The organism is Microbacterium sp. 1262 (assembly GCF_040544895.1).
Taxonomy (GTDB): Bacteria; Actinomycetota; Actinomycetes; order Actinomycetales; family Microbacteriaceae; genus Microbacterium; species Microbacterium plantarum.
The window spans coordinates 2940681-2997609 of record NZ_JBEPKU010000001.1; the positions used below are offsets into that span (position 1 = coordinate 2940681).

50 protein-coding genes and 1 pseudogene (2 of these 51 only partly in view) are annotated in these 56929 nt (G+C 71.3%); 31 read left to right on the plus strand and 20 right to left on the minus strand.

The features are described 5' to 3' along the window. Both xylA and xylB read left to right on the plus strand, forming a co-directional pair. Positions 1-877, plus strand: partial view of a xylose isomerase gene (gene xylA / locus ABIC53_RS14085; RefSeq protein WP_114588790.1) — the 3' portion only. It extends 311 nt beyond the left edge of the window; the window shows 877 of its 1188 coding nt (coding positions 312-1188); the start codon falls outside the window, past its left edge; its stop codon occupies positions 875-877. 47 nt (positions 878-924) lie between these two features. After that, complete coding sequence (gene xylB / locus ABIC53_RS14090) at positions 925-2241, plus strand: xylulokinase (protein WP_274179277.1); 1317 nt, start codon at positions 925-927, stop codon at positions 2239-2241. Between the two features lie 6 nt (positions 2242-2247). Here the strand turns inward: xylB and ABIC53_RS14095 are convergent, their stop codons facing one another. Continuing rightward, positions 2248-3093: an NAD-dependent epimerase/dehydratase family protein gene (locus ABIC53_RS14095; RefSeq protein ID WP_274179276.1), complete on the minus strand. Its 846-nt coding sequence runs from the start codon at positions 3091-3093 to the stop codon at positions 2248-2250. A gap of 53 nt (positions 3094-3146) precedes the next feature. Between ABIC53_RS14095 and ABIC53_RS14100 the strand changes: the two genes are divergently transcribed. After that, positions 3147-3686, plus strand: coding sequence for a YaeQ family protein (locus tag ABIC53_RS14100; protein ID WP_269268216.1), 540 nt, complete (start codon positions 3147-3149; stop codon positions 3684-3686). On the opposite strand, the gene ABIC53_RS14105 is transcribed toward ABIC53_RS14100, so the two are convergent. Next, complete coding sequence (locus ABIC53_RS14105; protein WP_354451941.1) at positions 3671-4522, minus strand: hypothetical protein; 852 nt, start codon at positions 4520-4522, stop codon at positions 3671-3673. The genes ABIC53_RS14100 and ABIC53_RS14105 overlap by 16 nt on opposite strands. A gap of 92 nt (positions 4523-4614) precedes the next feature. Here ABIC53_RS14105 and ABIC53_RS14110 point away from each other — a divergent pair, with 92 nt between their 5' ends. Then, a complete protein-coding gene (locus ABIC53_RS14110; protein WP_354451943.1) occupies positions 4615-6957 on the plus strand; it encodes a LuxR C-terminal-related transcriptional regulator in 2343 nt (780 codons plus the stop codon). Here ABIC53_RS14110 and ABIC53_RS14115 read toward each other — a convergent pair. Further along, complete coding sequence (locus tag ABIC53_RS14115; RefSeq protein WP_354451945.1) at positions 6864-8048, minus strand: MFS transporter; 1185 nt, start codon at positions 8046-8048, stop codon at positions 6864-6866. The two genes, ABIC53_RS14110 and ABIC53_RS14115, sit on opposite strands and share 94 nt — an antisense overlap. A 179-nt stretch (positions 8049-8227) precedes the next feature. On the opposite strand from ABIC53_RS14115, the gene ABIC53_RS14120 reads away from it, so the two are divergent. The 6 genes from ABIC53_RS14120 to ABIC53_RS14145 all read left to right on the plus strand — a co-directional run bounded on the left by ABIC53_RS14120 (position 8228) and on the right by ABIC53_RS14145 (position 15366). Next, positions 8228-11137, plus strand: a complete 2910-nt coding sequence (locus ABIC53_RS14120) for a CLIPPER-2 domain-containing protein (protein ID WP_354451947.1) — start codon at positions 8228-8230, stop codon at positions 11135-11137. Positions 11138-11327: 190 nt separating this feature from the next. After that, positions 11328-12638 carry a hemolysin family protein gene (locus ABIC53_RS14125; protein ID WP_274179271.1) on the plus strand — a complete coding sequence of 437 codons (1311 nt, stop codon included), beginning with the start codon at positions 11328-11330 and terminating at the stop codon, positions 12636-12638. A 78-nt stretch (positions 12639-12716) separates the two neighbouring features. Then, a complete protein-coding gene (gene nhaA / locus ABIC53_RS14130) occupies positions 12717-13979 on the plus strand; it encodes a Na+/H+ antiporter NhaA (protein WP_354451949.1) in 1263 nt (420 codons plus the stop codon). A gap of 127 nt (positions 13980-14106) precedes the next feature. Next, the gene (locus ABIC53_RS14135) at positions 14107-14661 is read left to right on the plus strand and encodes a MarR family winged helix-turn-helix transcriptional regulator (protein ID WP_354451951.1); all 555 of its coding nucleotides are present in this window, start codon (positions 14107-14109) and stop codon (positions 14659-14661) included. A 74-nt stretch (positions 14662-14735) separates the two neighbouring features. After that, entirely contained in the window at positions 14736-14987 is a 252-nt protein-coding gene (locus tag ABIC53_RS14140; protein ID WP_269268212.1) for a hypothetical protein, read from the plus strand. Between the two features lie 61 nt (positions 14988-15048). Next, positions 15049-15366, plus strand: coding sequence for a DUF7882 family protein (locus ABIC53_RS14145; protein WP_112617734.1), 318 nt, complete (start codon positions 15049-15051; stop codon positions 15364-15366). A 50-nt stretch (positions 15367-15416) separates the two neighbouring features. Here ABIC53_RS14145 and ABIC53_RS14150 read toward each other — a convergent pair whose 3' ends face one another. Beyond that, entirely contained in the window at positions 15417-15761 is a 345-nt protein-coding gene (locus ABIC53_RS14150; RefSeq protein WP_112617735.1) for a DUF7882 family protein, read from the minus strand. Positions 15762-15849: 88 nt separating this feature from the next. On the opposite strand from ABIC53_RS14150, the gene ABIC53_RS14155 reads away from it, so the two are divergent. From ABIC53_RS14155 to ABIC53_RS14165, 3 genes are read left to right on the plus strand one after another with little or no spacing between them, the layout of a single operon-like run. After that, positions 15850-15990, plus strand: a complete 141-nt coding sequence (locus ABIC53_RS14155) for a hypothetical protein (RefSeq protein WP_162815491.1) — start codon at positions 15850-15852, stop codon at positions 15988-15990. Positions 15991-16000: 10 nt separating this feature from the next. Beyond that, positions 16001-16864: a transposase gene (locus ABIC53_RS14160; RefSeq protein WP_354451954.1), complete on the plus strand. Its 864-nt coding sequence runs from the start codon at positions 16001-16003 to the stop codon at positions 16862-16864. A gap of 9 nt (positions 16865-16873) precedes the next feature. Further along, positions 16874-17347 carry a glutaminase gene (locus tag ABIC53_RS14165; protein WP_282501591.1) on the plus strand — a complete coding sequence of 158 codons (474 nt, stop codon included), beginning with the start codon at positions 16874-16876 and terminating at the stop codon, positions 17345-17347. A gap of 39 nt (positions 17348-17386) precedes the next feature. Here ABIC53_RS14165 and ABIC53_RS14170 read toward each other — a convergent pair whose 3' ends face one another. The 5 genes and pseudogenes from ABIC53_RS14170 to ABIC53_RS15105 all read right to left on the minus strand — a co-directional run bounded on the left by ABIC53_RS14170 (position 17387) and on the right by ABIC53_RS15105 (position 21977). Further along, positions 17387-18430 (minus strand): YihY/virulence factor BrkB family protein, encoded by a 1044-nt coding sequence (locus ABIC53_RS14170; RefSeq protein ID WP_282501590.1) that lies wholly within the window; start codon positions 18428-18430, stop codon positions 17387-17389. Between the two features lie 126 nt (positions 18431-18556). Next, on the minus strand, positions 18557-19132 hold the full coding sequence (locus ABIC53_RS14175) for a DUF3618 domain-containing protein (protein ID WP_282501588.1): 576 nt from the start codon (positions 19130-19132) through the stop codon (positions 18557-18559). Then, positions 19129-19545 (minus strand): phage holin family protein, encoded by a 417-nt coding sequence (locus ABIC53_RS14180; protein WP_112617740.1) that lies wholly within the window; start codon positions 19543-19545, stop codon positions 19129-19131. Before ABIC53_RS14180 ends, ABIC53_RS14175 begins: the two co-directional genes overlap by 4 nt. Further along, positions 19535-20365, minus strand: coding sequence for a F0F1 ATP synthase subunit B family protein (locus ABIC53_RS14185; protein WP_114588804.1), 831 nt, complete (start codon positions 20363-20365; stop codon positions 19535-19537). The genes ABIC53_RS14180 and ABIC53_RS14185 overlap by 11 nt, the downstream gene beginning before the upstream one ends. A gap of 210 nt (positions 20366-20575) precedes the next feature. Then, positions 20576-21977: pseudogene (locus ABIC53_RS15105) on the minus strand (HNH endonuclease signature motif containing protein). Between the two features lie 208 nt (positions 21978-22185). Between ABIC53_RS15105 and ABIC53_RS14200 the strand changes: the two are divergent. The 7 genes from ABIC53_RS14200 to ABIC53_RS14230 all read left to right on the plus strand — a co-directional run bounded on the left by ABIC53_RS14200 (position 22186) and on the right by ABIC53_RS14230 (position 32237). Then, positions 22186-22473 (plus strand): WXG100 family type VII secretion target, encoded by a 288-nt coding sequence (locus ABIC53_RS14200; protein ID WP_112617469.1) that lies wholly within the window; start codon positions 22186-22188, stop codon positions 22471-22473. A 166-nt stretch (positions 22474-22639) separates the two neighbouring features. Continuing rightward, the gene (locus ABIC53_RS14205; protein WP_354451961.1) at positions 22640-23956 is read left to right on the plus strand and encodes a hypothetical protein; all 1317 of its coding nucleotides are present in this window, start codon (positions 22640-22642) and stop codon (positions 23954-23956) included. Between the two features lie 157 nt (positions 23957-24113). Next, positions 24114-24878, plus strand: a complete 765-nt coding sequence (locus ABIC53_RS14210) for a hypothetical protein (RefSeq protein WP_354451962.1) — start codon at positions 24114-24116, stop codon at positions 24876-24878. A 127-nt stretch (positions 24879-25005) separates the two neighbouring features. Further along, a complete protein-coding gene (gene glgX, locus ABIC53_RS14215) occupies positions 25006-27219 on the plus strand; it encodes a glycogen debranching protein GlgX (protein ID WP_114588808.1) in 2214 nt (737 codons plus the stop codon). Continuing rightward, positions 27216-29621, plus strand: a complete 2406-nt coding sequence (gene treY / locus ABIC53_RS14220) for a malto-oligosyltrehalose synthase (protein ID WP_282501582.1) — start codon at positions 27216-27218, stop codon at positions 29619-29621. Before glgX ends, treY begins: the two co-directional genes overlap by 4 nt. Then, on the plus strand, positions 29618-31354 hold the full coding sequence (gene treZ, locus ABIC53_RS14225; RefSeq protein WP_282501581.1) for a malto-oligosyltrehalose trehalohydrolase: 1737 nt from the start codon (positions 29618-29620) through the stop codon (positions 31352-31354). The genes treY and treZ overlap by 4 nt, the downstream gene beginning before the upstream one ends. Before the next feature lie 31 nt (positions 31355-31385). Beyond that, positions 31386-32237, plus strand: a complete 852-nt coding sequence (locus ABIC53_RS14230) for a TspO-related membrane protein (protein WP_282501580.1) — start codon at positions 31386-31388, stop codon at positions 32235-32237. A gap of 118 nt (positions 32238-32355) precedes the next feature. On the opposite strand, the gene ABIC53_RS14235 is transcribed toward ABIC53_RS14230, so the two are convergent. Beyond that, positions 32356-33081 carry a glutamine amidotransferase-related protein gene (locus tag ABIC53_RS14235; RefSeq protein ID WP_282501579.1) on the minus strand — a complete coding sequence of 242 codons (726 nt, stop codon included), beginning with the start codon at positions 33079-33081 and terminating at the stop codon, positions 32356-32358. 75 nt (positions 33082-33156) lie between these two features. On the opposite strand from ABIC53_RS14235, the gene ABIC53_RS14240 reads away from it, so the two are divergent. Then, positions 33157-33456 carry a hypothetical protein gene (locus ABIC53_RS14240; RefSeq protein ID WP_112617750.1) on the plus strand — a complete coding sequence of 100 codons (300 nt, stop codon included), beginning with the start codon at positions 33157-33159 and terminating at the stop codon, positions 33454-33456. Positions 33457-33484: 28 nt separating this feature from the next. On the opposite strand, the gene ABIC53_RS14245 is transcribed toward ABIC53_RS14240, so the two are convergent. Together ABIC53_RS14245 and ABIC53_RS14250 are read right to left on the minus strand one after the other, a co-directional pair. Beyond that, entirely contained in the window at positions 33485-34246 is a 762-nt protein-coding gene (locus ABIC53_RS14245) for a LysR substrate-binding domain-containing protein (protein ID WP_282501578.1), read from the minus strand. A 92-nt stretch (positions 34247-34338) separates the two neighbouring features. Then, the gene (locus tag ABIC53_RS14250) at positions 34339-34746 is read right to left on the minus strand and encodes a UDP-3-O-(3-hydroxymyristoyl)glucosamine N-acyltransferase (RefSeq protein ID WP_023953942.1); all 408 of its coding nucleotides are present in this window, start codon (positions 34744-34746) and stop codon (positions 34339-34341) included. 230 nt (positions 34747-34976) lie between these two features. Here ABIC53_RS14250 and ABIC53_RS14255 point away from each other — a divergent pair, with 230 nt between their 5' ends. Then, the gene (locus ABIC53_RS14255; protein WP_112617752.1) at positions 34977-35624 is read left to right on the plus strand and encodes a YitT family protein; all 648 of its coding nucleotides are present in this window, start codon (positions 34977-34979) and stop codon (positions 35622-35624) included. A gap of 35 nt (positions 35625-35659) precedes the next feature. On the opposite strand, the gene ABIC53_RS14260 is transcribed toward ABIC53_RS14255, so the two are convergent. The 4 genes from ABIC53_RS14260 to ABIC53_RS14275 all read right to left on the minus strand — a co-directional run bounded on the left by ABIC53_RS14260 (position 35660) and on the right by ABIC53_RS14275 (position 43991). Then, positions 35660-36433, minus strand: a complete 774-nt coding sequence (locus ABIC53_RS14260) for a DNA-formamidopyrimidine glycosylase family protein (protein ID WP_114588815.1) — start codon at positions 36431-36433, stop codon at positions 35660-35662. Then, the gene (locus tag ABIC53_RS14265) at positions 36426-41261 is read right to left on the minus strand and encodes an Lhr family ATP-dependent helicase (protein ID WP_282501576.1); all 4836 of its coding nucleotides are present in this window, start codon (positions 41259-41261) and stop codon (positions 36426-36428) included. Before ABIC53_RS14265 ends, ABIC53_RS14260 begins: the two co-directional genes overlap by 8 nt. A 189-nt stretch (positions 41262-41450) precedes the next feature. Continuing rightward, on the minus strand, positions 41451-43121 hold the full coding sequence (locus ABIC53_RS14270) for an ABC-F family ATP-binding cassette domain-containing protein (RefSeq protein ID WP_354451968.1): 1671 nt from the start codon (positions 43119-43121) through the stop codon (positions 41451-41453). Between the two features lie 216 nt (positions 43122-43337). Further along, positions 43338-43991 carry an alpha/beta hydrolase gene (locus ABIC53_RS14275; protein ID WP_282501574.1) on the minus strand — a complete coding sequence of 218 codons (654 nt, stop codon included), beginning with the start codon at positions 43989-43991 and terminating at the stop codon, positions 43338-43340. A gap of 57 nt (positions 43992-44048) precedes the next feature. Between ABIC53_RS14275 and ABIC53_RS14280 the strand changes: the two genes are divergently transcribed. Together ABIC53_RS14280 and ABIC53_RS14285 are read left to right on the plus strand one after the other, a co-directional pair. Further along, positions 44049-44660, plus strand: coding sequence for an NUDIX hydrolase family protein (locus tag ABIC53_RS14280; protein WP_269268189.1), 612 nt, complete (start codon positions 44049-44051; stop codon positions 44658-44660). Between the two features lie 26 nt (positions 44661-44686). Next, positions 44687-46606 (plus strand): M3 family metallopeptidase, encoded by a 1920-nt coding sequence (locus tag ABIC53_RS14285; RefSeq protein WP_282501573.1) that lies wholly within the window; start codon positions 44687-44689, stop codon positions 46604-46606. A gap of 23 nt (positions 46607-46629) precedes the next feature. Here ABIC53_RS14285 and ABIC53_RS14290 read toward each other — a convergent pair whose 3' ends face one another. Further along, entirely contained in the window at positions 46630-47604 is a 975-nt protein-coding gene (locus ABIC53_RS14290) for a helix-turn-helix transcriptional regulator (protein WP_354451971.1), read from the minus strand. A gap of 100 nt (positions 47605-47704) precedes the next feature. Here ABIC53_RS14290 and ABIC53_RS14295 point away from each other — a divergent pair, with 100 nt between their 5' ends. Beyond that, on the plus strand, positions 47705-48160 hold the full coding sequence (locus ABIC53_RS14295; protein WP_354451973.1) for a VOC family protein: 456 nt from the start codon (positions 47705-47707) through the stop codon (positions 48158-48160). Positions 48161-48241: 81 nt separating this feature from the next. On the opposite strand, the gene ABIC53_RS14300 is transcribed toward ABIC53_RS14295, so the two are convergent. Together ABIC53_RS14300 and ABIC53_RS14305 are read right to left on the minus strand one after the other, a co-directional pair. Beyond that, the gene (locus ABIC53_RS14300; RefSeq protein WP_354451975.1) at positions 48242-49309 is read right to left on the minus strand and encodes a threonine aldolase family protein; all 1068 of its coding nucleotides are present in this window, start codon (positions 49307-49309) and stop codon (positions 48242-48244) included. Positions 49310-49356: 47 nt separating this feature from the next. After that, positions 49357-50844: a DUF6421 family protein gene (locus ABIC53_RS14305; RefSeq protein ID WP_354451977.1), complete on the minus strand. Its 1488-nt coding sequence runs from the start codon at positions 50842-50844 to the stop codon at positions 49357-49359. Between the two features lie 248 nt (positions 50845-51092). On the opposite strand from ABIC53_RS14305, the gene ABIC53_RS14310 reads away from it, so the two are divergent. Together ABIC53_RS14310 and ABIC53_RS14315 are read left to right on the plus strand one after the other, a co-directional pair. Then, positions 51093-51776, plus strand: a complete 684-nt coding sequence (locus tag ABIC53_RS14310) for a thiamine pyrophosphate-binding protein (RefSeq protein ID WP_354451979.1) — start codon at positions 51093-51095, stop codon at positions 51774-51776. Continuing rightward, on the plus strand, positions 51776-52648 hold the full coding sequence (locus tag ABIC53_RS14315; protein ID WP_282501568.1) for a transketolase family protein: 873 nt from the start codon (positions 51776-51778) through the stop codon (positions 52646-52648). The genes ABIC53_RS14310 and ABIC53_RS14315 overlap by 1 nt, the downstream gene beginning before the upstream one ends. Here ABIC53_RS14315 and soxR read toward each other — a convergent pair. Beyond that, a complete protein-coding gene (soxR, locus tag ABIC53_RS14320) occupies positions 52643-53125 on the minus strand; it encodes a redox-sensitive transcriptional activator SoxR (RefSeq protein WP_114588822.1) in 483 nt (160 codons plus the stop codon). The genes ABIC53_RS14315 and soxR overlap by 6 nt on opposite strands. A 190-nt stretch (positions 53126-53315) precedes the next feature. Here soxR and ABIC53_RS14325 point away from each other — a divergent pair, with 190 nt between their 5' ends. The 4 genes from ABIC53_RS14325 to ABIC53_RS14340 form a co-directional block, all read left to right on the plus strand. Continuing rightward, the gene (locus ABIC53_RS14325; protein WP_274179239.1) at positions 53316-54302 is read left to right on the plus strand and encodes a diacylglycerol/lipid kinase family protein; all 987 of its coding nucleotides are present in this window, start codon (positions 53316-53318) and stop codon (positions 54300-54302) included. Positions 54303-54374: 72 nt separating this feature from the next. Beyond that, positions 54375-55571 carry a histidine kinase gene (locus ABIC53_RS14330; protein ID WP_274179238.1) on the plus strand — a complete coding sequence of 399 codons (1197 nt, stop codon included), beginning with the start codon at positions 54375-54377 and terminating at the stop codon, positions 55569-55571. Next, positions 55568-56224: a response regulator gene (locus ABIC53_RS14335; protein ID WP_112617765.1), complete on the plus strand. Its 657-nt coding sequence runs from the start codon at positions 55568-55570 to the stop codon at positions 56222-56224. The genes ABIC53_RS14330 and ABIC53_RS14335 overlap by 4 nt, the downstream gene beginning before the upstream one ends. Positions 56225-56319: 95 nt before the next feature. After that, a protein-coding gene (locus ABIC53_RS14340) for an ABC transporter ATP-binding protein (RefSeq protein WP_114588824.1) crosses the window boundary here: on the plus strand, positions 56320-56929 show its 5' portion. It continues 152 nt past the right edge of the window; 610 of the gene's 762 nt are visible here — the first part of the coding sequence; it begins with the start codon at positions 56320-56322; the stop codon falls past the right edge of the window.

Here is a 56929-nt window from a genome sequence, read left to right on the forward strand (position 1 = left end):
CTCGAACGACCGCGCGGTGCGGCGCTTCGCGATCCGCAAGGTGCTGCGTCAGATCGACCTCGGCGCCGAACTCGGCGCCGAGACCTTCGTCATGTGGGGCGGCCGCGAGGGTGCCGAGTACGACTCGGCGAAGGATGTCCGACAGGCGCTGGAGCGCTACCGCGAGGCCGTGAACTTCCTCGGCGACTACGTCGTCGAGAAGGGCTACAACCTGCGTTTCGCGATCGAGCCCAAGCCGAACGAGCCGCGCGGCGACATCCTGCTTCCGACCGTGGGTCACGCCCTCGCCTTCATCGAGTCGCTCGAGCGTCCCGAGCTCGTCGGCCTGAACCCCGAGGTTGGACACGAGCAGATGGCGGGCCTGAACTTCGCGGCCGGCATCGCGCAGGCGCTGTACCACGGCAAGCTCTTCCACATCGACCTCAACGGTCAGCGCGGCATCAAGTACGACCAGGACCTCGTCTTCGGTCACGGCGACCTGCACAATGCGTTCGCGCTCGTCGACCTGCTCGAGAACGGCGGCCCGAACGGCGGCCCCGCGTACGACGGACCCCGCCACTTCGACTACAAGCCGAGCCGCACCGAGGACGAGACCGGCGTCTGGGACTCCGCCGCCGCGAACATGCGCACCTACCTGCTGCTCAAGGAGCGGGCTGCGGCGTTCCGCGCCGACCCGGAGGTGCAGGAGGCGCTCGAAGCGGCGCGCGTTCCGGAGCTCGCCCAGCCGACCTTCGGCGAGGGTGAGACCTACGACGACTTCGTCGGTGACCGCTCGGCCTACGAGGACTTCGACGCCGACGCGTACCTCGGCGGCAAGGGCTTCGGCTTCGTCCGCCTGCAGCAGCTCGCGACCGAGCACCTGCTCGGCGCACGCTGACGCCGGCGCCGCGAGAGTCCCCTAACCCGAGAGAAGAGGATGCCGGCATGACGCTGGTCATGGGTGTCGACTCGTCGACCCAATCGTGCAAGGTCGTGATCGTCGACGCCGAGACCGGTCGGGTCGTCCGGGAGGGGCGTGCGCCCCACCCGGACGGCACGAGCGTCGACCCCGAGTCGTGGTGGACCGCCCTGCAGGCGGCGATCGAGCTCGCGGGCGGGATGGCGGACGTTCAGGCCTGGTCGATCGGCGGCCAGCAGCACGGCCTCGTCGCGCTCGACCAGCGGGGCGCCGTCGTGCGCGACGCGCTGCTGTGGAACGACACCCGTTCGGCGCAGGCGGCATCCGATCTCGTGGCCGAATACGGCGCCGACCGGCTCGCCGAGCGCACCGGACTCGTTCCGGTCGCCTCGTTCACCATCAGCAAGCTGCGGTGGTTGCGCGAGCACGAGCCGGAGAACGCCGCGCGGACCGCGGCGGTGGCCCTTCCGCACGACTGGCTGACCTGGCGCCTGCGCGGCTTCGGCCCGGTTTCCGACGGCACGGGCGGGGCCGCCGCGCTGGCCGAGCTCGTCACGGATCGTTCCGACGCCTCGGGAACCGGCTACTGGAGTGCGGTCACGGGCGAGTACGACCGGGAGCTGCTCGTAGCCGCTCTCGGGCACGACGCCGTGGTTCCGCGGGTCCTCGCCGCGGACGAGTGGGTCGAGGATCAGGGCGGCCGCCGGGTCGCCGCGGGCGCCGGCGACAACGCGGCATCCGCTCTCGGTGTCGGCGCGGGCGTCGGCGACGTCGTCGTCTCGATAGGCACGTCCGGCACGGTCTTCGCCGTGAGCGAGACGCCCGCGGTCGATGCCACCGGGACCGTCGCGGGCTTCGCCTCGGCGGACGGGCACCACCTGCCGCTCGTATGCACGCTCAACGCCGCTCGCGTGCTCGACGTCGTCGCCGCCCTGCTGGGGGTCGACCACGACGGCCTGTCGCGCCTCGCGCTGTCGGCCGAGCCCGGGGCGGGAGGGCTGACGCTCGTGCCGTACTTCGAGGGCGAGCGCACGCCGAATCTGCCGGATGCGACGGCCTCGCTGACCGGGATGACGCTCGCCTCGACCACGCGGGAGAACCTCGCCCGTGCAGCGGTCGAGGGGATGCTGGCAGGCCTCGGCGCCGGACTGGACGCGCTGCGCGACCAGGGCGTGCCGCTGCGGCGCGTGCTGCTGGTCGGCGGGGGAGCGCGGTCGGCAGCCGTGCAGCAGATCGCCCCCGCGGTCTTCGGACTCGACGTCGAGGTGCCCGCGCCAGGCGAGTACGTCGCGCTCGGCGCGGCCGAGCAGGCCCGCCGCGTCGCCGCGGCGGGTGCCCGTTAGATCGCCTCAGACATGGTCGCGCCAGGAGTGCTTCGGCTCGTAGCCCAGAAGCCGCCGGGCTTTCTCGGTCGAGAAGAGCGACTCGTTCGTTCCGAGGTCGCCGCGGATCTCGACGCCGGGGAACACCTCGGCCACGAGCTCCGCGTTCGGGCGTGACATGACGGTGTCGGCGGCGGCGATGAGGAACCGATCGAAGCCGGCCGGTGCGTTCTCGAGCGCGCGCAGCACGGCCTGGGCGCCGTCGCGCGCGTCGATGTAGCTCCACACGTTCCACTTGCGACGCATCGGGTCGGCGTCGAACGACGGGAACTCGGCGTAGTCCTCGGGCACCATGACGTTCGAGAAGCGCAGTGCGGTGATCGAGAGGCCCGGGTGCCAGCGCACGAGCTCGATCGCGAGCTGCTCCTCGAGGTGCTTCACGAGCGAGTACACCGACTCGGGGCGCGCGGGATACTCCTCGTCGACGGGGATGTACGGCGGCGGCACGTCGAACGGCAGCCCCTGCACCGTCTCGCTCGAGGCGTAGACGACGCGGTCGATGCCGAGTCGCGTCGCGGCGTGGAAGACGTTGAAGGTCGCCGCCATGTTGTTGTGGAACGTCGCGATGTCGGGACGGATCCCGGGAGCGGGCACCGCGCCGAGATGCACGATCGCGTCGACGCCGTCGTGGCGATCGCCGACCGAGCCGAAAGCGTCGACGACCTGGCCGTAGTCGGTCAGATCGATCTGCACGAACGCGGGCCCGCGTGTGCCGATCACGTCGAAGCCGATGACCTCGTGCCCCGCCGCCGTGAGTTCACGAGCGACGACCGTGCCGAGTTTTCCCGATGATCCCGTCAGTGCGATCCGCATGGGAACAGCGTCGCACACGGATGCCCACCCCGGGGCGGCTAGGCTCGATCCTCATGGCTGCCGGGGCGACGATCCACACGTTCGATGCGACGCTCGCCGACGTCGACCGAGGCGTGTACGAGTCGTTCGCGCTGCGCGTCGCGCGGCATCCTTCCGAGACCGACGCCTTCATGCTGACCCGGTTGCTGGCGTACTGCCTCGAGTACGAGGAGGGCATCGACTTCACCGAGGGGATCGCCGCGAAGGACGAACCCGCCGTGCTCGTGCGCGACCTGACCGGATCGATCGTCGCCTGGATCGAGGTGGGGGCGCCGGATGCCTCGCGGCTGCACCTCGGGAGCAAGCAGGCCGACCGCGTCGCGGTCTACACCCAGCGCAACCCCGGCCCCATCGTGGCCGCGTGGGCGGGGAAGAAGATCCACCGCGTCTCGGAGATCGCCCTTCACAGCTTCGAGCCGGGCTTCATCGACACGCTCGTCTCGGCGCTCGACCGCCGCAACACCGTGACGGTCTCGGTCACCGAGCGCCACCTCTACGTCGAACTCAACGGCGTCACCGCCGAGTCCGACGTCATCACTCAGCCCGCGGGCTGAATGCCTGCCTCACCGGGAGCCTCCGGCGCAGCGGAGGAGGTCGGGGCCTCGGACACGAAGACGTCGACTCCGGCATCGGTGAGGACGAACTGCAGCGCCGTGCCGACGGGATAGCGCTCGAGGAGCTCCTCGGGCTGATCGTCCCAGACGATGAAGGAGACGGCCGCGGGGAACGCGCCGGCCGAGCAGCCCTGATACGACGATCCGCTGACGGAGCCGTCGCCCTGGTCGTCGTCGATGCGCGCGACCGCGAGACAGATGTTGTCCCCTCCCCGCCAGATGTCCGTGGTGCGGAACACCGACAGGCCGAGAAACTTCTCGAACGACCCCGCATCGACCCCGTCGCCATACGGGCGCATGAAATCGGGGATCTCCTCGCCCGTCGGCAGCAGCGTCGTGACGTGCGAGACTCCCGCGTCCGGCGGCAGCGCGGTCGCGGTCGAGGCGCTGCGGGCCGTGGCGAACGCGGTGATCCCGACCGAGACGACCGCCACCGCGACGAGCGAACCGGCCCAGATGAGCAGCGGGCGCAGCCGTCGCGCGCGGGGAGCCGTCGGCCCCGCGTCGTCATCCCGGGACTCGTCGGTCTGCGACTGGTCAGCCCGCGGATCGTCGGATCGGGGCGTAGCCAGGTCGGGGATCCCGTCGATGATCGGCGGACGCACGGGCTCCGGATCGGGTTCAGGCGCGTGCGCGTGCGGCAGCCGGTCTTCGCGTTCGCGCGCCTCGAACTCCACCAGCCGAGCCAGGGCGGCGGGATCGTCGGCGATGTCGCCGCCCGGCGCGTAGGCGCGGACGCGGAGGGCCCGGAGCTCCGCGGCAACTCCCTCGTCCATCCCTGCATCGTGACATATTCCGCGGGTCGTGGGGGCGGCGAACCTCACCGGTTTCGTCGACTGACGCGCCGCGCTCCGTTAGCATTCCAGCCATGGCACCCCTGCGCGCCCCGGTGCGCCTGGATCGCCCACGTCTCCTCTCGGCGCTCGCATCGCCGGCGCCCCTCGTCGCCCTGCTCGGGCCGGACGGGTCGGGGGCGAGCACTCTGCTCCGGCAGTTCGCAGAGGGGCGTCGCGACGTCACGTGGGCCGGAGACGGGCGGATACCGGACGAGGTCTCACGCACGCTCATCATCGATGACGGCGACTCCCTCTCTCCCGGCGCATGGGAACGACTGCGACAGCTGCGAGCCACCAGGCCCGACCTGATCGTGCGTCTCACCGTGAGGAGCGCCCGCGCTGTGCCCCTGGCCTGGGACGTGGAGTGGGTGCGCGATCTCGCGTTCACCCTCGACGAGACGATCACCTACGTCGCCGCGCGCGGCTCCCACCTGGATCCTCGCGCGGTGCAGGCGGCGACGGGTGGGCTGCCGGCGGCCGTCGTCGCGGTCGTCGAGGCGAACGTCACCGACCCCGCGGCGGTCCAGCTCGTGCTGGCGCGGCTGGCGCCGCATCCGCTTCCTGCCACGTCGGCGGCGCTGGCCGTGCCCGAGTTCCTCACCCCCCGGCTGGCTGCACAGCTCGGCGGAGGCGACGACGTCATCGAACGGGCCGAACGGACGGGGCACGGCGAATGGCGCACCGACGACGGGACGCTGATCTTCGCCCTCACGGCGCCGATACGAGCCGCCACGCTCGCCGCCGCGCCCATCGCAGCGGAGGACCAGCGCGCCATCCGTCATCGGGCCGCCCGTGCGCTCCTTCAGGAGGGGGCGGGGCTGGGGGCGGTCGTCGAAGGCGCGGCGGCCGACGCGCTCGACATCGTCGATGCTGCGCTGCGCCGCGACGGGCTCAAGCTGCTCTGGGGGAACGGCGCGCGCATCGCAGCAGCCCTCCGTCCGATCCCGTTGCTGCAGCTGCGTCGCTGGCCCGTCATCGCCCTCGCCCAGGCACTCATCCTCAACGCCCGCCGGGAGCACCGGGTACGCGCGGCCGAGCTGCTCGGCGTCGCGCTGCTCGGTGTGCAGACGGGGCAGAGCGAACCGGCCGACCGTGCGCTGCTGCGGATCATCGAGTCGGTCGCCCGCCGCCTCACCGGGGTCGGAGACCGTGGTGTTCGAGCCGCACGTCTGGCCGCGCAGACCCTCGACGAACTGCCTCCCGACGACCTCGAGCAGCTGCGCGGACTGCGGGGCGACCTCCACGCGCACGCGGCGATCAGCCTGCTGTACGGGGGAGACGACCGAGCCGCGGGCGATCAGTTCGAGCAGGCGCTCGCCACGGCGACCCGGCCCAGCGTCGAACTCCTCGCTTACGGCGGGTTGGCCCTCATCCAGGCGAGCGCCGGTGAGCTCCCGGCCGCGCAGAGCTGGGTCGAGCAAACGCTCGCGCGCCCCTGGCCTGACGACATCCTCGACGAGTATCAGGGCAGTCTGCTGCGGATCGCCGAGAGCCGGCTGGCGCTCGAACGCGGCGATGCCGCCGCAGCAGAGGCCGCCGTCGCGACCATCTGGCCGATCATCGACACCATCGAGCACTGGCCGGCGCTCGGCGCCGCGCGCGCATGGGCCGACATCTCGGCGGGGCGCCCCGTCGAAGGCCTCGAGCGGCTGCGGTCGCTGCGGTCGCGACGTGGCAGGAGGATGTCGGCGAGCTCGCCGGCCGCACGCATGCTCGACGCCACCGAGAGCATGCTCGCTCTCGCCGCGGCGGATCTCGCGTCAGCGCGACGCCTCGCGTCACGCCCGTCGGACCGCGCCGAGGTCGTGCTCGCTGCGGCGCGGGTCGCGGTCTTCGATCGGCAGCACGAGCGCGCTCTCAAGCTTCTCAACGCTGTCATGACGCGCACACCTCGGCAGCGGACCGAGGCAGCCGCGCTGGAGGCGATCCTGCTCCACCGTCTCGGTCGCGTCGACGAGGCTCGAGCGCTCGCCGGCCGCGCGGGAGCCCTCGCCCGCACCTACGGGTTGCGCACCCCGTTCCTCATCCTTCCCGCCGCCGAGCACGACCTGTTCCAGGGTGACGTCGACGACCTGCCCGCTCCGGTCACGATCGCGGGCGTCGCCCCGCAGCTCACGACGCGAGAGAGCATCGTCGCTCGTCACCTCGTCGACACGGCGAACATGGAAGAGATCGCCGCGCGCCTTCACGTCTCCATCAACACCGTGAAGTCGCAGCGACGCTCCCTCTATCGCAAGCTCGGCGCCTCGTCGCGTGAGGAGGCCATCGCCGCCGCCCTCGCTTACGGCCTTCTGGCGGGGGCCGATCCGACCCGGGCGATGATCGCGGTCGATGACAGCGCGGCCAGCGCCGCGAGGACGAAGAGGACACCGTAGGAGCCCGAGCCGAGGATCAGCACGAGCCCGGCCAGGGCGGGGGCGAGCGTCTGCGGCACGATGGTCGCCAGACCCAGCAGACCGAGGTCTCGTCCCGAATCGTCCCGTGACGGCAGGACGTCGATCATCAGGGCCAGGTCAGCGGCCAGATACACGCCGCGTGCCGCACCGCCCACCACGGCGAACGCCATGAGCCCTGCGACGTTCGGGGCGGCGACGGGGATCAGCAGGGATGCCGCAAGGACGGCGCTCGCCGCCACGATCCAGGGGACCCGGCGCCGGATCCAGAGTGCCCCGGCGACCGAGCCGCAGATCAGGCTGACGATGTGGAGGCCGATGACGAGGCTCGCGGTCCGGCCGGCTTCCTCGACCGACGCGCCCGTGAAGTCCATCACGATATAGAGCAGATACCCCATCACCAGCTGGTGACCCAGCACCAGGGCGAATCGGGCTGAGAAGACGAGCCGGAGGTCGCGCGACGCCCAGGCCTCACGGGCCGGGATGCGTGTCGTGGTCCCTGCGCTGGACCGGTCGGGGTTGGCCACCACGAACCCGACCGACGCGACGAGCAGCCCGGTCGCCAGGGCCAGGTACACCGCGTGCGGCGCCGCGACTCCCAGCCCGGCACCCGCCGCGCCGGCAGCGAGTCCGCCGGCGGCCCCCATCCCGAAGAACGCCGCCGCTCGGGGCCGCCGCGAAGGCTCCACCCGGTCCGCGAGCACAGCATCGAGCGGAGCCTCCACGACGTTGAGCAGCGGTTGCAGCACGAGCCACCCGAGCACCACGGCCCCTGCCGACTCGGCGTATCCCAGCGCCACCATGACGGCGGCGCTGCCCGCTGCCCCCGCGACGATCCACGGCGCTCGTCGGCCCCGCCGTGAGCGTGTGCGGTCGGAGGCCGCTCCCGCCAGCGGATGGACGACGAGCGTGAGCAGCGACGACGCGGTGAGCGCGACGGCGAGGATGGCGTCCTTGTTCGCGGCATCCGCTCTCGCGATCTGGGCCGGGACGAGCACGCCCGCCACAGCTCCGTAGACGGCGTTCAGCGCGAGCGCGGCCAGGAGCAGCGACCAGAGGAGCCGGGTGTGCACCAGAGCATTCTGGTGCGCGACGGCGGGTCACGGCGAAGCGGGGATGAAATCCGAGGTGAAGTTCGCCGTCATCGCGCGTCGCCAGCGCGCCGGGGCCGCCAGGGTCGAGCGCGATGCGCGTTCGCTGCGCTCGCACAGTCGCTGCCCGAGCAGCTGTGCCCCCGACCCGAAGGATGACCGTGAAAGACCTGCGTCCAGATTCACCGCCGCGACGACGTCGCGCCCGTCACGCTGCGAGAGGCCTGCTCGCCGCGGCCCTGTCGTCGGCCCTCGCTCTCGGCGGATCCGTCGCCGCTCAGGCCGTCGAGTCGGACGTGCCGCCGTCGACGAATCCGCCGCTGAGCGAGCGCTGCGACATGAGCATCGCGATCAGCGTCGACCTGTCCAACTCCGTGACGGACGCGCAGCTCGCGCAGACCCGCTCCGAGCTCGCCGGGCTGGCGCAGGCCCTGGAGGGGTACCCGCTCGCGCTCGCCGTTCACAACTTCGCCTCGAACGCGCCGGCGACCACGGGCGCCGCGAACGCGCCGCTGCCCCTGACCTCGCTCGCCGATGAGGCCGGAGTCGCCGCCGTCAGCACGTACGTCAACGGCATCCAGCGTCCGGCCAGCGCTCAGGGCGGCACGAACTGGGACCGCGGATTCGCCGCCGTCACCGCGTCGCCGGAAGACTATGACGCGCTCATCTTCCTCACGGACGGCAACCCGACTCAGTACGGCAGCCCGGCGCGCGGACCCGGCAACAGCACCGACCGCGCCGTCATGGACGCCTCGGTCCGCAGCGCGAACGACCTGAAGGCGACGGGCACCCGGATCGTGCCGATCGGTGTGAGCGACAACCTCTCCGGCCAGGCGCTCGCCGACTTCCGCGAGCACATCCGCCAGGTCTCCGGGCCGGCGGAGGGCTCCGATTACTACATCGCCGGCTTCTCCGCGCTGCAGCGCACGCTGATCGACATCGTCAACGAGAACTGCGTCTCGATCGCGCTGGAGAAGACCGGTGTGCTCGCAGACGACGATCGCGGAGTCGCCGGAGACACGGTCGACTACGCCTTCACGATCACGAACGACGGCGGCGTGACGCTGACCGATGTGACGCTCACCGACCCCAAGCCGGGCTTGTCGTCGATCCGCTTCGGCGCATGGCCGGGCGCCCCCGGCGTGCTCGACCCCGGCCAATCGGTGCCGGCGACCGCGACGTACACGGTGACGGATGCCGATGTCGCCGCGGGCAGCATCGAGAACGTCGCGACCGCGACCGGGACGCCACCCGCCGGTGCCCCCGTGTCGGATGAGGCGCCCGCGCTGGTCGCACTGCCCGACCCGGTTCCCGCGATCTCGCTCGAGAAGACCGGTGCCCTGGTCGGCGACGCGATCGCATACACCTTCACCGCGACCAACACCGGCGACGTGACGCTGACGGACGTGTCGATCACCGACGCCCTGCCGGGCCTGTCCGGCATCTCGTACGGTGCGTGGCCGGGGGCCTCGGGCGTGCTTGCTCCGGGTCAGTCGGTCATCGCGACCGCGACGTACGCGCTGACGCAGGCCGACCGTGACGCGGGTCTCGTCGAGAACACGGCTACCGTGGTCGGCACGCCGCCGACGGGCGATGCCGTGACCGACGAGGACGAGTTCGACCTGCCTCTCCCGCCGAACGCCGGCATCTCGCTGGTGAAGACGGGAGTCCTCGACGGCGACGCGATCTCGTACGAGTTCCGTGCCACGAACACCGGCGACGTGACGCTCTCCGGTGTGTCGATCACCGACGCCCTGCCGGGCCTGTCCGGCATCTCGTACGGTGCGTGGCCGGGGGCCTCGGGCGTGCTGGCCCCGGGCCAGTCGGTCATCGCGACCGCGACGTACGCGCTGACGCAGGCCGACCGTGACGCGGGCATCGTCGAGAACACGGCCACCGTGGTCGGCACGCCGCCGACGGGCGGCCCCGTCACCGACGAGGACGAGTTCGATGCGCCCGTGCCGCAGGCACCCGGCATCCTGCTCGAGAAGACCGGCGCGCTCGAGGGCGACATCGCGACCTACACCTTCGTCGTCCGAAACGCCGGCGATGTCACCCTCCGCGACGTGTCCGTCACCGATGCCCTCCCGGGTCTGTCAGCCGTCGCCTACGGTTCCTGGCCGGACACCGCGGGCGTGCTGGCCCCGGGCCAGTCGGTCACCGCGACGGCGACGTACACGCTGACGCAGGCCGACCGTGACGCGGGGCTCGTCGACAACACCGCCACCGCGACGGGCACCCCGCCGACCGGTGACCCGGTCACCCACGAGGACGAGTTCGAGTTGCCGGTTCCGCAGGCCCCCGGCATCGCGCTCGTCAAGACGGGTGTCCTGGAGGGAGGCGAGCTGACCTACTCGTTCACCGCGACCAACACCGGCGACGTGACGCTGACGGACGTCGCGATCGTCGACGAGCTGCCGGGTCTCTCCGAGCTCTCGTACGGTGACTGGCCTGCTTCGGCCGGTGTGCTCGCCCCGGGCGAGTCGGTGACGGCGACAGCGACCTACACGCCGACGCAGGCCGACCGCGATGCCGGCCTCGTCGAGAACACCGCATCCGTCACCGGCACGCCGCCGGCCGGCGATCCGGTGACCGACGAGGACGAGTTCGACCAGCCGCTCCCGCAGGGGCCCGCCATCGAGCTGACGAAGAGCGGGGAGCTCGACGGCGACCGCATCCGCTACACCTTCACGGTGACGAACGCCGGCGACGTGACGCTGCGCGACGTCGCGATCCAGGACGGGCTCCGCGGCCTGTCGGAGATCGCGTTCGGCGCCTGGCCCGGAGCGCATCACGTGCTCGCGCCCGGAGAGTCGGTGACGGCGACCGCCGTGTACACGGTGACCACGAGCGATCGCGTGGTCGGTGAAGTGATCAACACCGCTACCGTCACGGCGACCCCGCCGGCCGGCGACCCGGTGACCGATGACGACACCGTGCGCACCGCGGTGGGCGCGCTCGCCGCGACCGGTGCCGGGAGCGAGCAGCTGATGCGGCTCGCCCTGTTCGCCGGTCTGACGATCGCTCTCGGCGCGGCAGCCGTGATGCTGCGACGCCGGACGCGGGCCTGACAGCCGCCGAGGCCCCCGCGACGCACCCGACGTCGTGGGGGCCTCGGCCTGTGTCAAGCGTTCAGCGCATCCCGAGCGGATGCCGCTATTTTTATGCGATGACGCATCGAGCCTCGAAGGCCTCCGATTCCGACAGTCCCGGCGCCCGGGTGACCCCGGGCGCGCCACGTCTCGCGAGCGAGGCCCGCCGGTGAACGGCGACCTGCTCCTCAACATCGTCCTCGTCGTCGTCTTCGTGCTCATCGGTGGCGTGTTCGCCGCCACCGAGATGGCGCTCGTCACGCTGCGCGAGAGCCAGGTCAACGCGCTCGCCCTGCGCGGCAAGCGGGGTGAGAAGGTCGCCGCGCTGGCGCGGAACCCCAACACCTTCCTGTCGGCCGTCCAGATCGGTGTGACGGTCGCGGGCTTCGCTTCGGCGGCGTACGGCGCCTCGTCGATCGCGCCCTCGCTCGCTCCGCTGCTGGTCTCGTGGGGGCTGTCCGAGGCGGCTGCGATGACGGTGGCGACCATCGTCCTGACGCTGATCATCGCCTACCTCTCGCTCGTGCTGGGCGAGCTGGTGCCCAAGCGCCTCGCCATCCAGCGCAACGCCGCCTTCGCCTACGGCGTCGCGCCGGTGCTCAACGGATTCGCGAAGCTCATGCGCCCCGTGATCTGGCTGCTCTCGCTCTCGACCAACCTTCTCGTGCGGCTGTTGGGCGGTGACCCGAACAAGACCGGCGAGGAGCTGAGCGACGAGGAGCTCCGCGACATCGTGTCGAGCCACGAGGGGCTCCCCGAGGACGAGCGGCGCATCCTCGACGACGTGCTGTCGCTGCGCGACCGTCAGCTGAGCGAGGTGATGCGTCCGCGCCCTGAGGTCGTGTCATTGCCGGGCGGCGAGACCGTGGGTGCCGCGGCCGCGCTCGTGCGCGATCTGCCCTACTCGCGCTACCCGATCATCGATCAGACGATCGACGATGTTGCCGGGTTCGTGCACGTGCGCGACGTGCTGGATGCCGCGGGCACTGACGACGCGCAGCCGCTCCAGTCCATCGTGCGGCCGATCCGGTACTTCCCCTCGACCGCACGCCTCCTGCCGACACTCACCTCGATGCGGGCGGAGGGCAGCCAGATCGCGGTCGTCGTCGACGAGTACGGCGGCACCGACGGCATCGTCACGCTCGAGGATCTCGTCGAGGAGGTCGTCGGCGAGATCGTCGACGAGTACGACACAGAGGTCATGCCGCATCCGCTTTCGGGTGACGGCGGACCCGTCGACGGGCGGCTGAACCTGCAGGACTTCGAGGAGGCCACCGGCATCTCGATCCCGCGCGGGACGTCCGACACCGTCGCCGGGTTCGTGATCGAGCAGCTCGGGCGCCTCGCGAGGGTCGGCGACCGCATCGAGGTCGACGGCGCGACGATCGAGGTGACGCGGTTGGACCGTCGTCGCATCGCCGAGCTCCATGTTGCGCGCGCGTCGACGGAGGGTCCCGCGGTCGAACCTGCCGAAGGGTAAACTGGGGGTCGGTGCGTCGGGAAGTCTGGTCGACATGTCCGTCGGCGACTGCCGACGGAGGATCGAAAGGCTCCTCGCATGTACGACGCTCTTCCCCGCCGAGCCCGGCTGCGCCGCTGGCTGTCCCGCGAGACGACGGGCGGAGCACTTCTGCTCGGTGCTGCAGCGCTCGCCCTGATCTGGGCCAATTCGCCGCTCGCTGCCTCGTATGCGGCGCTGTCGGAGTTCACGATCGGGCCCGAGGCTCTGCACCTGGACCTCTCGCTGTCGACCTGGGCCGCGGACGGCCTGCTCGCGCTGTTCTTCTTCGTCGTCGGTGTCGAGCTGAAGCACGAGTTCGTCGCGGGCAGCCTGCGCCGCCCGCGCGAGGCCGCGGTGCCGGTGCTCGCGGCCGTCGGGGGGATGCTGCTCCCCGCGATCCTCTTCACCGTCGTGATCCTCGTCTCGGGCGACGCCGACGCGCTGCGCGGGTGGGCGATCCCGACCGCGACCGACATCGCCTTCGCGCTGGCGGTGCTGGCGATCTTCGGCCGGGGGCTCCCGCCGGGGCTGCGCACGTTCCTGCTGACGCTCGCCGTCGTCGATGATCTGCTCGCGATCCTGATCATCGCGATCTTCTACACCGCGACGATCCACATCGTGGCACTCGTGGTGGCGCTCGCGACCGCGGCGGTGTTCGCCGTCGTGGTCCGGCAGCGGTGGGCCCGGTGGTGGGTACTGCTGCCGCTCGGACTCGTCGTGTGGGGCTTCCTCCACGCGTCCGGCGTCCACGCCACGATCGCCGGGGTGCTGCTCGGGTTCGCCGTCCCCGCCCGCCCGGTGCACGGCGAGAGCGTGGCGCGCACCGACACGTACGACGACCTGGTGCGCCCCTTCTCCTCGGGTATCGCGCTCCCGGTCTTCGCATTCTTCGCCGCCGGGGTCAGCGTGGTCGGAACCAGCGACCCCCTGGCGGTCGTCGCGCAGCCCGTCGTCCTCGCCATCGTCGTCGGTCTGGTCGTCGGCAAGGCTGCGGGGGTGCTCGGGACGACCGCGCTCGTCACGCGCGTCACGCCGCTGCGCCTGCCCGGCGGTGTCGGGATGCGTGACCTCCTGCCCATCGGTCTGCTGTGCGGCATCGGGTTCACTGTGTCGCTGCTCATCACCGGCCTGTCGTTCGCCGACGGCGTCCACACCGACGGCGCTCGCCTCGGCGTGCTCCTCGGAACGCTGCTGTCGGCCGCGGGGGCCGCCGTGCTGCTCAGCAGGAGCGCTCGTCGGGCCCGGGCAGAGGCCGGCGCGCCCGCCGCGCACACGATCGACGGCGAAGGCCCCGCGCTCGGCTACGACCGGGACGAGTGAGCGGTGGCGGCCAGTGACCGGCCGCGTCGTGCGTGTTTCGGATCATCCCGTCTCACGGATGGGCCATCGAGTCAATCCCTGCGCGCGCCACGTGCACACACCCCTGAGCACGTTTTAGGATGCCGAAGTGCCCGAAGTCCCGACGCCCACGCATTACTGGTATCCGTCGGACTCTGATGATCCCGGCACTCCCCGCGAGCGCGGCATCGCCGTTCTGCAGGCTTTCCGCCTCTACCGCGCCGCCGAAGCCGCCATGCGGCGGCGGACCCGCGACTCGATGTCGATGGGTGAGAACGAGCTGCTCGTCCTCCGCTACCTCATCAAGGCGCAGGGCGAGGGCCGTCTCGTCGGGCCGACCGAACTCGCCCGCTACCTCGGTATCTCGACCGCTTCGACGACGGCCCTGATCGATCGGCTGCAGAAGTCGGGCCACGTCGTCCGCCAGGCGCATCCGAGCGATCGGCGCAGTGTCCACGTCGTGGCCACCGAGAAGTCGGACGACGAGGTGCGGGCGACGCTCGGGAGGATGCACGAGCGCATGATCGCCGCTGTCGACAGAATGACCGTCGACGAGGCGCGAGCCGTGATCGCGTGCCTCGGACGCCTCCAGCAGGCCGTCGACGAGGTCGACGCTCACGCCCATGACCCACGGGCAGAGCAGGCGCGCAGCGACCGCTCCTGACAGGTAGCTAGTCAGCGGAGAAAGCCCGCGAATTGACATTCGTCAGGCGGGGAACCGCATGACACGATGGGAACATGTGTTCCCTCCCGGTGACCCCGATCGAGGAGCGTTTCACCATCGAAGGGCAGGTGGTGACGTCGTTCTCGGGCGTCGTCTCGCGCCTGGCCGCCGCGCACCCGTCGCTCGCCGTCGTGGACGTCGAGCGCGTGGTCCTGCGGGAGTGGGAGGCCTTCAGCGCCAGCCGCCCCGTGGTCGTCCCCATCGGCGTCGAAGAGGGTGCGGCCGAGATGCTCGCGGTCGAGACCTCGGCTCAGATCGACGGTTAGCGGATCACGCGCCCGCGGTCCGTCGTTTATCGGACCGTCCGTTGCGCGTTAGGCTCACTGCGTGGGCCGATTCATCTACGACACGCTGGGGAACTCCGTCGAGATCGACGACCGTACTCTGGCACACCTGCGCATCGTCATCATGAACAAGCTGCGCCGTTCCGAGCCGTTCATGTTCGACATCGATCTGCCCCGCGGGGGTGAGCGTCGCAGCTACTGGATCCACCCGTCCGTGCCGCTGCAGTTCCATTTCTCGGGCAGCAGGCAGCCGCGGATCAACCGGCATTGGGTCGAGGAGCTCATGCAGGTGGCGAGCGGCCCGGCGGGACTCTCCATCGTTCCCGAGCCCGTGGACGACGGCGCACCCGAAGTCGGCTGACGTCGCCTGAGGCAGACCGCTCAGGCAGACCGCCGGCGGCACACAGCCCGTCAGGCAGTCGTGTCGCTTCCGGACGGTGCGACCGTGTCGGGGTCGTCCAGATGCTCGGCGACGATCATGATGCCGCCGGACGAGTTGGCCGAGTTCGCCATCTCCTCGACCCACTCGCGGCTGAGCGTCGTCGGCTCGGGGTCGTCGAAAGCGAATCGGAGCGGGATCGAGGGGTGCAGCCAGATCGTGCTTCGCCCGGTGGGCTCGCCGTCGGGGTGTCGCCACGAGAGCGTGAAGCTCTCTCCGCGCCGCAGCTTCGTGGCGATGACCACCTTGAGGTGCGCCAGCGTGCGGTCTTCGATGTGGATCGGCGATGCGCCGTCTCCGTAGTAGATGGTGCCCACGACACCACATTAAACCGCCGCGAGACGAACCCCAATCTTGTTGTCAAGGCCTCGACGCTCCGTGGATAGCGGAGAAAAGTTGAAGTCGATGACGATCGATCCCCGCCCCGATGACGAGCTCGAGCCGAGAGGTGCCGGCCCGCTCGACGACGATGTGTTCGCGGATCTCCCGGCCTTCGATGTCGTCGACGGCGAGCTGATGCCGCGCGCTCCGAAGCGCCGTCAGTGACAATGGCGGGATGACGGCGAACGGCGCGCGGACCGGCGGCAGCGGGGATGACGGGTTCGACGCGGTGGCCGCGGAGCTGCTCGTCGTGCCGCCGGGAGACTTCGTCGCGGCCCGTAACGCTCGTGCGGCCGAGGCTTCCGGGGCGCTCGGCTCCCGCATCCGGGGTCTGCGCAAGCCGACGGTGGCAGCGTGGGCGGTCAATCTGCTGGCCCACGACCCCTCGTTCCGTGAGGCGCTCGAACTGTCCACCGCGTTGCGCGAAGCTCAGGACGACCTCGACGCGGCGGAACTCGCCCGGCTCGGCATACAACGGCGTGCCCTCGTCGCGGCGCTCGCGCGGCGGTCCGCCGACCTGGCTGACGACGCCGGTGTCTCGCTGTCAGCGGCGGCCCGTGACGAGGTGGAGCGGACCGTCAACTCGGCGATCGTCGATGCTGCGGCGGGGGCCGTGGTGGCGGCCGGCCGGCTGGTGCGTACGCTCGAACCGGGCGCGCTCGACTCGGACGCGCTGACGGACCGCGTCGCCGGTTCGATACCCGGCGTTCCCGACGCGCCCGACAGGCCGCGTGACGACCTCGCCGAGCGCCGCGCTCGACGCGAGGCCGAGAAGCGGAGGCGTGAGGCGCAGCGCGAGGCGAGCGAGGCCGGTCGCGTGCTGGCACGAGCGGAGGAGCGTCGCTCGAGCGCCCGGGAACGGGCTGACAGGCTGCACGAGCGGGCCGACGAGCTCCGGCGAGACCTCGCGCGGGTGTCCGAGGATGCCGAGCGGGCCGACGCCGCCGTCGACGAGCTCGACGACGTGGTCGCGTCGGCGCGGGAGGCGCTGGCGGCGGCGGAGCGCAAGGTGCGCGCGGCCGACGACGACGGTCAATAGCATCGAAGGATGCCGGATGCTGCGACCGAACTGATCTCCGACGCCCGCCGTCGGCTGGTCGGTGTTCCCCGCGAGCGTCTCGGCGTCCGGAGTGAGGGGCGCCGCCTGCTCGGTTTCGGCCGCGCCGCCCGCATCCTGCCGGTCGGGGATGCGTGGCATCTCGGTGTTCTGCTCATCACCGACGACGAGGTGTTCGCGACCGGCGAGCTGCTGCGAGCCCGGGCCGAGGCGATCCGCGGGTACACCGCCGAGGCGCAGCGTGCCCGCTCCGAGCGCGCAGCGGCGGCGTTCCGCGGTGGCTTCGCCGAAGGCGAGCCGGTGCATCTGGACTGGTCGCCGATCGATCTCGACGTCGTCGATGCGGGCGGGGCTTCGGGTCCGCTCGCGCGCAGCGACGACGGTGTCGTGACCGTCGCGTTCGCGGCGGGCGCCCGGATGCCGCTGGCCGCCTACCTCGACGACCGGATCGCGCTGCTGCCCTGAGGCGTTCTCGGGGCCCCCGGGCAGCAGCGCGGCACAGCCTCAGTCGTCCGACTTGCCTCCCGTCGCGCGCAGGCGCCGCGCTTCCGCGCGCTCCTCGGCCTCTTGCTTCGCGGTCTTCTCGATCCGGGTGGTGTCGCGCGGCGGCAGCTGAATCGTCTCCTCCGCCGGCATCCCGGCCTGCAGTTCGCGTCCGCGCTCGAGCTCGGCGTCGAACTCGGCGCCGAACAGCAGTGCGAGGTTCGTGATCCACAGCCACAGCAGGAAGATGATCACGCCCGCGAACGACCCGTAGGTGCGCTCGTAGTTGGAGAAGTTCGCGACGTAGATGCCGAAGCCCGCGGTCGCGATGGCGAGCACGACGATGGCGATGACGGCGCCCGCGCTGATCCAGCGGAAACGCGGCTGCTTGGCGTTGGGCCCGAAGTAGTAGAGCACGGCGACGAGCAGGATGACGATGAAGGCGAGCACGGGCCATTTGGCGATCTGCCAGATGAGCACGGCGGTGCTGCCCAGGCCGATCGCGTCGCCGATGGCCTCGGCCACGGGGCCGGAGACGACGAGAAGGACGAGCGCGACGACGACGAGCGCGACCGCGAGAAGCGTCACGCCGAGCTGCTGCGGCTTGAGCTTGAGGAACGGTCGGCCCTCGTCGATCTCCCAGATGCGGTTCATGGCGCGGCTGAACGCCCCGACGTAACCCGAGGCCGACCACAGCGCCAGAACGATGCCGGAGACGAGGGCGAAGCCCGCTGCAGGGGAGCCCGCGATCTCCTCGATCGGCCCGCGCAGAGTCTCGGCGGCGCCTCCGGGCGCGATCTGTCCGACGATGTCGAGCACCGCATCGGCGGCCTGCTGTCCCTGTCCGATGACGCCGAGGAGCGAGAACACGGCGAGGAGTGCGGGGAACGCCGAAAGCACGGCGTAGTAGGTCAGGCCGGCCGCGAGGTCGGGGCACTGGTCACGGCTGAACTCGCGGATAGTCCGCTTGAGCACGTGTTTCCACGAGGGCTTCTCGACATCGGTGATGGAGTCCGGCTTCGCGGGGTGCTCGGGGTCGGGTCCGTCGGTTCTCTGATTGCTCATGTCTCTCCTGGGGGATCGTGCACGCGGGGGTGATCGGCGCCGCGGGGGGAACGCGACCGTGCACCGGGCCGACGACGACGGCCGCCCCGGTGCACGGTTCGTGCAGCGCTCGCGCTGCGGGGGATGTCAGCTGCCGCTGACGTTGTCGCGAGCCTCCTGGGCGCGATCGGTGACGGTGCCGACCCCGTCCTGGGCGTCGCTCTTGACGTGGGAGACCGCCTCGGAAGCCGTCTCCTTCACCGCTGCCGCGGCATCCCGCACCGGCTCCTTCAGGTCGGAGCCGACCTGCTGGGCGACGCTCTTGGCTTCCTCGACGAGGGGCTGCGCCTGCTCCTTGACGTCGGCCGCGATGCCCTTCTCCTTGCTGGATGCGGGGATGAGCGAGGCGACGAGCAGACCGCCGGCGAAGGCCATCAGCCCGACGGCGAGAGGGTTGCCCTCCGCCTTCGCGCCTACCTTGTGGGCAGCTCCGGACACGCCACCGGCGACGGAGGACCCGGCGTCGTGCAGCGACGAGCCGGCGTCATCGGCCGCGCCCATCACCCGGTCACGGACGGATCCGAGTGCGCCTTTGATTTTGTCGGTCTGACGATGGGCGATCTTCGAGGGCGTCACCTTGTCGACGAGGGCGTCGGTGTCTTGGCTCAGCTCGCGACGCTTGCGCTCGATGTCGGCGCGGATCGCTTCCGGTGAATCGGTCATCGGTTCTCCTCATTTCTCTTCAATGCGTCGGGGATCTTGCCCAGGGTCTCGGCTGTCTGCGGGGCGCCCTGGACCTGCGCGAGCTGCTTGCGCCCGAGGGCGTAGAGCACGGCCGCGATGACGCCCCAGATGACGGCGACGATGACGGCCGACCAGCCGAGCCCGACCAGGTGGCCGAGTGCCCACCAGAGCGCGATCGACAGGAAGAAGATCGCCATGAGCGCCGCGTATCCCGCGCCGCCCAGCATTCCGGCGCCCTTGCCCGCGCGCGTTCCCGACTGCTTCAGCTCGGCTTTGGCCAGGTTGATCTCCTGGCGCATCAGCTCCGACAGGTCGCGCGTGACCTCGCCCAGCAGGTCGCCGAGCGACGTGTTCGCCGCCTGCTGCTCGGAGGGCGTGGGGTTATCGGTCATCTCGGCGCTCCCCGATGCCCTCGGTGTACGGCTCGTCGGCGGTCCGGCCGACGGAGCTGTCGTACAGCGGGGTGGGCTCGACAGCGTCCGGAGCGACGTCGATCGGCTCGTCGAGCGGAGCCCCGACGGGAGCGTTCGACGGGGCCGACGGCGCTGCGGGAATGCCGGTGGCTGCGGATCCCGGCGTGCCGATCGGCGCGTCGAGCGGAGCGTTCACCGGCGCGGGGGACGGTGCCGACGGTGCCGAGGGCACTCCGCCGACAGTCGTTCCGGTCGCCCCGGAGGCGGGGGCGGAGTCATGCTCCTCCTTCGCGCTCTCGGTGAGGGCGCGGGTGAGGCGGCCAGCGACGACGCCCGCGATCAACGCTCCCGCGATGAACACGCCGGGCTTGCGTCGGGCGAAGCTCTTCACTTCGCTCACCAGCGAGCCCGGGTCGCGCTGCGACAGCCAGTCCGACGCGCCGCTCACGCGGGTCGACACCTGGCGCACCAGGTCGGTGGCGATGCCGGGGTTCTCGGAGTTCTGCGCCAGAGAATCCAGCTCGTCGCCGATGGACCGCAGCCCGTCGGCGACACGCTGCTGCTGAGACGCCGCCTGCTCGGTGAGCTGCTGCTTCGTCTGCGCATAGACCTGCTTCGCCTGAGACTTCGCCTCCGACGCGACACCCGCTGCTTCCTGCTTGGCCGTCTCGACGACGTGCCCGGCCTCGGCCTTTGCGGCGCCCGCGACCTCTCCGGCTTCGTGCTTCGCCGTCTCCGCCGTTCCCGACCCTGATCCTGCCTGCGAGCCGGACGTCGGCTCACCATAGTTCTGCGACATCGGTTCTCCTCTCGGTACCGCTTGCGTTCGTGGGGTGCCGATGTAACGCCTCTTCCCCTCGTCTTGCCCCGGGGCTTGACGACGGCGAAGCGCTGTGGGATGGTCGCGCCTTCTGTACCGGCGCTGCGCGAAACGGATCCGAATCCGGGCCCCGGGGCAGGCTCAGGCGCACCTTCTGGCACGCGGGCGTGCGTTTCGGCACGCGCTGGATCAGAACGGTGGGCGCCCCGGATCGGGTGGGTCTGGGATCGTGGTGGCGACGGTGAAGGCGACGAGTGGTGGTGGTGCGTCTTCGCGGTAGATCCGTCCGGTGGGTGAGGTCCAGATCAGCCTTCCGCCCGCGAGTTGTTGGACTCGCCATCGGGTGTGGTGTTTGACGTCGTGGTGTCTCTTGCAGAGGTTCGCGAGGTTGCACACGTGGGTGGCACCGCCGTCGGATGCGGCGATGGTGTGGTCGATCTCGCAGCGGATGGCGGGTTGTCGGCATCCGGGGAACCGGCAGTGCCGATCCCTCGCCCGTAGCAGTCGCACCATGGCGGCGGTGGGCCGGTAGCTGTCGCATTCGAGGACGGTTCCCGTGACCGGGTGGGTGAGAAGCCGGTCCCAGGAGGTTGCGTTGCCGGCGAGTTCGCGTGCGGTGGTGGTGTCGATGGGCGAGCGTCCCGCGAGGTCGGCTGGCCCGTCGTCCTGTCCCATCAATGTCAGTGCCGACACCGCGACCTGGACGTGTGCGCGGATCGCCCCGAGCGTTCCGTTCCCGTCACCGGTGCCAGTCGGGTCGAGGGCCGGCGTCCCGGCGAGGAGGAGGTCACTGAACACGTCGGCGCGGACCTGGTCGATGGTGCGAGCATCCTCAATGAACGACGACCCGTCGCGAATCGTCGTGTCGGCATCGGGTAAAGCGCCGTTCGCGTCGGCTCGAGTGTCAGGCGCGCCAGGCGCATCAGCCTGGGCCCGCGCGTTGATGATCTCTCGCGCCTGCCGCGTCAGCCGGTCAACAATCCCATCCGCGATCACCGTCGGCAAGGTCGCGATCAGGTCCGACATCCCATCGGGCCCGGCCTGCACCCGCACGCCCCGCCGCTGCTTCCTCGTGCCGCTCCGTGAACGTCCGCGGGTGAATCCGCTCCGCGATCATCCGCAACGCGTCCCGCACCCGGTTGGGCCTCTCGCCCTCGCACCGCTCGACCGCAACCCGCTCGAACTCCGCCCGATCCGCCACGGGCACGAGGCATCCCATCTCCTGGATCAACCGCACGTGCCCCCGGACGATGCGCCCGGCCTCCCACGCCGTCATCGTCACCGGGTAGTTCTCGACGAGGTCTCGCGCCTCGTCGATACGCCGCTGCAGGGTCCGATCGGTCGCCACGAACACTCCGGCGAGCTCAGCCGCGATGCCGCGAAGCGCCATCTCGCGCGCCTTGACCTGCTCCGACGCACCCGCGGCCTGCCTCTCAGCCAGCACCCCGGCCGCGGCGAGCACCCGAACCTCACGAATCTGCGCCAACCGCGCAGCATCCGAAACGCTCTCGGCATCCGCGACGAGCTGAGCGAGGGCGTCGACATCGCTGTCGCTGCCCATTCCGCTGCCAAGCTCGCTATTCGAATGCATGTTCGAATACTGCCACGGATCCCCGACATCGGCCCGCGCTTTCCACAGGCGCCGCAACGCCGCAAGCGGCGCCTCCGCCACAAGACGCTGATGTCCAAGCGGAGCAGGGTGGGGAGTTCTCCCCATCGACCTGATGTGATCGGTCCCGATAGGTTTTCTGTGTCGGCTCCGGAGGGGGGTCGGGACATCTACTTTCAGGAGGGCCGTCATGGCTGATTTCGGTGCATCTTATGGCGAGATGGAGCAGGTTGCGAGCTCGCTGGCGCAGGCTCGTGATGACATTCAGGGTCAGCTGGACACCCTGAAGTCGCAGGTCGATACGCTTCTGGGCGATGACTTCAAGACGCAGCACGCGTCGGGCAAGTTCGGTGAGGGCTACTCGGAGCTGACCACGGGTCTGAAGAACGCGGTCGATGGCATCAACGACATGTCCGAGTCGCTGCTGGGTATGATGCGCGCGATCCAGGACCTCGACCAGCAGCTCGCCGGCAGCTGACCCCTTCGCGCGACATCGATTCGGTGCGGACCGGGCTGCATCCTGGTCCGCACCGAACTGAGGCGGTGTTGCGTTCGATGATCGTCGACGATGTGATCGAGCGGCGACAGGCACCAGACTTCATCCCCGCAGACCTGATCACTGCGAACGCGAAGGAGCAACCCGGGTGGCGCGAGTGACGGCGGAGACGCCGCAGGAACTGGCGCAGCACGCGACCGGCTGGGATCGAGTGTCGTGGTGGAAGCTCGAGGCCACCGCGTTCCGCGCGCACCCCGAGGTGCAGCTGGCGCTGGCCCGGTTGGCGCCGCGTGAGGCTTGGAGCTCGCTCGTGCCCGATCGTCCCGCTTTCGTGCAGCCGCTGCTCGCTTTCGCTCAGATCGCCTCCCTCGTGATCCCCGCCGTCGCCGCTTTCGCCTCGTTGCGAGCGGTGCTCATCGAGGGCGATCAACTGGATCTCGCGGTGGCGGGCACGGCGATGGGCGTCGCCGCCCTCATCGCGTTGTTCGGGTTGCTGTCGCAGCGAGGCCGCCCTGAGAGCGTGCACCCGCGCACCATGCGCACGATCGGCATCGTCCATCTGATCTCCGCGTTGGCGGTGGCGGTCGTCGCGGTGCAGGCACTCCTCGATGATCGACTCCTCGGCGCCTGGGGCATCGCCGGCGTGCTGGTCGACCTCGCGCTCGGCGCCTTTCTGACGTTCCGCCACCGCCGGATGCCGACGGATGAGAACCGCGACAACGTCGAGCGTGCCGGCGCAGGCTTGAACCGTCGGATCGACGCGCTGCCACCCGCGGCGGCGGCGGCGACCCTCACGACGATCGGGGAGGCCATCGACATCCTCGCCTCGCGTGAGCTGATCACTGCTACCGATGCTGCGCGCGCGCGCCGCGCACCGTTGGGTCTGCTCGGGGCCACGATGACCGCCGTGGCGGGCATCGTCCTGACGGGATGTGGAGCGACGGTGGCGCAACCGACGGGAGACGAGCTGTACCAGGAGGCGGAGAGCCTGTACCTCGACTTCCGCGAGACGACGAATGGCGTGCTGGCCGTCATCAACGAGGGGCCGTGGGAGGTGCGGACGTACGGGATGACCCCATCCGGTGTCGGGTGCGACGACGGCTGGAAGTTCGACCTGACACGCACGACCACGATCGATCCGGCAGAGGTGGCTGGCAGGCGCGACGCTGTCGCGCAGCACCTGGTGTCTGAAGGCTTCGATGTCGACGGCATGGATCTTGCGTCGGGCGAGGTCGCGTCTAGCGACGTGATCGTCCGTGAGCAGGGCGTCTACTCCCTGCTCACGGTGACGCTGGTCGACAACGGGAACGTCGTCGTCACCGCCACGTCGCCGTGCAAGCCCGGCGACAAGTTCGAGCTCAGCCGGATGCTGTTCGGCAAGGGCCCCCTGCCTGAGGGGTATCTCCCCGACCGGGAATCTCCCTCCGACCCCGTGTTCTTCGGCACCGACCGCGGCGAGCGCTGACTCTCATCGCGACGAGCCGACGAGATGTCGACGGTTCGTCGACGGCTGTCGAGTGCACCGGGTCGTACGGATCAGTCTGAGTGATGTGAAACTCACGAACAGGGGAGATCATGTCGAGCATGGCCGCCATCGGCAAGGGTCGTTCGGAGCAGGCGACATGACGTCGGGGCCCGCCGCGCGTTTCGCGGCATCGCGCCGCACGTGGGAGCCCATCGACTGGTGGCGTCTCGAAGCGCGTGCCTGGCAGGAAGCGCCCGAGGTGCGTCGGGTCATGGCCTTCTTGGCGCCCACCTCGGTGTTCCGGGAGTCGGCCGCCCACTCGGGGAGGCGCCCCGTGATGACGATCCTGCTTCTGATCTGGAACCTCGTCGGGATGGCGGCGCCGGTGGTTGGCGCTGCGCTGCTTCTCGGGTGGGTGTTCGGCCGAGCGGATATCGCCGCGGTCGGCGCTGCTGGTGTCGTCTTCGCCGCGGGTGCCGTGGTCGCCGGTGCCGGGCTGCTCACGAGCGGGAGTGATGGGGGCCGCGTCGACGCGGGATCCGCTCACGCCGTCGGCTGGATACACGCTCCGGCAGCGGCCGTTGCGCTGGTCGTATCAATACTCGCAGCGACCCAGGATCAGGCCGAGGGCATGTGGGGCATCGCGCCGATCGCGGCAGATCTCATCGTGGGCGCGTTGTACTTCGTGGTCTTCCGGCGCAAGCCGACGGACGGCTCCGCACGCTGGAAGGGGACGGTGGATCGGCTCGCCGCGGCCATCGCCGCCCTCGATGACGACACACGCGCCCGCATCCTGGCGGATGTCGGCGACGCCATCGATGAGCTCGAGACCGCGGGCCGCATCACGGAGTCCATCGCGACGGACGCGCGGCAGACGCCGCCCGGTATGCTCGGCGCGCGCTTCGCGCCCCGCCGCGCTTGACCGGGCGCTGACGCCCGCCCGAGCGACGAGCCTCATTGAGAACGGACTCCCGCCGCGCGCTTGTCAAGGGTACCGGGTCGCGTGATTCGGCCTGAGTAGTGTGAGCCTCACGAACAGGGGAGATCACATGCAGGCATGGCCGGGTTCCGCGTATCCGCTCGGAGCGACCTACGACGGCAACGGGACGAACTTCGCCCTCTTCAGCGAAGGCGCCGAGAAAGTCGAGCTCTGCCTCTTCGATGAGGACGGCACCGAGACGTGCGTCGAGTTGCGCGACGTCGACGCCTTCGTCTGGCACGCCTACCTGCCGAACGTGCAGCCGGGGCAGCGTTACGGCTACCGCGTGCACGGTCCGAACGACCCGGCCGACGGCAAGCGGTTCAACCCGAGCAAGCTGCTGCTCGACCCGTACGCCAAGGCCGTCGAGGGTCAGATCGACTGGGGACAGCCGGTGTTCGGCTACAACTTCGGCGAGCCGGACTCGTTCAACGACGAGGACTCGGCCGCTCACATGATGAAGGGTGTCGTCGTCAACCCGTTCTTCGACTGGGCGGGCGACCGTCAGCCGAAGATCCCGTACGCCGAGAGCGTCATCTACGAGGCTCACGTGAAGGGCCTGACGCAGCTGCACCCCGACATCCCCGAGGACATCCGCGGGACCTACGCCGGGCTCGCGCATCCCGCCGTGATCGACCACCTCAAGAAGATCGGCATCACGGCGATCGAGCTGATGCCGGTGCACCAGTTCGTCAACGACTCCACGCTGCAGGAGAAGGGCCTGTCGAACTACTGGGGCTACAACACGATCGCGTTCTTCGCGCCCCAGAACACCTACTCGGCCACGGGCGACCACGGCCAGCAGGTGCAGGAGTTCAAGGCGATGGTCAAGGCGCTGCACGCCGCCGGCATCGAGGTCATCCTCGACGTCGTCTATAACCACACCGCCGAGGGCAACCACATGGGCCCGACCCTCTCGATGCGCGGCATCGACAATGAGGCCTATTACCGGCTCGAGGACGACGACAAGCGCTACTACACCGACTACACCGGCACCGGGAACAGCCTCAACGTCGGCAACCCGCACGCACTGCAGCTGATCATGGACTCGCTGCGCTACTGGGTGACCGAGATGCACGTCGACGGCTTCCGCTTCGACCTCGCGGCGACGCTGGCGCGCGAGTTCTACGACGTCGACCGGCTGTCGGCGTTCTTCGAGCTCGTGCAGCAGGACCCGATCGTCTCGCAGGTCAAGCTCATCGCCGAGCCGTGGGACATCGGCCCCGGCGGTTACCAGGTCGGCAACTTCCCGCCGCAGTGGACCGAGTGGAACGGCAAGTACCGCGACACCGTCCGTGACTTCTGGCGCGGCGAGGCTTCGACGCTCGGCGAGTTCGCCTCTCGGCTCACCGGCTCGGCCGACCTCTACGAGCACGACGGCCGGTGGCCGGTGGCATCCATCAACTTCGTCACCGCGCACGACGGCTTCACGCTGCGCGACCTCGTGTCGTACAACGAGAAGCACAACGACGCCAACGGCGAGGACGGCAACGACGGCGAGTCGCACAACCGCTCATACAACATGGGCGTCGAGGGACCCACCGACGACCCGCACGTGCTGACCATGCGCGCCCGCCAGCAGCGGAACTTCCTCGCGACGCTGCTCCTCAGCCAGGGCGTGCCGATGATCTGCCACGGCGACGAGCTCGGCCGCACGCAGCAGGGCAACAACAACGGCTACGCGCAGGACAACGAGCTGACCTGGATCCACTGGGACCAGGTCGACCAGCCGCTCATCGAGTTCACCGCGGCCCTCGCGCGCCTGCGCCGCCTGCACCCGACGTTCCGGCGCAGCCGGTTCTTCGACGGGCGCCCGGTGCGTCGCGAAGAGGGCGCCCCGGTGCCCGACATCATGTGGCTGCGCCCTGACGGCACCGCTATGCAGCCCGAGGACTGGGACTCCGGGTTCGGGCGGGCGGTCGGCGTCTTCCTCAACGGCGACGGCATCCGCGAGCGCGACCGTCGCGGCGAGGACATCTCCGACGACCACTTCTTCGTGCTGTTCAACGCCGGTGACGACGAGGTGGAGTTCACCGTGCCCTCCGACCAGTACGCGGACCGATGGGAGGTGCTGATCGACACGAGCGGCGAGCTCGTCGGCACCGACCCGCTCGAGGGCGGCAACGCGCTGCAGGTCCGTGCCAAGTCGCTCGTCGTCCTGGGGGAGTACACCGAGCCCGAGCCCGAGACCGACCACTCGGTGGCGGCCTCGCTTGCGGGGTACACGACGCCCATCGACATCGTTCCCGCCGAGGCGCCGACCCCCGAGGTCACGGGCCGATGACGGCTCCGATCTCGACCTACCGGCTGCAGATCCGACCGGCGTTCGACCTCACGGCGGCCGCCGAGGTCACGGACTACCTCCGTGACCTCGGCGTGGACTGGGCCTACCTCTCTCCGCTGCTCGCGGCGGCGGAGGGGTCGGACCACGGCTACGACGTCGTCGACCCGACGATCGTCGACCCGCGCCGCGGCGGCGCCGAGGGGCTCGCGCGCTTCTCGGCCGCCGCCCGCGGTGCCGGACTCGGTGTGCTCGTCGACATCGTGCCCAACCATCAGGGCGTCGCGGTTCCGGCCGAGAACCCCTGGTGGTGGGACGTCCTCCGACACGGTCGCGCATCAGTCCACGCCGAGGCGTTCGACATCGACTGGGAGTACGGCGGGGGCAAGGTCGGCCTGCCGATCCTCGGCTCCACGCTCCGCGAAGCCGTCGCCGCCGGTGAGATCGAGGTCGCGCCGGTGACAGCCGACGAGGCGAACGGCGCCGAGGGTGTCGCCCGCTACTACGACCACGTGCTGCCGCTCGCCGACGGAACCGCACCCGCGGCGGCGACCACCGACCCCGCCACCGTGGATGCCGTGCTCGCCGCGCAGCACTGGCGTGCCGCGTTCTGGCGCGACGACGCGACCGAGCTGAACTACCGGCGCTTCTTCGCCGTGAACACGCTCGCGGGTGTGCGCGTCGACGTGCCGGCGGTCTTCGAGGCGAGCCATGTCGAGATCCTCCGCTGGCTGCGCGAGGGCTTGGCCGACGGCCTCCGCATCGACCACCCCGACGGCCTCGCCGACCCCGGCGGATATCTCGAGCAGCTCGCCGAGGCGACCGGCGGCGCGTATGTCGTGGTCGAGAAGATCCTCGAGCACGCCGCCACGGATCACGCCGAGCAGCTGCCGTCCTGGTGGCCGACCGCCGGTACGACCGGGTACGACGCGATGGCCGAGATCGACCGCGTGCTCATCGATCCCGCCGGCAAGGGTCGACTCGACGAGCTCGACGCCGCGCTCCGCTCGGCCGATGCCCCCGCGTCGTACGACGAGATCGTGCGCGAGGCCAAGCGTGCGGTCGCCGACACGCTGCAGGCCGCAGAGGTGGGGCGTCTCGTGCGCTGCCTGCCCGATGAGGTGCGCGAAGCGCTGGGAGCGGATGTCGCGCGCGACGCGTTCGCCGAACTCCTGACGAGCTTCTCTGTGTACCGCGTCTATCCGCCGGTGGGTGACGAGCTCGTCGCCGAGGCGGTGGCCGCGGCATCCGCATCCCGCCCCGATCTCGCCGACGCGATCGCGACCCTCGCCCCGCTGGTCACGGCGGGCGACACCGAGCTGAGTCGCCGCTTCGGTCAGACGACCGGGCCGGTCATGGCCAAGGGTGTCGAGGACAGCGCGTTCTACCGTTATCCGCGTCTCGGCACGCTCACCGAGGTGGGCGGCGACCCGGGCGTCTTCGCCCTCGACGTCGCGGGCTTCCACCTCGCGCAGGCGAACCGCCAGGCGATGTGGCCGCAGGCCCTCACGGCGCTGAGCACCCACGACACCAAGCGCAGCGAAGACGTCCGCGCCCGGCTGTCCGTCATCGCCGAGCTGCCCGGCCGCTGGTCCGACGCCCTCGGGCGCCTCCGGGCGATCGCCTCGACCGGCGACGGACGCCTCGACGACCTGCTCTGGCAGGCGATCGTCGGAGCGTGGCCCGCGTCGCCCGAGCGGCTGCGCGACTACGCCGAGAAGGCCTCGCGCGAGGGCGGGATCGTCACCTCGTGGACGGACCCCGACGAGGATGCCGAGGCTCGCATCGTCGCACTGGTGGATGCCGCGACCTCGGGTGACGCCCGTGCGGTGGTCGAGGAGGTCGTCGGTGAGCTGACGGCTCCCGGGCGCTCGAACTCCCTCGCCGCCAAGCTGCTGCAGCTGACCGCGCCCGGGGTGCCCGATGTCTATCAGGGCTCCGAGCTGTGGGACCTCTCGCTGGTCGACCCCGACAATCGTCGCGACGTCGACTTCGCCGAGCGCCGCGAGCTGCTCACGAAGCTCGACGGCGGATGGCATCCCGAGATCGACGACTCCGGTGCGGCGAAGCTCCTCGTCGTCTCGCGGGCGCTCCGCCTGCGTCGCGATCGTCCCGAACTGTTCACGCGCTACGCCCCGCTGCCGGTCGTCGGCTCCGCCGCCGACCACGCGATCGCCTTCGACCGCGGCGGCGCCGTCACCGTCGCGACGCGCCTGCCCGTCGGCCTCGCCGCGCGCGGCGGATGGGGCGGCACAGTCGTGATGGTTCCGCCGGGGCGCCACGTCGACCAGCTGACCGGCCATGCCTGGAACGGCGGCGCGGTGCGCTTGGCCGACCTGCTCGACACGTACCCGGTGGCGCTGCTCGCCGCCGAACGTCCGACCGCCGAAGGGAAGAACGCATGATCGAGGTATGGGCGCCGCGCCCCGAGCGGGTGCGGCTGCGACGGCCGGATGCCGCGGACGTCGAGCTCTCGCGCTCGGCGGACGGCTGGTGGTCGGCCGACGTCGACCTCGGCCCGGGCGATCGGTACGGCTTCGTCCTCGGCGACGGCGACGACGCGCGCCCCGACCCGCGCTCGCGGCGGCAGCCTGACGGCGTCCACGGTCTGTCGGCGATCGACGACCCGTCGTCGTTCGCGTGGACCGATCAGGCCTGGACGGGAAGGTCGCTCGCCGGCGGCATCATCTACGAGCTGCACATCGGCACCTTCACGAGCGCCGGCACGCTCGACGCCGCCATCGGGCGCCTCGACCATCTCGTCGAGCTCGGCGTGACCCACATCGAGCTCCTTCCGGTCAATGCCTTCAACGGCACCCACAACTGGGGCTACGACGGGGTGCTCTGGTACGCCGTCCAGGAGAGCTACGGCGGGCCGGACGCGTACCGCCGATTCGTCGATGCCGCGCACGGGGCCGGTCTCGCCGTCATCCAGGACGTCGTCTACAACCACCTCGGGCCTTCGGGAAACTACCTGCCCGAGTACGGTCCGTATCTTCGCGACGGTCGCCGCAACACGTGGGGCGACAGCGTGAATCTCGACGAGGATGCCGTTCGCGAGTACATCATCGGCAACGCCGAGATGTGGTTGCGCGACTTCCACGTCGACGGGCTGCGGCTGGACGCCGTGCACGCGCTGCACGACGACGACAGCCCCGTTCACATCCTCGGCGAGATCGCCGACCGCGTCGACGCGCTCGGCACGCACCTCGGGCGCCCGCTGACGCTCATCGCCGAGAGCGACATGAACGACCCCGTCATGATCCTGCCGCGCGAGGCGGGCGGGCACGGGATGACGGCGCAGTGGTCGGACGACTGGCACCACTCCGTGCACGTCGCGCTCACGGGCGAGACGGGCGGCTACTACGCCGACTTCGACGCGCTCGACGCCGTGCCGAAGACCTGGAACTCGGGCTTCTTCCACGACGGCACCTACTCGTCGTTCCGGGGCCGCGAGCACGGCCGTCCGATTCCGGCCGAGTCGCCGTCGTGGCGGCTGGTGACCTTCGCGCAGGACCACGACCAGATCGGCAACCGCGCGGCGGGCGATCGGCTGTCGGCGACGCTCGACGCCGACCGGCTCGCCGTCGCGGCCGTCCTGACGCTGACCGCGCCGGGAACCCCGATGCTGTTCATGGGCGAGGAGTGGGGCGCGTCCACGCCGTGGCAGTTCTTCACGTCGCACCCCGAGCCCGAGCTCGCCGAGGCGACCGCTGCCGGACGGAAGCAGGAGTTCGCCGAGATGGGCTGGGATGAGGACCTCGTTCCGGACCCCAACGATCCGGCGACCTTCCTGCGGTCGAAGCTCGACTGGACGGAGGTCGGCGAAGGCGACCACGCTCGCCTGCTCGCGCTGTACCGCGAGCTCGGACGGCTGCGCCGTTCGGTGCCCGACCTGACCGACCCGCGATTCACCGCGCGCGGTGCCGGTGCGGCGGAAGGTGAGGGCGGCCGGCTCTACGACCTCCAGCGAGGTCGTGCACGCGTGCTCGTGAACCTCTCCGAGGCGCCGTGGCGGGTCGAGCCGAACGGCGACGTGGTGTGGCTCGAGACGCTGCCGAGCCGGATCGTCGACGATCTGCTCGTCGTCGAGCCGAACTCGGCCGTCATCGTGGGGCCGGATCTGTCAAGCGGATGACCGGCCGCGGGGTCGGATCTACCGTGAAGGGATGAGCACCACAGCGCACCACGCCGCCCGCCCTCCGCAGAAGTCGTCGGACCTCGTCCGGCAGATCGCGGTCATCTCGGCCGTCGTCTTCATGATCATCGCCGCGATGGTCGGGACCGGGCTCTTCGGCGGGACGAACGTGCGCGATCTGCAGGGCGGCGCGCTCGACGCCGACTCGACGGTGCTCGCGCCGGGAACTCAGGCGTTCAGCATCTGGTCGGTCATCTACCTCTTCATGATCGGCTACACGATCTGGCAGGCGCTGCCCGCGCAGCGCTCCCGCGACCGGCAGCGGCTCGTGGGATGGTGGATCGCGCTGACCGCCGTGCTCAACGGGGGATGGCTGCTCGCGGCGCAGTTCACGACCTTGCCGCTGACGGTCGTCGCGATCGTGGCGCTCCTCGCCGCGCTCGGCTGGACGTTCCACCTGCTGGTGCGCTCGCGGCCGCAGTCGGTCGGCGACCGGCTGCTCATGGACGCCACGGTGGGCCTGCACCTCGGATGGGTCTCGCTGGCGACGGTCGCGAACGTCACGGCGTGGCTCAGCCGCACCGTCCCCCAGTCGTGGGGCATGCAGGCCGACGTGTGGGGTGTGGCCGTGCTCGTGCTCGTGGCCGCCGTCGGCGTGGGCATCGCAGCCTTCTCGCGCGGGCGCCCCTCGCCGATCATCGCGCTGTCGTGGGGCCTGGCGTGGGTGGCCATCGCCCGCACGACCGATCAGCCCCACTCGACGCCGGTGGCCATCGCCGCCATCGCCGTCATCGTCGTGGTCGTCGCCGCCGCAGCCGTGACGGCCTGGCGCTCGAACGGCCGCGAGCACCGCGGCATCCTGCGCCGCACCCGCACAGCCTGACCGGTCGCCTGACCGGCCGCGCCGATACATTCGTCGGACCCATGGTGCTGGTGTCGCCTCGAACGTCGTCGGAGGCGACATCCGCACCACCGATCCGACGGTTGTATCGCGCCCGGCGTCAGAACGTCGCGGCGAACGCGGCGAGGAAGCGGCTCGGCTCGGTCACGGGGGCCGCGAGCACGCGGGCCGCGACGCGGTCGTAGTCCGCCGCGTCGAAGTAGCCGTCGTTGCGGTAGATCGTCATGCGCTCGGTGAAGTCCTGCGGCGTCGGCTCGGGGTGGAACTGCGTCGCGTACAGGCGATCTCCCACGCGGTAGGCCTGCACGGGACAGGCGCTGTTCGTGGCGAGGAGCACCGCCCCGGCGGGAAGCGTCTGCGTCCCCTCCTTATGCGCGGTGAGCGCGGCGAAGGTCGGGGAGAGCGAGCCCAGCAGCGGGTCGACCCGGCCGGCCTCCGTCAGGGTCACGTCGGTCGGGCCGGTGTCCTCGGGGTAGTCGCGAGAGATCGTGCCGCCGAGGTAGGTCGTGGCCACGCCGATGCCGAAGCAGGTGAACAGCGCCGCCGTCCGAGCGGATGCCGCCGCCTCGACGATGCGCGCGAGGTCGGCCTCCAGGCGCAGCTGGCCTTCCGGCTTCGCGCCGGGATCGTCAGTGGCGTTGAAGGGGCTGCCGCCGACGACGAAGCCGCGCCAGCGCGTGAACGCGTCCGCGGGCAGGGCGTCGCGCGTCAGATCGATGCGCTCGAGCTGGGACTCGTCGAGGCCCATGGCGGTGCGGAAAGATGCGTACTCCGCGTCCGCGGCCGCCTGCTGCGGGCGCACGCAGACGTACACGAGCGGGGCCATGCCGAAAGTCTATGGTTCCCGCCGAGCCGACCCGGTGGGGATGACCTTCCGTGACGAGCGGAGGACAATGGCCGGATGACCGCCCGCGTGATCATCTCAGACCCCAGCGAGCTCATCGCGGTGCTCGACCGGCTCGACGTCGCCGCCGCGCGCCGGGGCTGGCGGGTGCGCCGCCCCGTCGACGCGGCCGGCATCGAGTCGCGGGCGCGGGACGCTCGCACGGCGATCCGGTTGCCCGCTCCCGTCGTGGTCGAGCTCGAGGCGGATCCGGATGCCGCCGCGCCGGACGACCCGATCGACGCCGCCGCCCTGCTGAGCCGCACTCCGGTTGCGGGTGCGATCCCCGACGGGGCGCGGCGGCTGCACGGGGCGTGATTCGGGCGACCGGCGCTGGCGGTGCGCGTCAGCGCGAGGAGTTCGCGGTACGGCCGCGCACGATCCCGATGAACGTCTCTACCAGCGGCGTGGTCGCCTCCGTCGGCCAGGCGAGCGCGACCGTCGACGTCGGAGCGTCGACCACGGGCCGGTACGTGGTGTCTTTGCGGTGATGCAGTCGCGCGAGCGACATCGGCACGAGCACGATGCCGACGCCGGTGGCCGCCGTCGCGACCGCGTCACCCGTCGTGGCAATGGCGGAAAAGGCGGGGGCGATGGCGCCGGGGACCTCGATACCCAGAGCGTCATCACCGGTCACCATGACGACCTCCCCGGCGAGGTCGGCGAGGGTCAGCTCATCGGCGACGGTGAGGGACGAGTCGGCGCTGCACACGGCGACCGTGATCTCGTCGTAGAGCGGGATGATGCTCAACCCAGCGCGTTCGATCGGAAGCCGCACGAGGGCGGCGTCGACCTCACCGCTCGCGAGGGCGGCGGCTTGGTCGACGAACTCGAGGGAGACGAGATCGACCGGGTTCGCCGGCATCCGCTGCTTCCACACGTCGATCCACTTGCCGGGCGTGGCACCGGGAGCGGCGCCGAGACGGAAGGCGCCGAGCGCGCTGAGATCCGGCGCAGCGGCATCCGACTCGCGACGGGTTCCCGAGTCGCGCTCCGTCCTCCGGGCTCCGGGCCGCTGTCCGGATGCCGCGGCGCCACGGCGCCCGGGGGCACCGCCGCCTCGGCCGCCGCTACGCGCGGGACGGCCCGAGGAACGTCCGGGTGTCATGCCTGAAGCGTATCCCGGGGCAGACGCGATCGGCGGGCCCGCGCAGTGCGGACCCGCCGATCGTCGACGGTGCGGCGGCCACCGCTGGTCGGTCAGGCGGCCAGCCGCAGTCCGCGCTGATCGGTCGCCACGTGCTCGCCGTCGGCGATGTTCTCGTCGTCGCCGATGAGAGAGCCGCCCGCCACGTGCGCGTGCGCTCCGATGAACGCGCGGATGCCGATCTTCGCCCGCGGACCGATGGCGGCGCCGGAGCCGACGTGCGCGTGCGGTGCGATCTCGACGTTCGGGCCGATGACGGCTTCGCGCTCGATCCACACGCCACGGCCGATGTGAACGCCCGCGGCGACCTGGACTCCGGGTTCGACGTAGGCGCCTGCTTCGACCAGTGCGGTCGGGTGCACCTTGGCCCCGTTCGCGATCAAGCCCCGACCGTTCGCGTGCTTGCGGTAACGCAGCGTCTCTCCGCGGTCGTTCTCGATGTCGATGTAGTTCTTGCCCACGATCCCCTCCGACAGTTCCGGGTCCGGTACTGAGTACTGGAAACAACCCCGCGACCCGCGTTTTCATTCCCACGAATCATTCGGAGCGGCAGGTCGACCGGTTTGCTGGAACAAGCGTGCGATGCGCAGCCGCCGAGGTCGAAGGGGTGTGCGAGCTGACCTTCGCGCGATAACATGCCGCCGCCGCGGGGCTTGCTTCCACTCGCGCCCCGGTTTGCGAGGATGGGCGGGTGGAGCCTTCTCGCGCACCGTCGACCGGACCTTCCCTCGTGTTCGAGGCGGCGCTCACGCGCCACACCCGCGCGGAGGATCTGCTCGGCATCGTGACCGGCACGTTCGTGGCATCCCTCGGCCTCTACCTGCTGCAGTCGTCGGGCTCGGTCACCGGCGGTACCGCGGGCCTCGCGCTGCTTCTCGGCTATGCGACCGGATGGTCGTTCCCGGTGCTGTTCGCTGTCGTGAACGCGCCGTTCGCGGCGCTGGCCCTGTGGAAGAAGGGGGTGTCGTTCACGATCCGCACTTTCGTCTCGATCGGCCTGGTCTCGGCGTTCACCTTCGTGCACCAGCACCTGCTGCAATTCGCGAGCATCGAACCCATCTACGGCACGCTGGGCGGCAACCTGCTCGCCGGCGTCGGGCTGCTGATCCTGTTCCGTCACCGTTCGAGCCTCGGCGGGGTGAACATCATCGCCCTCGTGCTGCAGGAGCGCATGGGCTTCAGTGCGGGATGGACCCAGATGATCTTCGATGTCGTGATCATCGCGTCCGCGCTGCTGGTGCTGCCGTGGCCGGCGGTGCTGCTCAGTGCTGCCGGAGCGGTCGTGCTGAGCGTCGTGCTCGTCCTGAACCACCGCCCCGGTCGGTACATCGGCCGCTGAGTGCAAGCGTCGGATCGCTTCAGGCCCGGCGGGGTTCAGCTCTGGCAGCGCGGGCACCAGAAGATGTTCCGCTCGCTCGTCGGCAGCGCTCCGATCTCGCCGGCGCGGATGAGCGTCCCGCACCGGCGGCAGGGCTTGTTCTCGCGGCCGTAGACCCACATCCGCTGCCCGGGCCGGTCGTTGCCGGTGAAGGTGCGCGCCGCGCGATCGCGATTGGCGTGGATCATCCGGTACCCGGTCTCGAGCACGGCGGCCGCGTCGATCTCGGTGGCGGGGGTCATGGGCAGGATACCGCGCACGAAGAGCAGCTCGTTCGCGTAGACGTTTCCGAAGCCGGCGACGTTCCGCTGGTCGAGCAGGGCGACGTGTGCGGCTCGGGAGTCGGCGCTCACGCGACGCACCGCTTCGGCCAGATCCCAATCGGGGCCGAGCAGGTCGGGCCCGAGGTGGCCGACGAGGCGATCCTCGTCGGCGGTGGGAAGGACCTCGACCATCGCGAGCTCGAAGCCGACGGCATCCCGATCGCGCGTTCCGACGATCGCGCGGGCCTGGAACGCGGGTGCCCGCCAGCGCTCGCCGTGGCGGTAGACGTGCCAGCGACCCTCCATCTTCAGGTGCGAGTGCAGGCTGAATGCGCCCATGCGCAGCAGCAGGTGCTTGCCGCGGGCGATCGACGACGAGACGGTCTCACCGCGCAGGTCGGCTGTCGCGCTGCCGGGAACACGGATGTCGAAGCGGGTGACCTCCTGTCCGACGAGCGCCTCACCCAGCTTCCGCGCGGCTCGGAAGACGGTGTCGCCCTCAGGCACGCTCGCTGCTTCCGGACATCGCCGCCCGTGAGCCCGCGGTCAGCCGGCGCAGCGTGAGGCCGCGCGACGACTCGACGAAACCGCCTGCGCGCAGCGCCCGCCCGGTCGGGGTGTTGTAGACGAACTCGCCGTTGACCTGCTCGACGGTGAGCGTGTCGAGACGGCGTGCCTGCGCCGTCCTCACGAGATCGGCTGCGGCCGCGGTCAGCACCTCCTCGTCGTCGGTGAAGGCGAGCGCCGAACGCCCGCCGCGCTCGAGGTAGAGCACGAGTGCGCCGTCGACGAGCACCACGACGCCGCCAGCCTTCCGGCCCGGTCGATGCGAGACGCCCTCGAGCGCCGGCCAGCCGAGGGCTGCACCGTAGGGATTCGCCGGGTCGGTCGCGGCCAGCGTGACCGCACGCCGCGGCGGCGGGTCGGGGAGCGCCGCGAACTCGCGCAGGCGGTCGACGGTGACGGATGCCGCGAACTGCGCGGCGCCGAGGGTCTCGATGACATAGCCGCGGCGGCAGTGGCCCGCCTCTTCGAAGCCCGCGAGAACGCGGTAGACCTGCGCGAAACCGCCGGGAACCCCCTCGGACTGGACGCTGCCCCGGGTGACGACGCCGTAGCGGTCGAGCAGGAGCCCCGCCGATGCCGTGACGCGGAGCGAGGGATCGGGCTCGACGGCCGGCAGGAGCGACCACCGGCCGCCGAGCGTCGACGGGCGCGGCGCCGCCGGCGTCGTGGGGCGCGCGAGCGGTGTGCCGCGATACAGGCGGGACCGCGGTGTGCGGCGGGCGCTGCGGTGTGCCTGCGAACCGCCCGAGAGGAGGGATCGGACCGGCGTGAACGTGTCGTTCGTCAGGCGGCCCGCCCACGCGAGACGCCAGAGTGCGTCGAGCACGCTCTGCTCGTTGGGGGCGCCGATCGCGGCGACGAGCTGCCCCGCGAACCAGCCGCCGCCGACGGCGAGAGCTTCGAGGATGCGCACGTCGAGGTCGCCCGACGTCGACGACTCGTCGGCCTCGGAGTCGGCGTCGGCCAGCGCCAGGGTGAGCGGCGCCATGTCGGCGGGATGGAGCGCGATCCAGCCGTCGCGCCCGGGCAGGGTGCCGTGCCCCGACCAGACCACCTCGCCCGTCGCGGTCAGCTCGTCGAGCATCCCGGGTGCGTAGTCGCGCACGCGCGAGGGCAGGACGAGCGACTCCCAGGCGCTCGCAGGAATCGGCACACCGGCGAGCTGCTCGATCACGGCGGCGACGCCGTCGACGCCCTCGAGCGGCCGGGTGACGTGCTGCCACACGGGCAGGAACCGCGCGAACGCCTCGGGCGATACCGGCTCGACGCTGCCCCGGATAGCCGCGAGCGACCGCATCCGCAGCCGGCGCAGCACCTCGGAATCGCACCACTCGAGGTCGTCGGCCTCGCTGCCGGAGGTCTCAGGCAGGAAGTAACCGCTCGCGATGCGCCCCTGCGACTCGAGCCGCTGCAGTGTCTGACGCGCGACGGCGGTGCCGATGCCGAGACGCGTCGCGACGTCCGCGGTGCGGAACGGCCCATGGGTGCGCGCGTGCCGTGCGACGAGGTCGGCGAGCGGGTCGACGACCGGCTCGAGGAACGCGGTGGGGATCCCGACGGGGAGCGCCGCGCCCAGCGCGTCGCGCAGGCGTCCGGCATCCTCGATCGCCGCCGTCCGCTGCGTGCCTGCGATCGTGACCGGGATCGCACGGCGGGCGGTCACGAGCTGTTGCAGCAGGTCGGCGGCCTCGGCGACCCGGTGCTCGGGAGGAGATTCGCCGTCCGGAGGAGCGGGCGCGGCGCTCGCGTCCTCCGCTGTGCCGATTTCCTTCGCTGTGCCGGTGCCGGTGCCGGTGGCGGCGGACTCTTCGAGGCGTGCTGCGACCTCGTCGGCGGCGAGCGGGCCCAGGATGCGGAGCAGATCGGCGACGCCCTCGACCCCGCGCGCGCGTCGGTCGGGGGCGAGACGCTGCGCCTCGCGCTCGAACTGCGCGATGACCTCGGGATCGAGCAGCTCGCGCATCTCGACCTTGCCGAGCAGCTCCGACAGCAGCGCGGGGTCGACGGACAGGGCCGCGGCGCGGCGTTCGGCGAGCGGGGAATCACCCTCGTACATGAAGGCGCCGACGTAGCCGAAGAGCAGATCGCGGGCATACGGCGACGGCTGCGATGTCGTCGTCTCGACGAGGCGGATGCGGCGGTCGGCGATGCTGCGGGTGATGCGCAGGAGTGCGGGAAGGTCGTAGACGTCCTGCAGCACCTCGCGAAGCGTCTCGAGGATGATCGGGAACGACGGATGCCGCCGCGCGACCTCGAGCAGCTGCGCCGAGCGCTGCCGCTGCTGCCAGAGCGGCGCGCGTTTGTTGGGGTTGAGCCTCGGCAGCAGCAGGGCCCGCGCCGCGCACTCGCGGAAGCGCGAGGCGAACAGGGCGGAGCCGCCGACCTCGTCCGTGACGATCTGTTCGAGCTCGTCGGCGTCGAAGACGAAGAGGTCGGCGCCGGGCGGCTCGGCAGCCGCGTCGGGGACCCGCGCGATGATGCCGTCGTCGCTCGCGACGGCTGCGCCTTCGACCCCGAGACGTTCGCGGATGCGTGCGTTGACGGCCAGCGCCCACGGAGCGTGCACGTGCATGCCGTACGGGGAATGCAGGATGACGCGCCAGTCGCCGACCTCGTCGCGGGAGCGCTCGACGGTCAGCGTCCGGTCGGTGGGTAGGCTGCCGGTCGCTTCGCGCTGCTCGGCGAGGTGAGCCAGGAGGTTTTCGATCGCGTAGTCGTCGAGCCCCGATTCGCGCAACCGCTCGGACGCCTTCTCGGGACCGGCTGCCGACACCTCACGGCTGAACTTCCCCAGCGCCTCGCCGAGCTCGGCGGGACGCCCCAGGCCGTCGCCGTGCCAGAACGGGAGCTTGCCCGGCTGGCCGAACGCGGGCACGACGTTGACCCGGTCATGAGTGATCTCGACGATGCGCCAGCTGGTCGTGCCGAGCGTGAAGACGTCGTTGACGCGCGACTCGTAGACCATCTCCTCGTCGAGCTCGCCGACGCGCGCGTTACGGCTCTCGCCGGCGACGAAGACGCCGAACAGACCGCGGTCGGGGATCGTGCCACCGCTCGTGACCGCGATGCGCTGCGCTCCCGGGCGTCCCGTGAGCGTGCCCTGATCGCGGTCCCAGACCAGGCGTGGACGCAGCTCGGCGAACTCGTCGGAGGGGAAGCGGCCCGCGAGCAGATCGAGCGTCGCTTCGTACGCCGAGCGGGGGAGCGTGCGGAAGGGGGCGCTGCGCCGCACCGTCTCGAACCAGGCCTCGACCTCGATCGTGCCGGTCGCGCACGCGGCGATCGTCTGCTGGGCGAGGATGTCGAGGGGATTCTGCGGAACCGCGATCGCCTCGATCTTGCCCGCCAGCATCCGCTCGGTCACGACCGCGGTGTGCAGCACGTCGCCGCGATGCTTGGGGAACAGCGCCGCCCGGCTGACCTCACCGACCTGGTGGCCGGCGCGTCCGACGCGCTGGAGTCCGGATGCCGCCGACGGCGGCGCTTCGACCTGGATGACGAGGTCGACGGCCCCCATGTCGATGCCGAGCTCGAGGCTCGAGGTCGCCACGACGCAGCGGAGCACACCCGACTTCAGCTCGTCTTCGACCTGGGCGCGCTGCTCCTTCGACACCGAGCCGTGATGCGCCTTCGCGAGTACCGGCTCGGCGCCGGCGGAGGCCCCGGCCTGCGCCATCATGCCCGCGGGGACCGCGGGCTCGGGAAGGTCGCCCCCGAGACGCTCGGTGTAGATCTCATTGAGTCGTCCGGTCAGGCGTTCGGCGAGCCTGCGCGAGTTCGAGAACACGATCGTCGAGCGGTGCTTCAGGATGCGGTCGACGATCGCCTCCTCGACGTGGGGCCAGACCGACCCCGTGACCTCCGTCGCCTGCGGGGCGCGGTACCAGGCGCCGTCGCCATCGTCGTCGTCCCCCTCGTCGTCTCCGTCATCGCGACCGCCCGGAGCGCCGGGGGCACCCGCATCCTCGGCGCCGGGTGGGGCCGGGGGATGCAGCATGTCGGGGATCGGCACGACGACGTTCAGGTCGAACGCCTTCGACGCCTTCGGTGCGACGATCTCGACGGGGGCCGCGCCGCCGAGGAAGCGCGCCACCTCGTCGATGGGACGGACCGTGGCCGAGAGACCGATGCGCTGAGCCGGCTTCTCGAGGATCGCGTCGAGGCGTTCGAGGCTTACGGCCAGGTGCGCACCGCGCTTCGTGGCCGCCACGGCGTGCACCTCGTCGACGATGACGGTGTGGACGCCGCGCAGTGTCTCGGATGCCTGCGAGGTGAGCATGAGGTAGAGCGACTCGGGCGTCGTGATGAGGATGTCGGGCGGTCGGGCGACCAGGGCGCGCCGGTCGGCTGAGGAGGTGTCGCCCGATCGCACTCCGACCGTCACGTCGGGGACGGGCTGACCGAGGCGGCGCGCCGACTGTCCGATGCCGACGAGGGGCGACCGCAGGTTTCGCTCGACGTCGACGCCCAGCGCCTTCAGCGGTGAGACGTACAGGACGCGGGTGTCGGCCGGCGCGGCATCCGCCTTTCTGCGCTTCGCCGGTTTGTCGTCGACGGGGCCGGCCGCCACCTTGTCCCGGAAGATGCGGTCGATCGCCCAGAGGAACGCGGACAGGGTCTTGCCCGACCCGGTCGGCGCGACCACGAGGGCGTGCTTGCCGGCGGAGATCGCGTCCCACGCACCGGCCTGCGCCGACGTGGGCTTCGAGAACGCGCCGCGGAACCAGTCCGCGGTGGGCGCGGAGAATCGGGCGAGCACATCGGCCATGCCTTCATCTTCGCGCGGACCTCCGACATCGGCGCGGCCTTGCGCCCGCGGCATCCGCCGTGCCAGGTCCCGCCGTGCCCCGCTGCCCGCGCGCTACCCCGCGAGGTCCCACTTGAGCCGGGAATCGGGCGCAGATCCCCGGCCCAACTGGGACCTCGACGGTGACACCGGCCCAACGGGGACCTCGGTTCACGGGCCAGCCGGCGGGACCTCGCTCAGCCGGCCGTCGCGCAGCTCGAGCATCAGGGTGGGCGCGAGGCGGGCGAGGAAGCCATCGTCGTGGCTGACCACCAGCACGGCACCGCGGTAGGCGGCGAGAGCCTGCACGAGCTGCTCGACCGTGTCGAGGTCGAGGTTGTTCGTCGGCTCGTCGAGCACGAGCAGCTGCGGCGGGGGATCGGCCAGCAGCTCGCAGGCCAGGGCCAGCCGGAACCGCTCCCCGCCCGACAGTGCCGCGACCGGGCGCAGCACGGTGTCGCCGCGCAGCACGAATCGCGCGAGCCGGTTCCGCAGCTCGACGTCGGTGGCGGCGGGCGCGGCCGCGCGCACGCTGTCGAGCACCGTCGCCTCGTCCCGCAGCCCGTCGACCCGCTGCGACAGGTAGCCGACGCGGTCGGTATGCGCGACCGCCGTGCCATAACTCCTCAGATCGGGCGCGCCGGGGCCGCCCGAGCGACGATCGGATGCCGCAGCACCTGATTCTGAGGAGTTAGCGTCCGCCGACCGCACCAGCACCTCGAGCAGCGTCGTCTTCCCCGCGCCGTTCGGCCCGACGAGCGCGACACGCTCGGGCCCTTGCACGACCCACGAGCGTTCGCCGTCGCCGATCGTCGCGAGGCGCCGGCTCGCCGCGACGCCGGGATCGGGCAGGTCGATCCGCACGGCGTCGTCGTCGCGGACCCGCCGCCCTGCCGCATCGAGGGCCGCCCGAGCCGAGGCTTCCCGATCGGATGCCTCGCCGCGCGCGCGACCCGCCGACACCTGCGCGGCCGACGCGCGGTTGCCGGCGACGATCCCGGGCACGCGTTTCTCGCGCTGCGCCTTCGCTCCCATCGCGGCACGCCGCGCGAGCTTCGTCTCGGTCTCGGCCCGGTCGCGCCGCTCGCGCCGGAGGGCCGCCGCCGCGGCGGTCTCCGCGGCGCGCGCCGCCGCCTGCTCGTCGTCGCGCCAGGCTCGCCACTCGGAGTACGGCCCGCCGAACGTATCGAGCGCCCCGCCGTAGAGCTCGGCGGTGTCGTCCATCAGCTCGAGCAGCGCGGTGTCGTGGCTGACGACGATGAGCGCACCCCGCCACGCTCGCACGAGCTCGCCGACCCGCTCGCGCGCGTCGCGGTCGAGGTTGTTGGTCGGCTCGTCGAGCAGCGCGATCTCGGCTCCGCGCAGTCTCACGCCGACGAGTGCCGCGAGAACCGCCTCACCGCCGGAGAGCTCTCCGACGCGGCGGTCGAGCGCTCCCGGCGGCAGACCGGCCGCGGTCAGCGCGGCGACCGCTCGTGCCTCGGCATCCCAGTCGTCGCCGATCGTCTCGAAGTGGCGCGGGTGGACGTCTCCCGACTCGACGGCGCGCACGGCGTCGACGACGGGAGCGACGCCGAGCAGGTCGGCGACGCGCCGCCCGATGTCGAGGGTCAAGCGCTGCGGCAGCAGCTCGACCCGTCCGGACGTGGTGACCGAGCCGGAGGTCGGCGCGAGCTCGCCCGCGATCAGCCGCAGCAGCGTGGTCTTGCCCGAGCCGTTGCGGCCGACGAGGCCGGTTCGCCCGGTGTCGAAGGTTCCGGAGGTGTTCCGCACGGCGGGAGTGCCGTCGGGGTGGATGAGGGTGATGCGGTCGAGGACGACCGCGGGAGCGGGATGGGGCATGATTGCCTCCTCGGATGTCGTCGGGCGCGGGCACGACCGACACCGAGGACACCCCGACCGGGGGTGGAACGGTCCGGCGGCCAGCGCGGAAATCGGAGAATGCGCTGGCCAGGTCGGACGCCCGAAGGGTCGACGGATCAGCGCGGGATCACAGCGCGGTCGCGTCGAAACCGATCAACGGTCGTTCCTCACACTCGGGACAGGGGCCCGGGAAGTCTACGCCGACGGGAGCTGCTTGTGCAGGAACGTCGCGACGTCGCGCAGTTCCTCCGCCGAGACGGCGTGTCCGAGATCGGGGTAGACGCGGCCGCTCAGGTCGACCCGGCCGGGCAGCCACTGCGCCGTGTGTGCGACGAGTGCGGGCGGGATGACGTCGTCGAGCGCCCCGCGACCCCAGAACACGGGCGGGCGGCGTTCGGCGAGCTCGGCGTCGGTGTCGAGATCGCCAGGATTGGCGTAGCCCGACAGGGTGACGGCGAACGCGTAGTCGTCCGGGCGCAGGCGAAGCGCCTCGATCGCTATGACCCCGCCCTGCGAGAAGCCAAGCAGCCCGACGGATGCCGCATCGCCCCGCTCCGCGTCGATCCACGCCGTCAGCGCGCGGGCGGATGCCGTCGCCGCGTGCGGATCGCGACCGTTCAGGCCCTCGATCGGGTACCACGACCACCCCGGCGTGGGGAAGCGCGGGGTGAGCGGGGCGCGGACCGCAGCCACGACGTACTCGGCCGGCAGGTGCGGCGCGAGGGCGAACAGATCGTTCTCATCCGAGCCGTAGCCGTGCACCATCACCAGTAACGGGCGGCGACCGCGGTCGGCGGGAGCGGCCGACCAGCGCACGGCCGCAGGATCGAGGACCGGATCGGGCGACATGCGACCATCCTGCCAGCCTCATCCGACACCGCCGGGGGTCATTGGTATACATGAGGCATGGCCGTGCGCACCCCCGATCCCGATCCCGACGAGCGCGGCGAGTCGTCGCTCCCGGCCGACCCGCTGCGCGGAGCCCCGGGCGGCGGAGCCACGAACCCGGCCTGGCTCAGCGATGTGGAGCTCACCGAAGCGCGCCGCCGGCTGCCGATGCTCTACGTCGAGGCGGTGCCGGTGCGCACCGACGGGCTCGGGGCCGTCACCCAGGTCGGCATCCTGCTCCGTGCCACGCCGGTCGGGGAGATGACGCGCACGATCGTCTCGGGCCGCGTGCGCTACGGCGAGACGATCCGCGACGCACTGTTCCGGCACGTCGAGAACGACCTCGGGCCCATGGCCTTCCCGCTCCTGCCCGCGTCGCCCACGCCCTTCACGGTCGCCGAGTACTTCCCGATCCCCGGGGTCAGCCCCTTCCACGACGACCGCCAGCACGCCGTGTCGCTCGCCTTCGTCGTGCCGGTCACGGGCACGTGCGAGCCCCGTCAGGATGCTCTCGAGGTCACATGGCTCGACCCCGTGGAAGCGGCATCCGACGCCCTCGCCGCCGAGATGGAGGGTGGCCGCGGCACGCTCATCCGCCTCGCGCTCGCCTCGGTGGGTGCTCTTCGCTGAGGCCCGCTCCTGCGTAGGCTCGGGTCATGACCGATCCGAAGCCCCTCGCCTTCCCCGCCGACACCGCCGGGTGGCTCGCGTTCGCCGCCGAGCGCCCGGACGCCCGCATCGCCCGCGTCCGCGAGGTCGACTCGCAGCTGATCGCGGGGCGTGAGCTGTCGCCCCTGGCCCGTCTGCAGCTGTGGAACGAGGCGTCGATCGCGATCGCCGAGGCGGCGTCCGAGGCATCCCTGCTGAGCGAGTCGCACCCCGATGCCGACGTCCGCGTTGCCGCCGAGGCCCGGGTGCAGGCCATCGACGCCCTGCTTTCCGAGCGGGCGCTCGACCCCGCTCTCTTCGCCGTCTTCGACGGCCTCGCGACCGACGGGCTGGATGCCGCCGCCCGCCGCCTGCTCGCTCACATCCAGCGCGACTTCCGCCGCGGCGGCGTCGACCGCGACGAGGCGACACGCGAACGGCTGCGGGCGCTGGCCGAGCGTGACACCGAGCTCTCGCTGACCTTCTCGCGCAACATCCGCGACGGCCGGCGCGAGCTGAAGCTCCCCGCCGACGCGCTGGAGGGGCTGCCGCAGGACTTCATCGACGCTCACCCGGTCGACGACGAGGGCCTCATCACGCTCACGACCGAGTACACCGACCTCATGCCGGTGCGCGAGTTCGCGGTGCGCCGGTCGACGCGCACGGCACTGCTGTCGGTCTACAACGACCTCGCCTGGCCCGACAACGACCCCGTGCTCGCCGAACTGCTCGCCGTGCGCGCCGAGCGCGCGGAGCTGCTGGGCTACGGCGACTGGGCCGACTACGAGACCGAAACGCGCATGATCGGCTCGAGCGCGGCGATCCGGTCGTTCCTCGACGACATCGACGCGGCGACGCGCGAGGCCGCCGCCGCTGAGTACGACCGGCTGCTCGCGCGGCTGCGCGTCGACGAGCCGGATGCCGAGGCGGTCACCGCGGCCGACCTCTGGTACCTCCTCAGCGCGCTGAAGCGCGAGGACTACGCAGTCGACGCGCAGGCAGTGCGCGCCTACTTCGCGTTCGACAACGTCCTGGCGGGCGTGCTCGATGTCACGGCGCGACTGCTCGACGTCGCCTACGTCCCCGTCGACGCGGGTGCCTGGCACGACGACGTCCGCAGCTACGACGTCGTCCGCGGCGAGCGCCGGCTCGGTCGGATCCACCTCGATCTTCACCCGCGCGAGGGAAAGTACAACCACGCCGCGTGCTTCAACCTCGCGCCCGGCATCGCGGGCCGCTCGCTTCCCGAGGGCGTACTGCTCTGCAACTTCTCGCGGGGACTCCTCGAGCACGACCAGGTCGTGACGTTCTTCCACGAGTTCGGGCACCTCGTCCACGGCATCCTCGGCGGCGCCGACGCCGTCTGGGCCGACTTCAGCGGCATCGAGACGGAGTGGGACTTCGTCGAGGCGCCGAGCCAGCTGCTCGAGGAGTGGGCGTGGGATGCCGGCGTGCTGGCGACGTTCGCGCGCAACGCCGACGGCGAGCCGATCCCGGCCGACCTCGTCGAGCGGATGCGGGTGGCCGACGCTTTCGGTCGCGCCCTCGAGGTGACCCGCCAGCTCGGGCACGCCAACGTCTCGTACGGCCTGCACGTCGAGCGGCCGAGCGACCTGCAGGCGGCCGTCGAGGGCTGGTACCGCGCGTCGTCGCCGGTGCACCCGCTGCCGAACGGGCACACGTACGCGGGCTTCGGCCACCTCACCGGATACGGCGCCTGCTACTACACGTATCAGTGGAGCCTCGTCATCGCCCGCGACCTGCTCTCGGCGTTCGGCGACGAGCTCATGGACCCGGCCGTTGCGACCCGCTACCGCGAGCGCATCCTCGAGCCGGGTGGCAGCCGCGACGCGGCCGACCTCGTCGCCGACTTCCTCGGCCGCCCGTATTCGTTCGACGCCTACCGGGCCTGGCTCGCTGGCGCCTGAGCGGCGGCCTCCCCGGTGATCCGTCAGGTGGTGACAGCGCGGGCGTAGCGCGCGGCGAGGAACGCGAACGCGTCGGCGAGCTCGGGCGGACCGACGACCTCGAGCTCGGCGTCGAACCGCCCGAACGAGGCCGCGAGCGCGGTCCATGACCACGACCCGGCTTCGAGCCGACAGTGCCCGTCGTCGAGCGCGGTGACCGTGCCATCGCCCGCGAACGGCGCGACCGCGGATGCCGGCAGGTGCAGCACGACGGAGCCGCGACAGGGCCATGCGGCCGAGTCCGACCCGCGGAAGCGTGCCGACACGAACGCGTCGACGTCGCCGCCGGGCACGCCGCGGCGCGTGAACGGGGCGCCGGCCGGAAGCCGCGGACGGACCCGGTCCGCCCGGTACAGGCGCCAGTCGTCGCGGTCGAGGTCCCACGCGACGAGATACCAGCGGCCGCCCGACGCCACGAGATGATGCGGCTCCGCGCGTCGGGTCGGCGCGGACCCCACGGCATCCGCATCGCCCGCCTCGCCGTAGTCGAACCGCACCGTGACACCGTCGCGGATCGCGTTCGCCAGCGTCGACAGAACCTCGAGCGAGACGTCCGCGGCGGCGGCATCCCCCGGGCGGCCCACGACGGTCGGAGCCAGGGCGTCGAGGCGATGCCGGAGTCGCGAGGGCATGACCTGCCGGATCGTGGCGAGCGCGCGTGCCGCGGCCTCTCCGATGCCCGCGCCCAGGGCGGGAGCGGTTCGCAGGGCGAGGGTCACCGCGACGGTCTGGTCCTCGTCGAACAGGAGGGGCGGCAGCTCGCTGCCGGCCTCGAGCCGGTACCCGCCGTCGAGGCCGGTCGTCGCCTGGATGCGGTATCCCATCTCGCGCAGTCGCTCGACGTCACGTCGCACCGTGCGATCGCTCACCCCCAGCCGCGAGGCGAGCACTCCGCCCGGCCAGTCGCGGCGGGCCTGCAGCAGCGACAGCAGGGTCAGCAGCCGGAAGGTCGTCGTCATCGCCCCACCGTATCCGCCCTTGCGGACAGAAACTGACCGGAAGGGCTGTCAGGGTGAGGGCGTCGAGCCGATCGGGCCGGCCCTTTCCTCAGGAGCAGCGATGACCATCCACACCACCCCTCACCTCAACTTCCGCGGCGACGCCCGTCGGGCACTCGAGTTCTACGGCGCCGCCTTCGACGGACACGTCTCGATCACGACGTACGCCGAGGTCGGCATGCCCGCAGACCTCCCCGGCGCGGATGCCGTCGTCTTCGGACTCGTCGCCGGGAGCACCGGCTTCCGTGTGATGGCGTACGACATCCCGGGAAGCACAGAGGGATCGATCGCCGGCGGCGGTGCGACGCGCCGTCAGGACAACGCCACCATCACCGATCAGGCGTTCTTCGTCTCGGTCGGTTCCGAAAGCCTCGACGAGCTCCGCGGCCCGTGGGACACGCTCGCCGCCGATGCCGTCATCGTCGAGCCCCTCGCCGCGTCGGCGTGGAGCGCGGGCTTCGGCATGCTCACCGACCGGTTCGGCGTCACGTGGAGCTTCAGCGTCACCGCCGCCTGAGCGCACGAGAGCCGCGGCCGGTTCGACCCCGCCGCGGCTCTTGTCGTGCGTCGCGTGGATGCCCGCCGACGCGGGAGGTGGTCAGTCGGTCGTCAGGCGCGCGAGCTCGGCGACGAACGCGTCGACGTCGGATGCCGAGGTGTCGAACGAGCACATCCACCGCACCTCGCGGCGTGCCTCATCCCAATCGTAGAAACGGAACGACTCGCGCAGCCGGTCGGCGACGCCCTCGGGCAGCACCGCGAAGACACCGTTGGCCTGCGTCGGCTGCGTGAACTCCACGCCCCGCACCGAGCCGTCGGCGATGCCCGCCTCGACCGCCGAGCGCAGGCGCTGCGCCATCCCGTTCGCGTGCTCGGCGTTGCGGCGCCACAGGTCGTTCTCGAGCAGCGCGACGAGCTGGGCCGAGACGAAGCGCATCTTCGACGACAGCTGCATGTTGAGCTTGCGCAGGTAGGTGAGCCCCTCGGATGCCGCGGGGTCGAGCACGACGATCGCCTCGCCGAGCATCGCGCCGTTCTTCGTGCCGCCGAAGCTCAGCACGTCGACACCGACATCGCGCGTGATGGCGCGCAGCGGCAGGCCGAGGGCAGCGGCGGCGTTGGCGATGCGCGCGCCGTCCATGTGCAGCCGCATCCCGCGCTCGTGCACGTGGTCGGCGATCGTGCGCAGCTCGTCGGGCGTGTAGAGCGTGCCGAGCTCGGTCGACTGGGTGATCGACACGACGAGCGGCTGCGCGCGGTGCTCGTCGCCCCAGCCCCAGGCCTCGCGGTCGATGAGGTCGGGCGTGAGCTTGCCGTCGTCGGTGGGGACGTTGAGGATCTTGATCCCGCCGACCCGCTCGGGAGCGCCGCCCTCGTCGACGTTGATGTGCGCGGTCGACGCGGCGATCACCGCGCCCCAGCGCGGCAGCATCGACTGCAGCGCCGTGACGTTGGCGCCCGTGCCGTTGAAGACCGGAAAGGCCTCGGCGCCCGCGCCGAAGTGCTCGCCGACGAGTTCCTGCAGCCGGGCGGTGTACACGTCCGAGCCGTAGGCGGTCTGGTGGCCGTCGTTGGCGGCGGTGATCGCCGCGAGGACCTCCGGGTGGATGCCGGAGTAGTTGTCGGACGCGAAGCCGCGCACCGAGGTGTCGTGCAGGGAGGTCATGACCTCATCCTTTCAGCCTCGGGCGCGGCTTCGGGCCCGTGTGCGGGTCAGCCGCGGATGCCGCGCGTGGACGCGATGACGTCGCGCATCTTCTTCTCGAGCGCCTCGTAGAACATCGACAGCGGGAACTCGTCGTCCAGCACCGCATCGGTGTAACCCTTCGGCGCGCCCGCGAGCACCTCGTCGGGGAGGCCTCGCGCCCAGACCGACGCCGGGTGGGGTTCGAGCACGGAGCGCACGAGGTCGTACGCCGCCAGCCAGTGCGCGGTCTTCGGGCGGTCGATCGATTCCCAGTACAGGCGGTCGATCGCGTCGCCGAGGGCGACCACGGCATCCGGCACCTCGCCCCATTCGAAGGCGAGCGCGGTGTCGGTCCAGTGCAGCACGCCCCGGCGGTGCAGCCACGCGAACAGCAGCTGGCCGCCGAGTCCGTCGTAGTTGCGCACGCGCGTGCCGGTGATCGCGAACCGGAAGATCCGGTCGAAGATCACGGCATACTGCACGAGTCGCGAAAGACGTAGCAGCTCGGCGTCGACGGGGTCGAGATCCGCCTCGGTGCTCAGCCGCCGGTCGAGCGCGACGCACTCGCGGAACGCCGTCAGATCGCACCGCAGCTCTTCGAGGGAGTACAGGAAGAACGGCATCCGCTGCTTGATCATGAACGGATCGAACGGCAGATCGCCGCGCATGTGCGTGCGGTCGTGGATGAGGTCCCACATCACGAACGCCCGCTCGGTGAGTGCCTGGTCGTCGAGCATCTCCGCCGCCTCGGCGGGGAGGTCGAGCTTCGTGATCTCGGATGCGGCACGCACGACCCGGCGGTAGCGGGCTGCCTCGCGGTCCTGGAAGATCGCCCCCCACGTGAACGGCGGAATCTCGCGCATCGCGACGGTCTCGGGGAACAGCACGGCCGAGTCGGTGTCGTAGCCGGCCGTGAAGTCGAGCAGTCGCAGCGAGACGAAGAGCCGATTCGGATACATCGTCTCGAGGCGCGCGATCTCCTCCGGCCAGATCGCCTCGACGAGCAGCGCCTCGACGTGCCGGTCGCGCGAGCCGTTCTGCGTGTACATCGGGAAGACGACGAGGTGGCGGATGCCGTCGACGCGGTGGAGCTGCGGCTGGAACGCCGCGAGCGAGTCGAGGAAATCGGGCACGCCGAATGCCCCCTCCGCCGACGTCGCGTCGTCCGGATGATCGGACCGCGCCCATCGTTCGAAGTCCCGGATCGACGTGGTGAGATAGTCCGCGTCGTGCGGGAACCGCGGCGCGAGGCGGCCGATCGCGGCGGTGATCGCCGCGACGTGGCGCCGCGCCGTCTCATGGTCCCCGGGATCGGGCACCGAGCCGTCGGCGGCCTGCAGCTGCTGCAGGGCCGTCGCGGCGTCGCGCAGCGAGATCCAGGCGGGGTCGTGCTCGACGCCGTCGGCGAGCGCGATGCTCAGGGCGTCGACCGCGCCGCCGTCCTCGACGACCTCGGGCTCGCCGATGATCGTCTTGGTGGCACCGGGGGTGGGGTGCGTCTGAGCGATGGACATGGGGAACCTCCGATCTACGAGGTACGGCTCCCGCGCGGGAGCGGTGGTCAGGTTGGCGTCAGCCTAACCGGGCGCCGGGTTTTCGGCGACGGTAGTGGCGGTGCACCGTGCCGATACACCCGTCGGGCGGGTGGGGCTGGTGTCGTCTCGGCGGCGCCGCGACGCGACAGCAGCCGCAGCCGTCCGACGAATGCATCGGTCACCGCGAGCTTGACCTCAACTGAGCTTGAGGTTTTACCGTTCGAACCATGACCATGACTGAACCCGACTCCTTCACCGAACGGCTGCCGGCCGCTCTGCTCGACCGCCTCGCGCGGGTGACCGGCGACGAGAAGCACAGTGCCGCCGCGCATTCGACCCTCGATGCGCTGTGGGTGCTGCACGACCGCGTACTCCGCCCCGAGGGCGGTGACCGCTTTCTGCTGTCGAAGGGGCACGGCCCCGCCTCGTACTACGCCGTGCTGGCCACGCGCGGCCTGATGCCCGACGGCTGGCTCGACGATCTCGCGGGCGTCGATTCGCCCCTCGGCCACCACCCCGACCGTGTGCTCATCCCGGCCGTCGAGATCCCGTCCGGGTCGCTGGGACACGGGCTACCGATCGCCGTGGGCCTCGCCCGCGGCCTCGACATCACCGGCGCTCCCGGCCGCGTGTTCGTCCTGATCGGCGACGCCGAGCTCGACGAGGGCAGCAACCACGAGGCGATCGCCGTCGCAGGCCGCCTCGCCCTCGCCCGGCTGCACGCCATCGTCATCGACAACTCCTCCGCGTCGCTCGGATGGCCCGGCGGGATCGCACGCCGGTTCGCGCTGGAGGGATGGGATGCCGCCGAGGCCGACTCGCACGATCACGCTGCGCTCGCCGCAGCTCTCGAGACGCGCGGCGCGGCGCCCCGTGTCACCGTCGTCCGTACCGCTGCGAAGGGATCCTGATGCGCGCCCGCTTCTCCACCGTCATGTCAGATCTGTTGGCCACCGACGACCGCGCGACACTCGTGCTCGCCGACATCGGCCCGCTCGATCTGGCCGCGGGAACCCCGGCCGCCGACCGTGTCGTCAACGTCGGGATCCGCGAGCAGGCGATGATCGGGGTCGCCGCCGGTCTCGCGCTCGCCGGACTGCGTCCTTTCGTCCACACTTACGCGCCGTTCCTCGTCGAGCGGCCCTTCGAGCAGATCAAGCTCGACCTGTCGCACCAGGATCTCGGGGCGGTGCTCGTATCGATCGGCGCGAGCTATGACGCGGCCGCCGCGGGGCGCACGCACCAGTGCCCCGGCGACATCGCCCTGTTGAGCACCCTGCCCGGATGGCGGCTGCACGCGCCGGGGCACCCGGATGAGGTCGAGGCGCTCGTCCGGGATGCGGCGACGACCGACGACCGCCAGTACATCCGGCTCTCGACGCAGGCGAACCGGGCGGCATTCCCGACGGACGGACGCATCCACCTCGTGCGCGAGGGCGCGGGCACGCTGGTCCTGGCCATCGGCCCGCTCCTCGACACGGCGCTCGAGGCGACGGCGGGCGACGGGTTCGCGGTCGCATACACCGCGACGCCCGTGCCGCTCGATCGCGACGGTTTGCGCGCGCTGAGCTCCACCTTCGACCGGGTGGCCGTGCTCGAACCCTTCCTCGAGGGGACGACCGCCGCCGCGGTCGGTGCGGCGCTCGGCGGCAGCGGCATCCTCGTCGAGCACATCGGGGTCGGCGTCGGTGAACAGCGCCGATACGGCACCCCGGCCGACCATGCGCGGCTGCACGGCCTCGACGCGCCGGGGATCAGGCGACGCCTCGACCTGCTCTCATGACGGAGCGGCTGCGTCGTCGTCGAGCGCGTGCCGGAGCGCGGGCGCGACGCGGCGCGGTCCGCTGCCCTCGGCGCCGAGCGCGTCGCCGGGGTTGAGCAGGTCGCACGACCGCATCGAGAGGCAGCCGCAGCCGATGCATCCCACGAGTTCGCGCTCGAGCGATTCGATCGCCGCGCGCCGTTCCTCGAGACGCACCTTCCACGCCCGCGAGACCCGCTTCCAGTCCTCGCTGCTGGGCTCGGCCTCTGCGGGCAGCGACGCGAAAGCCTCGGCGACCTCGGCGAGCGGGATGCCGAGTCGCTTGGCCACGAGGATGAGCGAGATGCGGCGCAGCATGTGGCGACTGAACCGCCGCTGATTACCCGCAGAACGGGTCGACGTGATGAGTCCGTGCCGCTCGTAGAAGTGCAGCGCGGAGACGGACACACCGGTGCGCGCGCTCACCTCACCGATGGTCAGGAGATCGTTGGACCGCATCACGCCTGCGACTCTACGACGCACCGATACATCCGTCGGGTCGGTGGGGCTGCTGTGGCCTCGGGCCGTCTCGCACGCCTCATCAGCACCGCGGGTCCGACGGTTGTATCGCGGTCAGCCCTGACCGTCGGGGTCGGGCGGGACTGTCAAGCCGTCGCCGTCGCTGCCTCCGCGGCGTTAGCGTCACTCCATGCCCACTGATCGCCACGCCGAATCCGAATCCGCAGCCGGCGCGCCCGCAGCAGACGCCTCCACCTCCGACGGGCGCGGCGTGCTGGTGATCACGAACTCCCGAGCGGGCACGTCGGTGGTCCGGCCCGATCCGCTGCCCGAGATCCGGCGGCGGCTGTCCGAGGCGCGGATCGAGAGCCTGGGCGAGTCGTCGATGGACGACATCGTCGCGTCGGCCATGTCGGCCGCCGATGCGCCGACGGTGCTCGCGGTGCTCGGTGGTGACGGCTCGGTCTCGCGTGCCGCGCACCTCGCGCGTCGTCACGACCTGACGCTGCTCGTGCTGCCGGGCGGCACCTTCAACCACTTCGCGCGGGCCGCCGGCGTGGACACCGTCGAGGCGGCGCTCGATGCGTACGACGCGGGCTCGGTGCGCAGCGTCGTCGTCGCCGAGGCGGTCATCGACGACGGCGATCCCGTGACCGTGCTCAATGCCGTGTCGCTCGGCGCCTATCCCGAGATGCTCGCCGAGCGCGAGAAGCGCACGAGCCTCGGCAAATGGTGGGGTGGCGCGATCGCGGCGTGGCGCGAGATGCACGGAGCCCACCGCATCACGATCGTGCGCGACGGCCGCCGGGCCGTCGTCTGGTCGGTATTCGCGGGTATCGGACGGGGAGACCCCCGCCGCATCGCGATGATGCGTCGAGCGAGCCTCGACGAGCCTGAGCTCGACGTCCGTCTCCACCATGCCCGCGGCACGCGGCTGCGGGCGGTGACCTCCTTGGCCTTCGGCCGGCGCACGCTCGCGGTGATGCGCGCGCTGCGGCTCATGCCGCCGGCATCCGACCTCGAGCGAGCCGTCGTCTCCGAGATCGAGCTGACCGTCCGGCCCGGCGAGGCGACGCCGGTGCTCGCGCACGACGGCGAGCTGGCCGAGACTCCCACCGGCGACTACCGGCTGCGGCTCCGCGCGATCCCGGACGGCCTGCGCGTCTACGCGCGCTGAGCTCGTCGCGCTCGCCGCCGGATACATCGCGAGAGGGATGCCGCGCCTGTGGCGCTCGCGTACCGTCATAGCGTGCTCCGTCCGCTCCGCCGCTACCAGCTGTACGTCGACGTCGCCGTAGCGGTCGCCTTCGCGGCGATCATGCTGCTCGTGACCTGGGTCGCCGTCGTCGGCACGGGCATCCCCGACGATCCGCTCTCCTCGCTCGTCGCGATGCTCCTGGTCGTCCCGTTCGGTGCCGCGGTCGCGCTGCGCCGGCTCTCGCCGCCGATCGCGCTCGCGCTGGCCTGGGTGGGCGCGGTCCTCCAGATGCTGGCGCAGCTGCCACCGCTGCCGGTCGACATCGCCATCTTCGCGGTGCTCTACACGTGTGCGGCGTACGGCACGAACCGGGTCTTCTGGCTCGGGTTCGCCTCCTCGATCGGGGGCGCCCTGGCCATCACCGTGTACCTGCTCATCCCCTCGGCGAGATACTCCATCGCCGTGTCGGGGGGCGAGTTGATGTACTTCCTCGTCATGGGCACGATGCTGTTCGTCGCGGCGGTGTTCGGCTTGCTCCTGGCGTGGACCGTGGGCGCTCTGGTCCGCGTCGGTCTGCGCGCGCGCGACAACGCCGAGGCGCAGCGGAAGGCCGAGGAGCGGGCGACGGCCGAGTTCGAACGCAATCGCATCGCGCGAGACATGCACGACGTCGTCGCCCATTCGCTCGCGGTCGTCATCGCTCAGGCGGACGGCGCACGCTACGCCGCCGCGGCCGACCCCACGGCCGCGGCGGAATCGCTGAAGACGATCTCGTCGACGGCGCGCTCCGCCCTCGCCGACGTGCGGATGCTGCTCACCCAGCTCCGCCACAGCGAGGGCGAGGGGCCGCAGCCGACCGTCGCGGACCTCGAGGTGCTGTACGCGCAGGTGCGCGCCGCCGGTCTCGACCTGCGCGTCGACGTCGACCCCGCCCCTCCGGGCGAGCCGCCCGCGGCCGTGCAGATCGCGGTGTACCGCATCCTGCAGGAGGCCCTGACGAACGCGATGCGCCACGGCGCGGGCGGTACCGTGGACGTGTCCCTGTCCTGGCTGCCCGATCGCGTGGAGGTGCGTGTGAGCAATCCGCTCTCGCCGGTGAACGAGTCCACCGGCCCGGTGCGCACGGGCGGACACGGTCTCATCGGCATGCGCGAGCGCGCCCAGCTGATCGGCGGCAGCATCGAGGTGGGCCCGACGGGCGGCGCGTTCGTCGTCGCGGCGAGTCTGCCCATCGGCGGCCCCGCGTGAGCGCCATCCGGGTCGTCCTCGTCGACGACCAGGCGCTCTTCCGCGCCGGCATCCGCATGGTCGTCGCCTCGCAGCCCGACCTCGAGGTCGTCGGCGAGGCGTCCGACGGCGCCGAGGCCATCGGCGTCGTGCGGGCGACGCGCCCCGACGTCGTCCTGATGGACATCCGGATGCCGGTCATGGACGGGCTCACCGCCACGGCGCAGCTGCTCGACGACCCGGTCTTCGACGGCGCTCCGCCGCGCATCGTGATGCTGACGACCTTCGACCTCGACGAGGCAGCGGCGCGGGCGATCCGGCAGGGAGCGAGCGGCTTCCTGCTGAAGGATGCCGACCCCGAGTTCCTCCTCGCCGCGATCCGCACGGTGCACTCCGGCTCGTCGGTCATCGCGGCTTCCGCGACGCGCGAGCTGTTCGCGACGTTCGCGGCCCCCGAGCAGAAGCCCGTGCCGCCTGCGTTCGCGGAGCTGACCGATCGCGAGCGCGAGATCTTCGGTCTGGCCGCGCGCGGCCTCTCGAACGCCGAGATCGCCCAGCGGGAGTTCCTCTCGGAAGCCACGGTGAAGACCCACATCAGCCGCATCCTCGCCAAGCTCGCCCTGCGGGATCGCGTGCAGCTTGTCGTCTTCGCCTTCGAGCACGGGCTCGCCTGACGTCGCGCTGCGGATGAGGGATCATCCGCGAGATGTACAGGCCCGCGACGAGGGACCGATGCCGGGTGCCCGGCCCGGTTCGTAGCGTCGGAGACATGCAGATCTCGACCACCGACCTCGGCCTCGCCGCCCGGGTCCAGAACCTCTCCAAGACCTACGGAGCCGGCGAATCGGGCGTACGCGCCCTCGACGGCGTCTCGGTCGGCATCCGTCGTGGCGAGTTCACCGCCATCATGGGCCCCTCGGGCTCGGGGAAGTCGACCCTCATGCACATCATGGCCGGGCTCGACGCGCCGACCTCGGGTCGCGCGTGGATCGGCGACACCGAGATCTCGGGTCTGTCGGACCTCGACCTCACGATCCTGCGGCGCCGCCGCGTCGGCTTCGTCTTCCAGTCGTTCAACCTCGTTCCCACCCTCGATGTCATCGGCAACATCACCCTCCCGTTCGAGCTCGACGGGCGGTCGCCCTCGGCGCTCGAACGTTCGCGCATCGACGGACTGGTCGACTCGCTCGGCCTCGGGGCGCGGCTGCGGCACCGTCCGCACGAGCTGTCGGGCGGCCAGCAGCAGCGCGTCGCGATCGCCCGCGCTCTCGCGACGGCGCCCGACCTCGTCTTCGCCGACGAGCCGACGGGGAACCTCGATTCGCGATCGGGGCGCGAGGTGCTCGCCCTCCTCGCCACCGCGAGCCGCGAGCACGGTC

Coding starts and splice junctions, on each gene's coding strand:
- xylB (WP_274179277.1), top strand. CDS start 925: ATGACGCTGGTCATGGGTGTCGACTCGTCGACCCAATCGTGCAAGGTC.
- ABIC53_RS14095 (WP_274179276.1), bottom strand. CDS start 3,093: ATGCGGATCGCACTGACGGGATCATCGGGAAAACTCGGCACGGTCGTC.
- ABIC53_RS14100 (WP_269268216.1), top strand. CDS start 3,147: ATGGCTGCCGGGGCGACGATCCACACGTTCGATGCGACGCTCGCCGAC.
- ABIC53_RS14105 (WP_354451941.1), bottom strand. CDS start 4,522: ATGGACGAGGGAGTTGCCGCGGAGCTCCGGGCCCTCCGCGTCCGCGCC.
- ABIC53_RS14110 (WP_354451943.1), top strand. CDS start 4,615: ATGGCACCCCTGCGCGCCCCGGTGCGCCTGGATCGCCCACGTCTCCTC.
- nhaA (WP_354451949.1), top strand. CDS start 12,717: ATGTACGACGCTCTTCCCCGCCGAGCCCGGCTGCGCCGCTGGCTGTCC.
- ABIC53_RS14140 (WP_269268212.1), top strand. CDS start 14,736: ATGTGTTCCCTCCCGGTGACCCCGATCGAGGAGCGTTTCACCATCGAA.
- ABIC53_RS14155 (WP_162815491.1), top strand. CDS start 15,850: ATGACGATCGATCCCCGCCCCGATGACGAGCTCGAGCCGAGAGGTGCC.
- ABIC53_RS14160 (WP_354451954.1), top strand. CDS start 16,001: ATGACGGCGAACGGCGCGCGGACCGGCGGCAGCGGGGATGACGGGTTC.
- ABIC53_RS14165 (WP_282501591.1), top strand. CDS start 16,874: ATGCCGGATGCTGCGACCGAACTGATCTCCGACGCCCGCCGTCGGCTG.
- ABIC53_RS14170 (WP_282501590.1), bottom strand. CDS start 18,430: ATGAGCAATCAGAGAACCGACGGACCCGACCCCGAGCACCCCGCGAAG.
- ABIC53_RS14175 (WP_282501588.1), bottom strand. CDS start 19,132: ATGACCGATTCACCGGAAGCGATCCGCGCCGACATCGAGCGCAAGCGT.
- ABIC53_RS14180 (WP_112617740.1), bottom strand. CDS start 19,545: ATGACCGATAACCCCACGCCCTCCGAGCAGCAGGCGGCGAACACGTCG.
- ABIC53_RS14185 (WP_114588804.1), bottom strand. CDS start 20,365: ATGTCGCAGAACTATGGTGAGCCGACGTCCGGCTCGCAGGCAGGATCA.
- ABIC53_RS14200 (WP_112617469.1), top strand. CDS start 22,186: ATGGCTGATTTCGGTGCATCTTATGGCGAGATGGAGCAGGTTGCGAGC.
- ABIC53_RS14210 (WP_354451962.1), top strand. CDS start 24,114: ATGACGTCGGGGCCCGCCGCGCGTTTCGCGGCATCGCGCCGCACGTGG.
- glgX (WP_114588808.1), top strand. CDS start 25,006: ATGCAGGCATGGCCGGGTTCCGCGTATCCGCTCGGAGCGACCTACGAC.
- treY (WP_282501582.1), top strand. CDS start 27,216: ATGACGGCTCCGATCTCGACCTACCGGCTGCAGATCCGACCGGCGTTC.
- treZ (WP_282501581.1), top strand. CDS start 29,618: ATGATCGAGGTATGGGCGCCGCGCCCCGAGCGGGTGCGGCTGCGACGG.
- ABIC53_RS14230 (WP_282501580.1), top strand. CDS start 31,386: ATGAGCACCACAGCGCACCACGCCGCCCGCCCTCCGCAGAAGTCGTCG.
- ABIC53_RS14235 (WP_282501579.1), bottom strand. CDS start 33,081: ATGGCCCCGCTCGTGTACGTCTGCGTGCGCCCGCAGCAGGCGGCCGCG.
- ABIC53_RS14240 (WP_112617750.1), top strand. CDS start 33,157: ATGACCGCCCGCGTGATCATCTCAGACCCCAGCGAGCTCATCGCGGTG.
- ABIC53_RS14245 (WP_282501578.1), bottom strand. CDS start 34,246: ATGACACCCGGACGTTCCTCGGGCCGTCCCGCGCGTAGCGGCGGCCGA.
- ABIC53_RS14265 (WP_282501576.1), bottom strand. CDS start 41,261: ATGGCCGATGTGCTCGCCCGATTCTCCGCGCCCACCGCGGACTGGTTC.
- ABIC53_RS14270 (WP_354451968.1), bottom strand. CDS start 43,121: ATGCCCCATCCCGCTCCCGCGGTCGTCCTCGACCGCATCACCCTCATC.
- ABIC53_RS14275 (WP_282501574.1), bottom strand. CDS start 43,991: ATGTCGCCCGATCCGGTCCTCGATCCTGCGGCCGTGCGCTGGTCGGCC.
- ABIC53_RS14280 (WP_269268189.1), top strand. CDS start 44,049: ATGGCCGTGCGCACCCCCGATCCCGATCCCGACGAGCGCGGCGAGTCG.
- ABIC53_RS14285 (WP_282501573.1), top strand. CDS start 44,687: ATGACCGATCCGAAGCCCCTCGCCTTCCCCGCCGACACCGCCGGGTGG.
- ABIC53_RS14290 (WP_354451971.1), bottom strand. CDS start 47,604: ATGACGACGACCTTCCGGCTGCTGACCCTGCTGTCGCTGCTGCAGGCC.
- ABIC53_RS14295 (WP_354451973.1), top strand. CDS start 47,705: ATGACCATCCACACCACCCCTCACCTCAACTTCCGCGGCGACGCCCGT.
- ABIC53_RS14300 (WP_354451975.1), bottom strand. CDS start 49,309: ATGACCTCCCTGCACGACACCTCGGTGCGCGGCTTCGCGTCCGACAAC.
- ABIC53_RS14305 (WP_354451977.1), bottom strand. CDS start 50,844: ATGTCCATCGCTCAGACGCACCCCACCCCCGGTGCCACCAAGACGATC.
- ABIC53_RS14310 (WP_354451979.1), top strand. CDS start 51,093: ATGACCATGACTGAACCCGACTCCTTCACCGAACGGCTGCCGGCCGCT.
- ABIC53_RS14315 (WP_282501568.1), top strand. CDS start 51,776: ATGCGCGCCCGCTTCTCCACCGTCATGTCAGATCTGTTGGCCACCGAC.
- soxR (WP_114588822.1), bottom strand. CDS start 53,125: ATGCGGTCCAACGATCTCCTGACCATCGGTGAGGTGAGCGCGCGCACC.
- ABIC53_RS14325 (WP_274179239.1), top strand. CDS start 53,316: ATGCCCACTGATCGCCACGCCGAATCCGAATCCGCAGCCGGCGCGCCC.